This window comes from Collinsella ureilytica (assembly GCF_019795105.1).
Lineage (GTDB): Bacteria > Actinomycetota > Coriobacteriia > Coriobacteriales > Coriobacteriaceae > Collinsella > Collinsella ureilytica.
The window spans coordinates 1-57,671 of sequence record NZ_JAIMFO010000004.1 but is presented as its reverse complement, the minus strand read 5'-3'; the positions used below and the strand labels follow the sequence as shown (position 1 = coordinate 57,671).

Genomic DNA, 57,671 nt, shown 5'->3' with positions numbered 1-57,671 from the left:
TACCGTAGCGGGAGGTGGCAGAGAAATAGCCCGTTGTTTGATAGCCCCATGAACCATCAAAGGGGTGTTCGCTAATTGGCATGATTTCAATATGGGTATAGCCCATATCCACTACGTATTCAACCAGCTCACGGCTGAGATCCTCATAGGTATAGCACGTGCCGCGTTGCGCGGGGAAAGGGTCTCCCGGACCTGGCCAGGTACCATCAGCTCGCGGCTCACCCTGAGGCTCATTACCATGCCGCTTCCAGCTGCCAAGATGTACCTCATAAATATTGAGTGGCATACTCAGGAGCTGCGTTTTTTTGCGCTTGCGCATCCAGGCATGATCGTTCCAGGTGTGACCGTCAAGCGACCACAATGCCGAGGCGGTACCAGGTGCTTGCTCTGAGTAAAATGCATAGGGGTCAGCTTTGTGCAGGAGCTTTCCAGTATCGGTTTCAATAAGATACTTATAGAGCTGACCTGCTTGTGCTCCCGGAACAAAGGCTTCCCACAGTCCGCTATCTGCAATGGGGGACATGGGCGCGGTGTCACCATTCCAGCCGTTGAACTCACCAACAACTGAGACAGATCGAACATCTGGAGCCCATACGCGGAAAAGCCAACCTGCTTCACCATCAATGACTGCTTGGTGAGCGCCCATCTTTTCCCAGGCACGCTGCCAACTTCCTTGGCGAAATAGGTAGATATCGTCGTCGGTAATGCGCTGCTGTGCGGAGCCGAGACGCTGCTGTGCGGAGCCGAGACGCTGCTGTGCGGAGATGTTCACGGTATCAACCCCATCAATCCCCCGGTTCGATACGAACGTGAGAGCTTGCATTCTTATCTAATTCCTGCGGCGTTTATGCCGTCGGAGAAAAGATTTGCCATTTGTATGGCTGCGAGCAAAAGCCCCCTCATGAATGTATCACGCTACGCGGTGAACGGTCGCCTCAAGACCCGGGACGGTCGAAATATAACGCTAGACGTTACACAGGGATTACTTCTTGACAAAAGAACGAAAAAGGGCTTGTCCTATTCTGGAAACAGAAACCGTGTGATGGCTCAAACTTGGAACGGAGAGAGTGTAGTGCGTATCTTGCTTGTAGGTGGCTCCCCTGAGGGTGCTCGTGGTTCCGATCTTATTGAGGCAGCGAAACATGCCGATCATATTGTCGCAGTTGATGGAGGGCTGGACGCTATCTTGCATGCAGGTCTTGAGCCTGATCTTTTTTGCGGAGATGCAGACTCGGTGAGCGCTGAGGCCAGTGCTGTTTTGGAGCGAGTTGAGCGAGACGGAGGCTCTTGGATAATCGAGCGTTACGCAACAGCAAAAGACTATTCCGACCTAACGCTCGCGCTGCGAGCCATTGCTCATCGCTGGTCGAACGCTACGATTTGCGCGAGTCGTTTGGTGGGGGGTCGGCCAGATCATGCACTCTGCGTCATTGGGCAGCTGGCTTCATGGGAAGGTTCTGTTGAGCTTGTAGAGGACAGCTTTGAAGGCCGGATGCTGCGCGCAGGCGAGTGCTGGGAGATTTCAGAAGACATGCGAGGACGGACATTTTCCTTCATGCCGCTTGCGCTTACTAATACGGTGACAGAGACAGGCATGCGCTGGGAGCTTCATCAGCGTACCTGCGGGCTGCTGGAAGACATTGGCATCTCAAATATCATCGAGGGAGCGGCACGTATTACCTGTCACGAAGGACGCTTGATCTGCTGGCTCTTTAGAAATGAATGAGTCGACTACATAAAGTGAAGCGTTTCAATTGTATTTGATGTCCATGACCAGCCATTTTTTGCTTCAAAAACGCCCCAAGGTGCTTGTTCTAATGTGTGCTTTATATGGTTTCACACTTTTCATTTCTTACGGGGTAGGGTTCTACCTGCGTAAATGATATTGAAACGATTCAAAATATATAAACCGTTCACCGAGATCTATCAACCGTTCATCTTTGCTTCGTATAGTTATCTTGAGGTTGTAGCCCTTCGAAGCGACAGAAGGAGATCCGAATGGCGAGAAAGAAAGCGGCAGCCGCACCCGAGATCGTCGATACGGTTGAGGTGCTCGAGGCAAAACTCGAGCGTATGCGTGCAGCCCAGCAGGAGTTCGCAAGCTTTACCCAAGAGCAAGTGGACAAGATCTTCTACGAGGCAGCACTTGCTGCCAACAAGCAGCGTATTCCTTTGGCGCGCATGGCCGTTGAGGAGACGGGTCGTGGCATCCTTGAGGATAAGGTGATCAAGAATCACTACGCCGCTGAGTACATCTACAACGCATATAAGAATACGAAGACCTGCGGTGTCATTGAGCACGATGAGGCTTTGGGCATCACCAAGGTTGCCGAGCCGATCGGTATCGTAGGAGCGGTCATTCCTACGACCAACCCTACGTCTACGGCAATCTTTAAGACGCTCATCTCATTAAAGACTCGAAACGCCATTATCATCTCCCCGCATCCTGCAGCAGCTCGGTGCACCATTGCCGCTGCGAAGGTTGTCCTGGATGCTGCAGTAGCTGCTGGAGCTCCTGAGGAGATCATTGGTTGGGTGGATACGCCTTCCATTGAGCTCACCAATACCGTGATGCGCGATGTGGATATCATTCTTGCTACGGGCGGCCCGGGTATGGTGCGTGCAGCTTACTCAAGCGGCAAGCCTGCCTTGGGTGTTGGTGCTGGCAATACCCCGGTTGTTATTGATGACTCCGCCAATATCAAGGTCGCTGTGAACTCAATCATTCACTCTAAGACCTTTGACAACGGCATGATTTGCGCCTCTGAGCAGTCGGTTACCGCCCTTGATTCAATCTATGATGAAGTGAAGGCTGAGTTTGAGCGTCGTGGCTGCTATTTCGTGAAGCCCGGTGCTGAGCTTGAGGGTCTTCGCGAGGCCATGTTCAAAAATGGTGCCCTTGATCATCGCATTCCCGGTATGCCTGCAGCAAAGATTGCAGAGCTTGCCGGTATTGAGGTGAACCCCAAGACCAAGATCTTAATCGCTGAGGTGACCTCGACCGATCCCAACGAGGAGGTCTTTAGCCACGAGAAGCTCTCACCGGTGCTTGCAATGTATCACGCAGCTACGTATGAAGAGGCTGTTCAAAAGGCTGAGCACCTCGTACTTGCCGGAGGACCGGGTCACACCGCATCTTTGTATGTCAACCCGGCTCATACCGAAAAGATTGAGCGTTTCCAAGATGTTATGAAGGCCTGCCGTATTGTGATCAATACCCCCTCTTCTCAGGGCGGTATCGGCGACCTGTACAACTTTGGTATGGTTCCGTCCCTCACGCTGGGCTGCGGCTCTTGGGGCGGCAACTCCGTCTCCGAAAACGTTGGGGTGAAGCACTTGCTGAACATCAAAACCGTGGCTGCTCGCCGCGAGAACATGCTGTGGTTCCGCGCCCCTGAGAAGGTCTACTTCAAGAAGGGCTCCATGCCGGTTGCCCTCGATGAGCTGGGCTCGGTCATGGGTAAGAAGCGCGCCTTTATTGTGACTGACCAGTTCCTCTTTAAGAATGGCAATACCCGTGCCATTGAGGCCAAACTTGACCAGATGGGTATCGCACATGATTGCTTCTATGATGTCGAGCCTGATCCTTCACTGCAGTGTGCTCGTCGCGGTGCTGAGCAGATGCGTCTTTTCGAGCCTGATGTCATCTTGGCTGTCGGTGGCGGCTCTGCTATGGACGCCGGTAAGATCATGTGGATGATGTATGAGCATCCAGAGGCTAACTTTGAGGATATGGCCATGGACTTCATGGACATCCGCAAGCGTGTCTTTACCTTCCCCAAGATGGGGGAGAAGGCCTACTTTGTAGCCATTCCAACCTCTTCGGGTACTGGTTCTGAGGTAACGCCGTTTGCCATCATTACCGATAAGGACACGGGCATTAAATGGCCGCTCGCAGACTATGCACTGCTGCCGAATATGGCCATTGTTGATGTTGATAATGCCATGACTGCTCCGCGCGGCCTCACCGCTGCTTCAGGTATTGACGTTATGACGCACGCGATTGAGTCCTATGTCTCAATCATGGCGAGCGACTACACCCGTGGCTTGTCTATGAAGGCTGCAAAGCTCGTGTTCGAGAACCTGCCTGCCTCCTATGAGTTCGGTGCTGGCGATCCCGTTGCTCGTGAGAACATGCATAACGCCTCTTGCATGGCCGGTATGGCGTTTGCAAACGCCTTCTTGGGAGTCAACCACTCCATGGCTCACAAGCTCGGTGCCTTCCACCATATCCCGCACGGTCTGGCAAACGCTGTCATCTTGACCCGCGTGATGCGCTATAACGCTGCTGAGGCACCGGTTAAGATGGGAACCTTCTCGCAGTACCCCTATCCAAATGCTCTGGCAGCCTACGCTGAGATGGCACGCTTCTGCGGCATCGGTGGCAAAGATGATGCCGAGGTATTTGAGAACTTCATTACTGCTCTGGAAGAGCTCAAAGATACGATCGGCGTCAAGCGCACGATTGCTGAGTATGGCGTGGATGAGGAATACTTCTTGGAGACCTTGGATGACATGTGTGAGCAGGCTTTTAATGACCAGTGCACGGGCGCTAACCCGCGCTACCCGCTCATCTCTGAGATCAAGGAGCTCTTCCTCGATGCCTACTATGGCCGTGAGCCCCAGTCCTACGGAGTCTAGGATCGTAATCGTCCCGTAAACCCAGTTTTGGGTCGGTGAGAAAGGACACGAGGGATATGCAGCTTTCAGACACAAAGACGCTCATTGTTGAGCGCGGTAACAAGAAGGTATATGACCTGGGCGATCAGATTGCCAAGGTGTTCAATGAGACGAAGCCCGTTTCAGACATTTTCAACGAGGCATTAAATCTCGCCCGTATTAATGAGTGTGGAATCGCAAGCCCGCGCGTGCTTGAGGTTTCTGAGGTTCAAGGCGGCGGTTGGGGTCTTCTGACCGAGAAGGTTCCTGGACGCACCTTGGCTGAGCTGATGGAAGAAGATCCAAGCAAGTTCTATGAGTATCTCGAGCGCTTTGTAGATCTACAGATCGACGTTCACACCCACCGGAGTCCACTTTTGCCGCGTCAGCGCGACAAGTATGCGCGTATGATTGATGGTTTGGACACGCTCAATGCTACGCAGCGTTATAACCTGCTTGAGCGCCTCGATGGCATGAAGCGTCATCGCCGCGTCTGCCATGGAGACTTCAACCCCACGAACGTGATTGTTGGTGCAGATGGCGAGCTTGCTATCTGTGACTGGGCTCACGCTACCCAGGGCTCCCCTGCAGCTGACGCAGCCATGACCTATCTGCTCTTTGCGCTGACCGATACACAACAGGCCGATGCCTATCTTGAGCTTTTCTGCGAGCGGGCAGATGAGCCCATGCAGGTTGTTCGTCAGTGGCTGCCTATCATCGCTGCTTCTGAGCTTGCGCGTAAGCGCCCGGATCAAGACGCTGAGTTCTTGATGAGCTGGATTGATGTATTTGATTATCAGTAAGCTCTGATTGATCGTTCGCGCTGAGGCTCTGTCTATGTGTAGGCAGAGCCTCAGTTTGTATCGATGCTGGTGCGTGCATTGTGCACGTGATCAAATATGTGCTCATGTGAGCTTTGATGAAGGTACTGTTCAGTCGTGTGCCTCGCTCGTTTTTATATGATCGTGCGTGCGAGTGTGCGGGCGTGGACAGGTATGAAATTGCCGTGTGAAGATTGAGTACAAGCTGCACTTTTATGGTATAGTCACTAGTCGTTTGCTCACGCGGTAAAGAGTCAGAGCCGCCCCTAGGAGGTCTTAACCTATGTCTAAAGTTTGCGCAATTTGCGGTAAGCACCCCTCTGCGGGTCGTTCTATCAGCCACTCTCACCGTGTCACGAATCGGATGTTCCGCCCGAATATCCAGCGTGTTAATGTGGTTATTGATGGTCATCGCCGTAAGATGAATGTCTGCACCAGCTGCCTCAAGGCTCAAAAGGTTGCCCGTTCATAAATCTTTTCGCACCTTCTTGCTCATGTGCGATGCTGGGAGCGTCTCTCACCTGAGAGGCGCTTCTTCTTTGCGGTTGAATTATTTCAGCTGAGACATCTGTCAGCTATGGAGGTGTGGGGCTTTCCCGAGCCTTTTTGGCTTTTGCGTTGTAAAATACAAGACTGACTGCCTCCGCGCCGGGGGCATCCGTGCGCGAAGGAAGGAGATTCTCCGTGTCTCAGCAAATCGCCGGTACCCTGTCCGTTTCCAATGATGTTATTGCCGATCTCGCAGGTTATGCCGCCCTGTCTTGCTACGGGGTTGTAGGAATGGCCGAACAGCTCCAGGGAGCCGAGAGTGTTCGTGTCCTGTCTGCACAGCGTCTTCGCAAGGGGGTCGTTGTATCCACCGCAGACGATATGCTGACGGTCGACCTTCATGTAGTGATTGAGAGCGGGGTTAATATGCGCTCTGTGAGCGAGAATCTTGCAAGCTCAGTTACCTTTACGCTCTCAGAGATTGCTCAGGTGGATCCTGAAAAGCTCAAGATCTCTATCCATATTGATGCTATGAAATCCCGCGCATAAGGCGCCTTACGCACTGCTTGGAGTTGCACCGCCCATGATCGCAAAGACCGTACGAACTAGTTTTCCCGTGGCTGCCGGAGCTGTTGCCGAGCGCGCCGAAGAGATTAATAAGCTCAATGTATTTCCCGTACCCGATGGCGATACGGGAACCAATATGTCGCTCACCTTGTCATCCGTGGTAAAAGAGCTTGCTCAGCTTGATGCCGATGCAGATATGGAAGCTGTTGCCGGAGCTATTACACACGGATCACTCATGGGAGCACGAGGTAACTCAGGAGTCATTACCTCTCAAATTCTTCGTGGTGCAGCCGAGGGTCTTACCGAGGTTGAAGGGCCGGTGAGCTCAGCTGATATTGCCCGCGCTCTTCGTCGATCGGTAAAGGTTACCTTCCATGCGGTTCGCAAGCCCGTTGAAGGAACAATTCTCACAGTCTTGCGCGATGTTTCTACAAAGGCTGATGAGTGTGATCGTCGTCGGCTTACGGTGGCAGAGACCTTAGATGCCATTGTGGTTGAGGCATATGAGTCAGTCGCTCGTACTCCAGATCTCTTGCCCGTTTTGAAAGAAAATGGTGTGGTTGATTCTGGTGCCTTTGGCTTCGCTGTCTTTCTTGAGCATTTCTGCGCTGCGGCGCTTGGTCGCACGGCAGCACCGGCTGAGTTTAAGACCACCTTTGATACAACAACCGAGGGAGCTCGTGAGGTTGCCTTGGGTCGTGTTGAGATTGAGGCAAATGATGATTGGGAGGGCTCGGAGTTTCGGTATTGTAACGAGTTTCTCTTCCGTGCTGATGCTCCCTTCGATGAAGAGGCGGTCATTTCATTCTTAGGAAGTATGGGAGACTGCGAGCTGCTCGTCGGTGCTTATCCTGACTATAAGATTCACGTACATTCTAATACGCCCCATTTGGTGCTTGAGCACATGCTTGAGCTCGGTCAGGTCTATGAGGTCTTCATTCACAATATGGATATGGAGTCTCATGAGCGCACCGCTAAGATCCACGCTGATCAGGACGAAGCCTCAGAGGTTCCCATGAAGCCCTTAGGCTTTGTTGCTGTGGCAGCTGGCTCTGGAGAGGCCGAGATTTTGACCTCCTTGGGCGTTGATGTTGTGGTGAGTGGTGGTCAGACCATGAACCCCTCTACGGCAGATTTGCTCGAGGCTGTTTCTCAGGTGCATGCTGAGGCAGTTATCATCCTTCCAAATAACAGCAATATCCGTATGGCTGCAGAGGCTGCGGCAGAGGCTTGCCACGATAAGCAAGTGGCAGTGGTTCCTGCTAAGACGGTCCCTCAGGCATTCTCTGCCTTGTTTGCAGCACTTCCCGATACACCTTTTGATGAGGTGGTCGAGGCTATGACCGAGGCGCTCGCTCACGTGCGCGACGGCGAGGTAACGCGTGCCGTTCGCGATAGTACGGCAAGCGATGGAACTCCGATCCATGATGGGGACGTCATGGGTATTTTGACCGGCTCCATCGATGTCGTTGGTAGTGATGTGGCAGAGGTAACGCTGGCCTGCATCGCTCGCCTCCAAGATGAGGAGGAAGGGGATACGCTTACCATCCTTGCTGGTGAAGACCTCGATGATGAGGCGTTCCAGCACATCCTTGATGCGATTCAAGAGGCATATCCTGATCTTGAGATTGATGCGCATAGAGGAGAGCAGCCTTTATATCCGGTGATTTTCTCGATCGAGTAGGAGCTCATGGCTGCAGGTTTTATGTTGCCAAGTGTAGCAAGACGGCTTGCGTGCTCCAGATATTTGGAGACTGACGTGAGCCGTTTGCGCTATGTATCGGGTTCGCGTGCTCGGGCCTTAGAGCGCCTCGGGCTTAATCAGGTACGAGATCTGCTCTACCATATTCCTCGGCGCTATCTTGATTTTTCTGCTACTACCACCATTGAGGCGGCACCCTTGGCCTCGGTCGTGAGTATTGTGGCGGAGGTGGATCGCGTAATCGAGCGCCGTCCACGACCACGCATGGTGGTAACTGAAGTTTCTCTGTTTGATGAGACAGGTGTTATGAAAGCTGTCTTTTTCAAGCAGCCCTGGCTGTCGCGTCAGATAAAGTCCGGTAATCGTTTAGCGCTCATGGGCAAACTTGAGTTTGCCTATGGCTTTAAACAGATGAAGAGTCCGATTTTTGAACGCGTAAGCGATGATGAGCACACCAATCATATGGTGCCAATTCATCCGGTGGGCGAGGGCATTTCTGTTGCATGGATGCGTCGCATTATGTCAGAAGCACTGGCAGATGCGGTGGGGATCTTTGATCCGATGCCTGCTGTGTATCGAGCATCACATCAGCTCATGAGCCGGGCGCAGGCGCTTCGGGCAATTCATTTTCCGCAGAGTCTCAACTCAGCCGAGCAGGCGCGGCGTCGTTTGGCCTATGAAGAGGTCTTGTATTTACAGCTCGGGCTGCGTATGAAAAACGAGATCGAGTTTGTTGATCCGGCTGTTCGTTCGCACCGGGCTGGCGAGGCTGTCCAAGCTCTGCGCAGAGCTCTTCCCTTTGAGCTAACCTATGAACAAGAAGGTGCCGTTGCCGATATTTTGCATGATATGGCAGACACTCATCATGCGATGAGTCGCTTGTTGCTCGGCGATGTAGGAACAGGAAAGACCGCAGTTGCCACCCTGGCCTTAGGAGCTGCAAAAGATGGACAGGCGCAAGCCTGCGTGATGGCTCCCACGTCAGTTTTAGCGCAGCAATACGCGATTGGCACCGGTCCTTTGCTTGATCGCGCAAACATTTCTTGGGCGCTTCTAACCGGCGCAACACCGGCTCAAGAGCGCTCGGAGATCCTCTGCGATCTTGCAGCAGGCACACTTGATGTGCTCGTGGGCACGCATGCCGTCTTGTCAGAAGATGTTGTTTTTTCTGATCTTGGCTTGGTTGTTATCGACGAGCAGCATCGTTTTGGAGTTGGCCAGCGTGCGGCTCTGCGCGCCAAAGGACCAGGTGCCGACTTGCTGGTGATGAGCGCAACACCGATTCCTAGAACCTTAGCCTTGGCGCTCTATGGCGATGTTGATGTGAGCCGAATTCGTAAGCGTCCTTGTGCCGGAGCGGGCGTTGCTACGCATATTCTTGATCCCTCCAACCGCGATCTTGCCTATGGCGCGATACGCGACGCGATTGCTAAAAAGCAGCGCGCGTATATCATCTGCCCTCTGGTTGCTCCGGGTGAGGATGCCACTCAGCTCGACGATGGTTTTGCGCCTGGTGAGAACACAGAGGATGGTGCTGCTTCGGCATTGGTGGCAGCTACTGCTGAGGTGGAACGGATCGCTCAGATCTTCCCTCAGGCTCACGTGGGGCTGTTGCATGGACGTATGTCTGCAGCTGAAAAAGATCAGGCGATTGATCAGTTCCGTCGGGGCGTTACAGATATTTTGGTAGCCACAACCGTTGTTGAGGTTGGTGTTGATGTGCCTGAGGCCACCGTTATGCTGATTGAAAATGGCGAGCGCTTTGGCCTTGCGACCTTGCATCAGCTACGTGGCAGAATCGGAAGAGGCTCTGCGCCAGGGGTGTGCTTCATTATTTCGAGTGCGGCCGATAAGCAAACCCCGGCGTATCAGCGCCTGAGCTCACTTGAGCGCATTACCGATGGATTTGAGCTCGCAGAAATTGATTTGCGCCTTCGCCATGAAGGGGAGATTCTTGGCTACCGTCAAAGCGGTGGCGTGAGTCTGCGCTTCGTTGATTTGGTAGAGGATCAAGATCTGATTGAGGCTGCAAATTATGATGCTAGACAGATCCTAGAAGATAATCCGGATCTGAGCGCACCGGAGACGCTCCCGCTTCGTATTGAGGTGCTTGAGCGCTTTGGATCCTTATTGAAGGAGGCTGGTGGCGCATGAGGGTGGTTGGTGGCTTGTGGCGTGGCAGAAAGATTGGCGAACCTCGGGGCAAAGAGGTCGTGCGCCCAACAACTGATCGTGTGCGTGAAGCCATGGCATCTATTGTTGCATCGGCTCTGCCTTCAGGCATTGAAGGCATACGGGTGTTGGATGCTTTTGCAGGCTCGGGTGCCTTGGGTATTGAGATGCTCTCTCGAGGGGCTTCCTCGTGCGTATTTTGTGATATCAATCGATCTTCTGCAGCACTCATACGTGCGAATCTCACGAGCTTAGGAGCTGATCGCAACAGTTATACGATCCTTACCACAGACGCTCCTGGAGCGGCAGAGCGCGGGAGTCTCCCGAGCCCTGCTTATGATTTAGTTCTGTTGGATCCTCCCTATGTCTTGGGAACCGAGCCTGTTGTGCGCGTACTGTCTGCGTTGGCTGCACACGATCTTCTGGTCGATGGTGCTCTTGCCTTAGTTGAGCGAGGTATGGCTACTGCAGCTGCAGAAGTTGTTGGCTTTGAGCGTATTCGCGAGAAGCGGTATGGCTCGACTGCTGTTGATGTCTTTCGGTATCATGCTCACGCCCTGCCACATGAGTCTACGGTTGAGAGGGGATAGCGTGGCTGCTGTTATCGATCATGTCTTGGTTCCTGGAACCTTTGATCCCATTACCTTAGGCCATATTGATGTTATCCGTCGGGCGCGGCGTTTGTTTCCTCATGTGGTAGTAGCCGTTGCAGCCTCACTTGATAAGAACGGTGGCGGCACGGTCTTTTCTTTAGAAGAACGGGTGCGCTTGGCGCAAGAGGCGCTCGCGAGCTTTGCAGGAGTGGATGTTATCCCGTTTACAGGATTGCTGGTTGATTGTGCACGAGCCTGCGGAGCAAAAGCGGTTGTAAAGGGCTTGCGCGCAATGACTGATTTTGAATATGAGCTGCAGCAAGCCGGTCTCAATTACCGGCTCGATCCAGATCTTGAATCAATTTTTATTATGAGTGCCCCTGAATTTGGCTATCTCTCTTCTTCTGCAGTGCGCCAGATTGCAGCCTTTGGTGGAGACGTATCCGAGTTTGTTCCTCCTTGCGTTGACAGGGCGCTTACCGAAAGATTTTCATAAAAAAGCGAGACGAATACATGATTCAATGAGATCCGCTTCGCGCAGCTTTGCTTATAGCGGCAGCGTCGACGTGAGCTCGCATATCCTGTAGAACCATGCCTAAGTTGCTTTGCCTATCGTGTTGTTTGGCACGGCTGCGATCGTGCAATGAACACTATGCGCCGGAAGGGGAGATATCGTCGCATCTGAGGCCTCTGTGGTCTCGCTCCCGCCTATCCTGTAGAATGGGTAGTTGAGTGGAAATGCGTTGAGAGGAGACCGGATGCCGGGCGAGAACCTTCCTGGCGAGAGGATTGAGAGTTTGGTCGATGAGCTGGAGAGCATCATCGAAGAATCCAGGCCGCCTTTCGGCAAGACCGCGCAGTTCAAGGTCATCGAGACTGATGTCTTCTTTAATATCTTAGAAGAGGTCAGGATGAGCTATCCCGAGGAGTGGCAACGCTCTCGTCGCATCTTAAAGGAGCGCGATGAACTGCTTGCTTCGGCCGCCGCTCAGGCCGATTCCATCATTGCAGATGCCCAGCAGCAGGCCTTAACGATTGCAGGAGAGCAAGAGATTGTTCGTTTGGCTCAGCAGCAGGCAGATGAGATCCGAGATCGGGCAAATCAGTACGAGCGTGAAACTCGCTACGCTGCAGAAGACTATGCTGAGCAGGTCTTTACGCATCTTGAGGAAAACTTAAAGTCTCTTGCCAATACGGTTTCGAGGTGCCGCCAGCAGCTGAATGAGGGTGCTGGCCAGCAGCAGAATGGTGCCTGGTAAGCATGGAGCGTCGCGGGGTACCCGTTGATCTTTCCGGCAAACTTGAGAATCCGGGCGATTCTTTAGCCCTTGCAGGAATCATTGAGCAAACCTCATATACGGTGGGCGAAAAGGAATTCTCCTGTCCCTCAGGCATTGCCTATGACGTGGTGCTTACGAACGCCGGGGATGGCATCTTGGTGTCTGGTATGGCGCGTACGAGCGCAACGAGTGAGTGCGATCGCTGTCTCGAGCCTGCGCATCAAGATATTTCTGGAGAGATCGAAGAGTACTATCTTTTCTCTCAACCACACGAGGAGCAGCTAGAGGATACAGACGAAGATGCAGAGATTTTGCCTGCTCATCGCCGGATTGATCTGTACGACGCTATCATGGATGCCATCGTGATGGATACACCATTTGTAGTGCTTTGTAAAGAGGACTGCAAAGGGCTTTGTCCTGTTTGTGGTGCCAACCTGAATGAGGAATCGTGTTCATGTTCTCAAAAAGATGAGGATGTAGACAGCGACTCAAATCCCTTCTCTGTGCTAAAAAATCTGAAGTTTGATGAGGTATAAATCAGAGGTTTTGTAAGGCGGTGTGCTACAGCGCATGTGGAAGCCTTGTTTTTTCTCTAGACAGAGAGATTTTCAGTGCTACCATAGGTCGCTGCGCCTAACCGCAACTGAGTAGTTTCAAAGAGAGGTCAACATGGCTGTACCTAAGCAAAAAAAGGGCCGTGCGAAGACGCATTCCCGTCGCTCCGCCAATATGAAGATTTCCGCACCCGCGCGTTCCCTCTGCCCTCGCTGCGGTGCGGTTAAGCTTCCTCATCATGTATGCTCAAACTGTGGCTTCTATAAGAATCGCGAAGTCGTTGTAGTTGAGTAGCGGCCGCTTGGCCTCATGTTCGATCTTTAGCTGATCGGCGATACAGATCATGGCCGGCTCGGTGAGTCGGCCATTTTACCGTGAGGGAGAGCTATGGAGCACACGCAAGCAGTTCGCGTCGTTGTAGATGTGATGGGTGGCGACGAGCCCGCAGAGGTCGTTCTTGCAGGAATTGAGGCTGCGCTTCGTGCTGACCCTGCCTTGACTGTGCTTGCTGCAGGTCCTCGTGAACTTGTTGAGCCCTTTGCTTCCCGCCATGATCGAGCGCTTGCGCTCGAAGCCCCTGATGCGATCACGATGGAAGATGATCCCATCAAGGCAATCACTTCAAAGCGTAAAAGCTCAGTGGTCGTGGGTTGCCGTGCGATCAAGCGCGGTGAAGCGGATGCTTTCTTTTCCGCTGGCTCTACGGGCGCTTTGGTAGCTGCTGGTACGGCCTATATTACGCCGTTTAAGATTGAAGATGAGCAGGGTATACGTCCTTTGCGTCCCTGCATTACTGCTGCGCTTCCCAATCGAGCGCAAGGCCTGACGGTCTTTTGTGACTTAGGAGCAAGCCCAGATGTAGAGCCGGTTGATCTCTTGCATTTTGGGCAAATGGGCGCTGCCTATGCTCGTGCGGTTCTAGGGATTGCATCACCTTCAGTAGGCCTTCTCTCCAATGGCACCGAGGAGCATAAGGGTTCTGCGTTTGTTCAACGCACCCATGAGCTTATGGCGCGCTCGCTTCCTGAGTTTGCAGGCAACTGCGAGGGAGGAGATTTGACCTCTGGTTCCTTTGACGTCGTGGTGGCCGATGGCTTTACGGGAAATGTTGCGTTGAAGGCCACAGAAGGCGCTGCCCGTCTTTTGCTCGGTGAGCTCAAACATGCCATGCGCTCATCTGCTGCCGGAGGCGTAGCTGGTCTTTTGTTGCGTCGTTCTTTGCGTGAGATAAAAGATCGGCTCTCGGGTGATGCCTATGGTGGAGCAATCCTTTTGGGTCTCAAAGGCGTGCTGATGATTGGTCACGGTGCAACAAGTCCTGAAGCGGTTAAAAATGGCACCTTGGCTTGCGCGAGAACCGTTCGAGCTCATCTGGTTGAAAATGTAGCAGGTGCAGTTTCGGGCATCGTCCGGTAAGCTACACTACATATACGCGAAGGAACCCCCTTCGCCTCATCGAGAGGAGCCTCGCATGGAGCGGACTGATATCTTGAGCAAGGTTATAGATATCGTGAACGATGTCTTGGGAGTCGATCCCCAAGATATTTCTGAAGAGACCACCTTTGACGATATTGATGCAGACTCTCTTGATCGTCTCCAGTTGGTTACGGCCATGGAAGACGAGTTTGATGTTGAGATCCCCGATGAGCGTTTAGAGGCCATTGGTTCGGTCTATGACGCGGTTGAGGCTATCGAAGCTGCCCTGGAGGCGTGAGTTTTCTCATGTCCGTAGCTCAGAAGCTCGCCCGTGCCGAGAAGATCTGCGGGCATAAGTTTTTGAATCGAAATTTGCTTGAGAGCGCACTTACTCATCCTTCAGCAGTAGACGGGGAGCCGATCTCTGCCTCATATGAGCGTCTTGAGTTTTTAGGCGATTCAATTCTTGGTGCCGTCATTGCTCGTTTTTTATTCTTGAATAATCCCGAGCTTGATGAAGGTCGGCTGACGAGTCTTAAGGTCTCCTTAGTTTCAGGCGCAACCTTATCTGAAGTGGCTGCTCATTTAGGTATTGGTGAGTGCATTATCTTTGGTGCATCTGAGGCAGGCACTGGTTCGCGTGGTTTGCATTCTGCTTTAGAAAACGTATATGAGAGCTTGGTTGGGGCGCTCTATTTAGATGGGGGCTGGGACGCGGCTCAAGCCTTTATTTTGCAGACCCTTGATCCTGAGCACGTATCTGAGCGGGCACAGCGGCCTACGAATCCAAAGTCGTATCTTCAAGAATGCATCCAAGCTGACGGATTGGTAAGTCCTACCTATAAACTCGTAGACGTAACCGGCCCTAAGCATGAGCCGGTATTTACCGCCGTGGTCTTTGTTGATGGGGCGCGTCAGGGAAAAGGATCGGGATCTACCAAAAAAGAGGCTGAGGCTGAGGCTGCGGCAGATGCCTTGGAGCGCCTTGGCTATACCGAAAATGGTGCCATGAGAGAGAAAGAATCTGAGCGGCCATGTTCTTAAAGTCCCTCACGCTCAAAGGGTTTAAGTCCTTTGCTGATCGGGCTCAGATGAGCTTTGAGCCTGGATTGACGGTCATTGTCGGACCAAACGGTTCAGGTAAATCTAATGTATCTGATGCAATTTTGTGGGTCTTAGGTGAGCAAAGCGCTAAGCAATTGCGCGGGCAGGCCATGGAAGACGTTATCTTTTCTGGCTCTTCTGCTCGTAAACCCGTTGGTTTGGCAGAAGTTACCTTGGTGCTCGATAATTCTGATCGTGTGCTGCCCGTGGACTTTCATGAGGTAGCTATTACGAGGCGGATGTATCGCTCTGGCGAGAGCGAGTATCTTATTAATTCCAGCCCCTGCCGCCTTATGGACATCCAAGATATTCTTCACGATTCAGGCTTGGGCAAGGACACGCATTCAATTATTAGCCAGGGCAAGCTCGATGCTATATTGCAGAGCCGCCCTGAGGAGCGCCGTGCCTTAATTGAAGAGGCTGCAGGCATTTCTAAGCATAAGCGTCGCAAAGAGCGGGCTCAGCGAAAGATTGCCTCCATGGACGCTCATCTTGCTCGCGTCCGTGATATCAATCGAGAGATCACTCGTCAGCTTCGTCCCCTTGAGCGCCAGGTTGATCGAGCTCGTCGGCATCGAGACCTCACTGAGCGAGCATCTGAGCTCACCCGCGTTTTGGCCGTTGATGAGCTTCGGAGCTTGCAGGAGCGCTGGAAGCAGATGGAGACGGAGGCGCGTGAGAGTGCGGGCACGCTTGAGCTTGCTCGATATCGCTTAGAAGAGCGTGAGCGCGAGCTTGAAAAGCTCCAGGTTATGCTTGAACAAAAAGGCCTATTCGTAGGAGATTTGTCTGAGCGTCGCCGTCGCATGCAAGATGCAGTGGGGCGGATCGGCTCTGATATGCGCCTGCTTGAAGAAAAAGGTCGCAATATGGTTGCCCGCCTTTCAGATATGCGTGGCACACTGTCTGGTTCTGAGCATCAGCGTCGCCGGGTTGCTCAAGAGCTTGCTGAGGCTCAAGATCTCCTTGCTCAGGCAAGCGGTGCAGCAGAGGTTGCGCGTACTCAGGTTGCTGATGCAGATCCTCTAGCTCAAGAACTTACCAATCGTCGTCGGGCTTTGGACGAGCTGCTCTCAGCGGCAACGCGCGAGGAGCGCACCGCTCGCCGCGAGGCCGACTCTTCTGCTCTTGAGCTGGCGCGTATCCGAGAAGCGCTTTCGAATGCTGAGATGGGAGATGCCATGCTCGCCCGGCGGCTTGAGCAGATCTCAGATGAGGTAGAGGCGGCGACTCGTGAGCTTTCTGAGCGCAGGCACCGTGTTGAAGAAATTGATGCTGAGCTTGAGCGCGCTCGTCATGAGCGAGATCAGGCAGGATCTGAGCGCCAAGAAGCTGAGGAAATCTTAAAAGAGCTGCGAGCGCGTGAGGCACGTGCGCGTGATACTTTAGCAGAAGTGCGATCTGAGCTATCTGGCCTCACAAAGCTTGATCTGGCGCTGGCCGATGCTTCGCCTATGACCGCCGAGCTTGCACGTGAGCACGCCGATGAGCTATCTGCACGTTTAGGCGATGTTATTGAGGCTCCCTCTGAGCTCGAAGCCTTAGTTGAGCTCGTGCTTGGAGATGATATTGAAGCTTTGCTCTTGTCTGATGAGGCCGCGCTACAACGAGCTGCAAAGGCAGTTCCTGATGTAGCTGGTGAGGCCTTACTCATGGCGGCTGAGCAGACAGGAAAACCATTTGAGTTTTCAGATGCTCCCGGCACTGCCCTTTTAGATAAGCTCCGTGTTCGAGATGGGTTTGCACAGGCCGTTGCTACTCGTCTGGGCAACATTCGTTTGGTCGATGATCTTGATGCGGCTCTTGCGGCTCCTCTCTGCCCCGGTGTTGTGTATGTTACGCCCGAGGGCGCGCGGGTAGAAGGGCCTGGTCAGGTGCGCGTGGGAGCCCCTCATTCAGACGGAGCAGGTGCTCTTGAGCGCAAACGCCGAATCAGAGAGCTCACGAGCATTGAGCCCGAACTTGTTCATGCACTTGATAGAAGTGTGGCTCAGGTTGGGGAGGCTGAGGCAGCGCTTGACGTGGCACGAACAGCAGGGGCGAGCGCTGCGGGAGAAATTGCTCGCTTAGATGGTGAGCGCTCAGCTGCCTTGTCTGAAATTGGCCGTTTAGAGCATACGCTCTCAAAGGCAAATTCTGATCGCGACCAAGTGCTTCGTCGTCGGCGGGAAGAGTCTGAGCGCTCCCAAGATGCTCGCCTGCGTGCACGTGAGCTAGAGAAGCTCCGCGAGGCGGCTGAGAAGCGAGCAGCAGAGGCTGCTGCAAGCTTGGCTGATGCAACAGATGAGCTTGAACAAATTCGCGCTCAAGATAGTGAGGCATCGCGTCGCCTTTCTGAGGCAAAGATTGCCCTTGCTCAGGAAACCGAGCGCGTGCGGAGCCTGTCTGGCCGCGTGCCCGAGCTTGAAGCTCGTCTTGAGCGTATTGATCGCCGCATCCGTGCTACTGAGCAGGCTTCACGCTCACTTGAGGTCTTGCGTGTCCGCATAGATCCTTTGCATGGTCGCTACGAAGCCTTGCTTGAGCGGGCGCTTGAGTGGGCTGAGCGCCTTCGCGATCAGGCGTCACTTGAAGAGGCGGGCGCGAGCTCTCTGAAAGAAACGATCGATTCGCACAAAGCGGCTGTGGCTGAGGCTCGCGATGAGCTCGAGGCGGCTCAAGCCGACATGTCGAGCCACGATGTTGCCCGGGGCAAGCTTGAGGTTCAAGTTGAGGCGGCAATTGAGGCGGTTCGCTCGGGTGGCGTTCCGCTCGAAGAGGCACTGTTGCTTCCCGCACCAGAAGATCCAGAGGCCTGTCGGCGTGAGTTGCACGACATTGCTCGTCAAATCAATGATTTGGGCCCGGTCAATCAGGTGGCCTTTGAGGAATATGAGCGTCTCCGTGAACGTGCAAGTTACGTGGAGGCTCAACTCACCGATCTTGAGACTGCACGAAAATCATTAACTCGTATTGCTGCAGCGATTGATCGAAAGATGCGCTCACGGTTCTTGTCCACCTTTGCCTTAGTTGATGAGAACTTTAAAGAGGTGTTTAGCATGCTCTTCCCTGGCGGTCGAGCGTATCTTGAGCTTACCGATCCCGATCATCCCGATGAGACCGGTATTGAAATCGCAGCTCAGCCCAAGGGGAAGCGCATCGCGAAGATGTCACTCATGAGTGGCGGTGAGAAATCTCTCACTGCTTTGGCGCTGCTTTTTGCGGTCTATCGTACGCGGACAGTACCGTTTTATGTACTTGATGAGGTAGAAGCAGCACTTGACGACTCGAACTTGGGCAAGCTCATTGGGGCTATTGATCATTTGCGTCGTACGACTCAACTCATTGTCATCTCTCACCAGCGTCGCACGATGGAAGACGCTGATGTCTTGTATGGTGTATCCATGCAAGCCGATGGGGTGAGTCGCGTGGTGAGCCAGCGGCTCGATCGCACGACTGGAAAGGTAGTGAATGCCTGATGGGTCTTTTTGATTCTTTAAAACGCGGTCTGGCACGAAGCCGCGAAGCCATTAATGAGGTCTTTTATTTCGGCGGAGACGTTGATGAGGATTTTTGGGAGGAGCTCGAAGATACCCTCGTGATGGCCGACATGGGTGCTGAGATCTCTATGCAGGTCACTGATGATTTGCGAGACGAGGCTGCTCGTAAAAATCTCACGACCGCCCATGAGCTTCGTCGCGCTCTTGCTAAGCGCTTGGAAGAGGTATTTGTAGCTCCTTCTTCGGATCTATTCTTAGATACCCCTGCCTGCGTGTTATTTGTAGGTATTAATGGTGCCGGTAAAACTACTACCGTTGGTAAGATCGCTGCAGCGGCTCAGCTTGCTGGCAAACACCCCATTATCGGAAGCGCCGATACCTTCCGTGCTGCTGCCATAGAGCAGCTCGATGTGTGGGGTAATCGCGCTGGAGTTCCGGTGGTGAAGCGTGAGCGAGGATCGGATCCGGCAAGTGTGTGTTATGACGTGCTTGATGAGGCGGATCGCCAAAACAAAGACCTCGTGCTCATCGATACTGCAGGGCGTCTGCACACCTCCGATGAACTTATGCGTGAGCTTGCAAAAGTTGTCTCGGTTACGCGCAAGCGTGCTGAGCGGATGAGTACCGGCTCCATGCCGGTTCGCGTGATTCTTGTCATTGATGCAGCAACTGGACAAAATGGCATCAATCAAGCCACGGAGTTTCATGAAGCATTAGGCATTGACGGAATTGTTCTCACGAAGCTTGATGGTACTGCGAAAGGCGGCATTGCGCTTGCGGTTGCAGCTCGCCTTGGTTTGCCGATTCTTCGCGTCGGCATAGGGGAGCGCATAGAGGATCTTCAGGTCTTTAACGCGCATGATTTTGCTCAAGCCTTGGTAGGTGAGGAATAGGGCAGCAAGTCCTGACCGTCTATACTGAATCGCGATAGATGATCCGCGCCAACCGATGAGGTAGCGAATAAAAGAGGAGCAGGGATGTTTAATAGCCTTTCTGATCGTTTGACTGAGACCTTAGATGCCCTGCGTGGCAAGGGTAAGCTCACCGAGGCAGACATTGCTCATGCAATGCGCGATATTCGTATGGCCTTGCTTGAGGCTGACGTGAACTTCAAGGTTGTAAAAGACTTTGTTGCAAAGACGCGTGAGCGGTGCATGACGGCCGAGGTACTTGAGTCGTTAACGCCGGCTCAAAACGTAGTCAAGATTGTTTTAGATGAACTGACTGAGCTGCTCGGCGCTACTGAGAGCAAGCTGGTGCTCTCTAATCGTATTCCCAATGTCATCATGTTAGTCGGCCTTCAGGGATCAGGTAAAACCACCGCTGCGGCAAAGCTCGCCTATCTGTTAAAGAAGCAGGGTAAAAGTCCGCTTTTAGCCGCGTGTGACGTATATCGTCCTGCTGCTGCAGATCAGCTTGCAACTCTTGGTGCAGAAATTGGCGTACCAGTCTTTAAAGGAGACGGAACACATCCGGTAGCTATTGCTCAGGGAGCTGTTCGCGAGGCAGTTGACACCATGAAAAACGTGGTGATCGTCGATACGGCGGGTCGTTTGCAAATCGATGAAGCCATGATGGCTGAGGCAGTTGAGATCAAGCGTGCCGTGAAGCCCGATCAGGTGCTCATGGTTGTTGACGCCATGACCGGTCAAGACATTGTTAATGTGGTAACGACCTTTGCTGAGCGGACTGACTTTGACGGCGTCATTATTTCAAAACTTGATGGCGATGCTCGTGGAGGTGGCGCTCTTTCAGTTCGTGCTGTTACGGGCAAGCCCATTAAGTTCGCCTCAGTGGGAGAAAAGCCCGATGCGCTTGAGGTCTTTAGTCCTGAGCGCATGGCGAAGCGCATCTTGGGCATGGGTGATGTGATTGGCATCATCGAGAAGGCTCAAGAGATGGCCGACGCTGAGCAGATGGCCGCTGCTGAGCGTATGCTGCGTGAAGGCTTTACGATGACCGATATGCTTGAGCAGATGCGTTCCGTGCGCAAGATGGGCGGCATGTCAAAGATCTTGAGTATGCTTCCTGGTGGCCAGAAGGCCTTGCAGCAATTCGGCGGAGCCATGGATGAGAGCATCTTTGATCGCAATGAAGCGATGATCCTCTCCATGACCAAGGCTGAACGGGATCGCCCCGGTATCATCAATGGCCAACGCCGCGCCCGAATTGCACGCGGTTCAGGAACGACACCTGCAGACGTGAACACCCTCATGAAGCAGTGGGGTGAGATGAACAAGATGTTCGGCCGTATGCGTTCAATGGCTAACGATATGGCAGGATCTAAGAAAAACAAACGCTCGAAGAAGGGTAAGCGTGGCGGTAAGCTGCGGATGGGCGGTATGCCACAGATGGGCGGCATGGATATGAGCCAGCTCTTTGGCGGTGCCTCTGGTCTGGGAGGTTCCGGCTCAGACATGGATATGCTTCGCGAGATGGAGCGTCGCCTTAAGGGCTAAGTAAACCGTTCTGGGAGCTGTACCTGCGAGTAGAGAACATCCTGCGAACACCTTGGCTTCTGCGCGCATCGGGCAGGCTTTGCAGCTTGGTGTGGCAAGCCTGCGACGGATCTCGCGTATGCGGCATCCCTTGTGTGTGCCAAAACGTTTGGCACTCATAGCATGCAGCGCCTGCAATCTCTGCAAACTCGGACTACGCTCACGCGCTTGTTTGAATCTGTATACCGCATGAGGGATCTTCTTCAGACGTTTCCGTATGTTGTCTGGGGTACGATGCCTCAGACCACACGAATCGAAAGGAGCCCTATGAGTCGAGCAGATGAGCTCTTTGTACAGATGTGCCGTACGATCTTAGATCATGGAACCACCAATGAGGGAGAGCTTGTTCGCCCACGATGGGAGGACGGCACGCCTGCTTATACCATTAAGGGCTTTGGTATTACGAATCGCTATGATTTGCGTGAGGAGTTTCCTGCATTAACGCTTCGCCGTACTGCGCTGAAGTCTGCGATGGACGAGGTGCTTTGGATTTACCAGCGGAAGTCTAACAATATTGCAGATCTAAAGAGTCATATCTGGGATGCATGGGCCGATGAGACGGGCTCGATTGGTAAGGCCTATGGGTACCAGATTGCTCAGGTCTCCCATTATCCTGAGGGTGATTTTGATCAGATGGATCGTGTGCTGTTCGATCTTGAGCACACGCCCTTTTCGCGTCGCATTATGACGAATATGTACACCTTTGCCGATCTCTCTGAGATGAACCTCTACCCGTGCGCGTATAGCGTTACCTATAACGTTACACAAGGTTCCGATGATTCCAGGCCAGTGCTGAATATGGTATTGATGCAGAGGAGCCAAGATATTTTGGCTGCAAATAACTGGAATGTTTGCCAGTACGCCATTTTGCTCATGATGGTTGCCCGCCATGTTGGGATGGAGGCCGGTGAGCTTTTGCATGTCATCGTGGATGCTCATATCTATGATCGGCATATTCCCATTATTGAAGAGCTCATTGAGCGTCCGCAGCTGAGCGCTCCGCGTGTTTCTCTCAATCCCGAGGTTGATAATTTCTATGACTTCAAAACCTCAGATCTTCTAGTCGAAGGCTATGAAACTGGACCTCAGGTAACCTCGATCCCTATTGCGGTGTAAGTGCTCTTGCCTGCTGAGCCTGGGAGTTGCTTGGGCACGGCTGATGGATGAGCGAGGCGTGAGCGGGGTATTTTTTCTGGATGTTTTCGCCATATTGCACGATGTTGCGAATGTGGCCGACGTAGTGAAGTGATGGGGGAGCTATGGGTAGTCTCAAGGCGATTGTTGCGGTCTGCAATGATTGGTCCATCGGCATTGATGGCAAGATGATCGTAGAAAACCGTGCTGATATGAAGCATTTTGTCCGTTGTACCACGGGTGACACGGTCATTATGGGCAGGCGCACCCTTGAGAGTTTGCCGGGAGGCTCAGCGCTTCCGCGTCGGCGCAATATTGTCTTTACTCGCGATTCCCAGCTCTCCATTCCTCATGTTGAGACGGTCTCGTCGGTCGATGAGCTCATGGAGCTTCTAGGAGATAATGAGACCGGATGGGTCATTGGTGGCGGCCAGATTTATCAGCTCCTGTTACCGTTTTGTGATACGGCAATCGTTACAAAAAATCATGTGATTGCCCCGGCAGATACATACTTTCCAAATCTTGATGAGGATCCTGCTTGGAGCTTGGTTCAAGTGAGTGAGCCTGCAGTTGTGGAACCAGGTGAGGGTGACGAGGGTTTGGTGTATCAGTTCTGCACCTATAAGCGAAGCAACAAGGTGTCTTTTGAGTAAACGGGCTCTCAGTAAAAAGGATCAGGCACATGAAGACCATCATCTTATATCGTTCGAAGCATCGGGGAAACACAAAAAAGCTGGTAGATGCTATAGCTGCCTTTGATAAGGGCGTAGAGACCTTAGACATTGCCACGCTGGGCAAAGATGAATACCCTGATCTATCCTCTTATCGACTCATCGGTGTGGCTTCGGGAATATATTACGGGCACTTTGATCGAGACCTCAAGCGCGTGCTCGAGCATAGCCTCTCGTATGGAGATAAGATCTTTGGGCTCATGACCTACGGTGGTGCTAATAAGTGGTACGGACGTGATCTCGTGGCGGTATGCCAGCTTAAGATGGCCTCAGTGCTTACCATGTATGGTTGCAGAGGTTTTGACAGCTGGGGCTTATTTCGCTTGTTTGGCGGCATTGGCGTGGGTCACCCCAATGAGGAAGATATTCAAGGAGCGGTGGATTTTTATGCTCGCCTCCGCGAGGACTATGAAGAGATTCTTGAGCAGGAATGGCAGGCTCGGTCGCGCCGTCTTGCTCAAGAAGCCGCACATCCTCGACGGGGCTTCTTTTCCAATCTGGTTCATCGGGTAACTTCTCGTTTTTCAAACCGGAAAGAAGAGCCTCGTGGCTGAGATTCGTATCTCAGATCTGTCTGACTCGCGCTTAGACGCTTATGTGCGTCTGACGGAGCGCGAGCTGAGATGTGTGCTGGAGCCTGCTCGGGGCATGTTTATTGCAGAGAGCGCTAAGGTCATTGAACGTGCGTTAGATGCCGGCATGGTACCTGAGAGTTTCTTGTTAACCGAGCACTGGCTCAGTCATATGCAGCCGCTGTTTGAGCGTATTGATCCTCGCGTCCCCATCTTCGTTGCCCCTCAAGATCTTATGGAAACCCTTTGTGGCTATCAGGTCACGCGCGGTGCCTTAGCAGCCATGAAGAGACCACCTCTTGAAGATCCACGCGAGCTCATTTCACGCCTGCTGCGAGATACCACCGGGCCGGTGCGGCTTTGCGTACTAGAAGGCATTGTGGATCACACCAATGTTGGGGCAATTTTTCGCTCAGCCGCTGCCTTACACGTCGATGCCATTCTCATTAGTCCTACCTGCTGCGATCCTCTGTATCGCCGCGCGGTTCGTGTCAGTATGGGAACGGTGTTTCAAATCCCGTGGACTCGTATTGGTAGTACGGCTACTGCCTGGCCAGATGATGGCTTAGCCCTGCTTCATGAGGAAGGCTTTACCTGTGCTTCTCTGGCCTTATCTGACGATTCAATTTCGTTGGATGATCCCGTTTTGACAAAGATTGACCGGCTCGCCTTGTTCTTAGGAACAGAAGGAGGCGGGCTTTGCTCAAAAACTATTGCAGGCTCAGACTATACGGTGCGTATCCCTATGGCTAACGGTGTCGATTCCTTAAATGTTGCAGCTGCCTCTGCTGTGGTGTTTTGGCAACTTTGCCCTCATGGATCAAATGACTACATCAGAACCCCTGGGCTCTACTCGTAGCTTCGATCACCTCTCTGCTGTGATGTATCCATGCGCTGGGACTACAGTTTTGCGTCCTGGGTATCCTTTCGGAGAAGATCAAAAAAGAGACAGGGGTTTCCCAGATGGAAATGGACGATAACAGACGTCGGCGGAGCATGATCATCTATGTGCTCATTGCTTTTGTCGTCTATATGTTGCTCAATGCCTTTTTGTTTCCGAATATTCGGGCAGGCATGCAGGTTGAGACCGTTCCGTATTCAACCTTTACAACTGCACTGAGCGAGAAGAAGGTTAAAGAAGTTACCTATACGGTGGACTCGGCACCTGAGGCTCGCTATACCTTAAAGGGTGAAAAAGATCGCGCCTATGTAACCACGGTGCCACAAAATGATACTGAGGTCTGGCAGCTCATCCGTGGCTCGGGAGCCGATACAACCGTTGATATTAAAAGCCAGTCGGGCGGCATTTGGCTGTACTACCTCTTGACTATCTTTGGCCCCATCCTGGTGTTCTTAGGTCTTGGCTGGTGGCTCAATCGCCGTATGAAAAAAGCCATGGGAGACGATGCTCCCTCCATGAATTTCGGTGGCGGCTTTGGTATGGGCGGCGGCCTCGGTAAATCGGGTGCTCGCATTGTAGCGAGCAAGGACGTGGGCGTTACCTTCAAAGATGTTGCTGGACAAGAAGAGGCAAAAGAGTCGCTCAAAGAAGTTGTAGACTTTCTTGAAAATCCTGGTCGCTATGAGGATATTGGAGCCAAGCTCCCCCGTGGTGCCCTTCTGGTAGGCCCTCCGGGAACGGGCAAGACCTTGATGGCTAAGGCCGTAGCAGGTGAGGCTGGCGTTCCGTTCTTTAGCATTTCTGGTTCTGAGTTTGTAGAGATGTTTGTGGGACGCGGTGCCGCAAAGGTTCGTGACCTGTTTAAGCAGGCAAATGAGAAGGCTCCCTGTATTGTCTTTATCGATGAGATCGATACCATCGGTAAGCGCCGGGATGGTGGCGGTTTTTCTGGAAATGATGAGCGCGAGCAGACCCTAAACCAGCTGCTCACCGAGATGGATGGCTTTGATAACCACAAAGGCATTGTGGTCTTGGCGGCTACCAACCGCCCTGATACGCTCGATCCCGCACTCACACGCCCGGGTCGTTTTGACCGGCGGATTCCCGTTGAGCTTCCTGATCTGAGGGGTCGCCAAGCCATTCTTGAGCTTCATGCCAAGGATGTAAAAACTCAGGCTCCCCTAGATCTCACAGCTATTGCCAGGGCAACGCCTGGTGCCTCTGGTGCCGACTTGGCCAATATCATCAATGAGGGCGCTTTGCGTGCCGTCCGTATGGGGAGGCGTCGAGCAACTCAGGACGATTTTGAGGAATCGGTTGAGGTTGTTATTGCAGGTCAACAGCGGCGTTCCACGGTCTTGTCTGATCATGAGAAACGGGTGGTGGCCTATCATGAGGTTGGCCATGCTTTGGTGGCTGCCTCTCAAACGCATTCTGCGCCGGTTACCAAGATTACGATTGTGCCCCGCACGTCGGGAGCCTTGGGTTACACCATGCAGGTTGAGCAGGATGAGAAGTTTTTAACGACACGTCAAGAGGCGCTCAATAAGCTTGCCGTGTATTGTGGAGGACGTGCTGCCGAAGAGCTGATCTTTAACGAGATGACTACCGGCGCTGCCAACGATATTGAGCAGGCTACGCGCTTAGCCCGAAATATGGTGACCCGCTTTGGTATGTCTGATGAGTTTGGCATGATGGCCTTAGGCACGGTTCAAAATGCCTACTTAAATCAGGATACATCGCTTACCTGTGCCCCAGGTACGGCCGAGCGGGTGGATGAGGATGTGAAGCAGCTCATGGCAGAGGCTCGCTCAAAGGCCTTGCAGATTTTGCGTGAGAACAAGTTCAAGCTGCACGAGATTGCGCACTACCTCTACAAGAAGGAAACCATCACGGGCGAGGAATTTATGACCTTGCTGGAGCGCGAAAATCCACTGATGGCAGGACAGGACAGCTCTGCGTCCTAACAGCGACCCTTTAGGAAGGCTCGACATATGAATGAATCAGAGCTGCGATTTGCGATTCTGATTGATGCGGATAACGTGAGCGAGAAGTACATCAAGATCATTCTTGATGAGATTGCAAACGCCGGTGTTGCTACGTATAAAAGGATCTATGGAGATTGGACAAGCACACGTATGACCACGTGGAAAAGCGTGTTGCTTGACTACTCCATCATTCCAATGCAGCAATACAGCTATACCTCGGGTAAAAACGCTACCGACTCGGCCATGATCATTGATGCGATGGATATTCTGTACTCAGGCAATGTTGATGGCTTTGCGATTGTTTCATCTGACTCAGATTTTACGCGCTTGGTGGCGCGGCTCAGAGAAAGCGGCAAGCAAGTCATTGGTATGGGGGAGCAAAAGACTCCGAAGCCCTTTATTTCTGCGTGTAATCAATTTAAATATCTCGACATCCTCTTTACCGAGGAGCAAAAGCAACAAGCTGCAGAAGAAGCAGCGCAAAAACGCCAACGGCGTCGCAATACCGCCTCCGATACGGGGGCAGACGCTACCACCCATGAGAGTTCAGAAGATGATGAGAACACCGATGAAGAGGTTGCCTTTGGTGAGATGAGCCGGGCCGATCGTCGTCGTCATTTAGCAGCAATACGAAGCTCGATTGCTGCCATCATTGATGCGTATGGCGATGAGGATGGCTGGGTTACCTTAGGCCAGCTCGGAGATCAGCTCTCACGCCGTCTGCCAGATTTTGACGTGCGAAACTATGGCTTTAAGCGCCTGCGCCCCTTCTTAAAATCCTTAGGTGTATATGAGTTCTATGACCCTGAAGGTGCCTATGGGCTTCAGCAGATTTACATTCGTGAACGTGATGAGGATTAGCTCGGTCTTATAAAAGACAACGTGCTACAATCTCGCTCACAGGCTGTGATGGGGAAGAGTAGCCGGTATTCGCGTGTGTCAGAGAGTGGATCATGTGCTGAGAGATCCGTACACGCGCCCGTGTGAAAATCACCCCGGAGCTGCGGCCCCAACAGAGGTTTTACATCTCTCAGTAGGCGTCGCCGGAGTGGTCACCGTGATCGACCAGCCGAGTACCGGGCAGGATGCAAACATCCGTGCCTGAGCTGGGTGGTTATGCGAAGAGCTCAGAGGCAGTCTTGCCTATATATCAGCGCTTCGTCCCAGCTTGGAGGGACGGGCGCTTTTTTGCGCCCAAAACAGAAGGGTCGCGATCAATGGCAAACGAGTATAAGCAAACCATGATCTTGCCAAAGACAGGCTTTCCCATGCGCGCGGCGCTTGCTGCGCGCGAGCCGGAGCGCCTGCAGCGTTGGCGAGACGAGGACGCCTATGGTCAGCTGCTTGAAAAGAATAAGGACGGCAAGCCCTTTGTCTTGCACGATGGACCTCCGTATGCCAACGGACCGATTCATATCGGTCACGCGATGAATAAGATCTCAAAGGATTTCATCAATCGCTATCAAGCTATGCGTGGTCGTCGTACGCCGTATGTACCGGGCTGGGACTGCCATGGTCAGCCGATTGAGCATAAGGTTGAAGAAACCGTTGGCTCAAAGCGGTTTAATGCTATGTCTACGCCTGAGATTCGTGAGATGTGCAGTGAGTTTGCTGTCGAAAATATTGAGCTACAAAAGGATGGATTTCGCCGTCTCGGTGTCTTAGGTGATTGGGAGCATCCCTATCTTACGCTCCAGCATGCGCATGATGCTGCCGACATCTCTGTCTTTAAGGCTATGTTTGATCAAGGCATGATTTACCGTGGTCATAAGCCAGTGCATTGGTGTAAGCACTGTCATACCGCCTTGGCTGAGGCAGAAATTGAGTATGCCGATGAGGTAAGTTCATCAATTTATGTACGCTTTGAGCTCACCTCAAAGCCAGCTGGTCTTGAGCGCTTTGCCGGTCCGGTTGACTTCATTATCTGGACAACGACACCTTGGACGATCCCGTCTGACCAGGCAGTTTCTCTGAAGCCAGGAGCTTCATATATTGCTATCGAGCATGAGGGTCGCGCAGAAATCATGCTCGAGGCATTGGCGCAGAAGGTCTGTGAGACTGCTGGCTGGGAATATACTCCGGTTATGGTTGATGGTAAGCCCTATGTAGTACCTGCCGAGACCTTTGATCATCTCCACTATCAACAGCCCGTTTTTGATGGCGTTTTGGGTGTGGCCTTATTGGCTGACTATGTGGGTGTAGAAGATGGTACCGGTATTGTTCACAACTCCCCAGGACATGGTGTGGATGACTACTATGTCTGCCTCAAGGAGGGCATGGATATTGTCATGCCGGTCGATGACGATGGGCGCTTCGTCGCAGGTGATGCCTTTGGGACTGGCGGCCCTTTTAGTGGCATGGATATTGATGAGGCCAATCCGCGCATCATTGAGTTTTTGCGCGAGCGTAATACCTTGGTTGCAGAGCAAAAGATCACACACAGCTATCCTCATTGCTGGCGCTGCAAGCACCCTGTTCTGTTTAGGGCAACACATCAGTGGTTTGTTTCAATGGATAAGACCGGCCTGCGCGAGCGTGCCTTGCATGAAATCCATGAAGGTGTGCGTTGGTATCCTGAGCATGCGGCAAATCGGATTGGTGCGATGGTTGCTCAGCGACCCGATTGGTGCATTTCTCGCCAGCGCAATTGGGGTGTTCCAATTCCGAGTTTTACCTGTGCTGATTGTGGCGAAAAGGTTATGAATGATGCCACGCTTGAGGCAGTCATTCAGCTCTTCCAAGAGCGCGGCTCAGATGCCTGGTTTACTGAGGATCCGGCATCGTATTTGGGAGCAGCGGGAACCTGTCCTTCCTGCGGGAGCCATACGCTTGTTGCAGATAAAGATATTCTTGATGTGTGGTGGGATTCTGGCGTTTCATGGTCTGCCGTGTGCGAGGGACGTCCTGAGCTCACGTATCCGGCTGATGTGTATCTCGAAGGCTCCGACCAGCATCGTGGTTGGTTCCAGAGCTCCTTGCTTACCAGTGTGGGAGCACGGGGTCATGCTCCCTACCGCGCGGTTGTTTCTCAAGGCTTTACCTTAGATGGTGAGGGTCGCAAGATGTCCAAGAGCTTGGGCAATGTGATTGACCCCAACGAGGTATGCGCCGAGATGGGTGCCGATATCGTGAGGCTTTGGGTGGCAAGTGTAGATACCTCCTCAGATGTATCAATTGATAAAGAGATTCTTGCGCGTACGGCAGATGCGTATCGACGGTTTAGGAATACCCTGCGCTTCTTGCTTTCGGTGCTTGAGAACGATTTTGATCCTGATACCGACTCGGTTGCGTTTGATCAGCTCTTGCCCTTAGACCAGCTTATGGTTGCGCGCCTCACAAAGGTGCAGGCTGAGGTAGATTGTGCCTTTGAGGCATATGAGTTCAACCATGTCTACCGCGTTTTGTACGATTTTGTGGTAACCGAGCTTTCTAACGTGTATTTGGATGCCCTGAAGGATCGTCTCTATTGTGCAGGCCGTATCTCTCATGAGCGCCGAAGCGCCCAGACGGTCGTTGCTCATTTGTTGTCGATGCTCATGCGTGACTTGCAGCCAATCTTGGCCTTTACCGTTGATGAGGCCATGGCATTTGCTCCAGCTGGCTGCCGTGATCACCTCGAGCTGGCAGCCTTGCTCGATTGGTATGAGGCTCCCATTAGCGAGCAGAAGGCAGATGTTCTCTTGCCAACACTTGAGGCAGCGCTCACGCTTCGCAGTGCCGTGACGCGCTCGATCGAAGAGGCTCGTCTTGCTGGTCGCTTTACGAAGAGCCAGCAGGTTCGTGTCAGAGCCGAGCTTCCTCAAGATCTATACGATCTGTTATGCGGAGATTTTGCCTGCGATTTGGCTGAGTTCTACATTGTCTCTGAGGTTGAGTTGCATCCGGGTACTGAGTTGCGTGTAGTTGTAGAGTCAGCAAACGGTGAGAGCTGCGATAGGTGCTGGAATTATCGAGCCTCAACTGGGGTACATAGGTCGCATGAGCACGTATGTGATCGCTGCGCTGCAGTGCTGAGAGACCAAGATTGAGCCAGGTTTTTGGCTGAGTCTGAGATGAGCTCGCTAAGTTCGTTGTGTCTTTGAGCGCTCTCATGGGTGTCCTGTACGTGCGCTCTGCGGCGGCTGGGCACGCTTGAGTTCGATGAGCTGTGGCTCTACAGTTATTACGATGACGCGTTTTGTATGTGAGAAGGCGGGGAGTGTACATGGGTATGTCAGAACAGGTAAGCACTGACAAAGACCCATACACTCCCTTTTCTCCCTTACGCAGGTGGCGATTCGCGGTTGTGGTGCCAATCTTTGTGGCAACCTTATTGGCAGATCAACTATCTAAAGAGGCCATTCGCCAGGCAGCTAACGGGGTGCTTGGTTGGACGCAGCCGCTTCTGCCAGGATTCATGTCGTTCACGCTCACTGCCAATACAGGAGCTGCCTTTAGCTTAGGTGAGGGTAAGCTCGGTCTCTTTATATGCATTGCTGTCGTTTCCGTCTTAGCTTCTGGTATCTATCTCGTGCGTGCTCGGCACGTGTCATGGCTCGAAGTGTGTGGCTTGGCTTTGGTGGCAGGAGGAGCTGTTGGCAATGCGCTTGATCGGATGCTGCATGGATCAGTGACCGATTTTCTCGCAACTGACTTCATTAATTTCCCGGTCTTTAATATTGCCGATATTGCCATTACGCTTGGGGTACTCCTTGCCTTTATTGGCTTTGCTGTGTTTGTACCTGCCAGCTCACCCGCAAAAGCTTCTCACGTCAAAAACGTTTCTGCTGCCCTGAGAGGCGATGCTGATGCTTCAGCCTCACGCCTTTCACCTGAAGCTGCCTCAGCTACGCAGGAAGGAGACCGTACGCCTCAGACATCTCCCTCAGAGGCAGGTGAGGATGATCGCCAAGATGTATGACCAGTATTGCGATGGGGATTCAGAAACATCAGAAGATTGTTTGCAGCTTGAACATCGAGTCGATCCATCAGAAGATGGGATGAGGCTTGATAGTTTGATAGGAAGCATAGATGGTGTCCCGTCACGAAGCGCTGCTGCTCGCCTCATCGAAGAGGGTAGTGTTTTTGTAAACGGATCGCCCTGCGATTCAAAGCGTCGTCTTGTTCGCTCAGATGATCTGATTGAGTTGAGCCTGCCTCAGCCTCGCCCGGAGCCTTCCTTTGTAAGCTCAGCTCTTGAGGCAGATCCTATTCCTTTAGATATTCGCTTTGAAGATGAGTATTTGATTGTGCTCTCAAAGCCTCGGGGTCTTGTGTGTCATCCTGCTCGTGGTCATGAGCGTAATACGCTTGCGAATGCCTTGGTACACCATGTAGGCATTGAGCATTTGGGCACGCTCCAAGGGGAGGATCGCCCGGGTATTGTGCACCGTCTTGATCGTGACACCTCTGGGCTGATGCTTGCTGCTAAAGATGATGATACGCAACGCGACCTACAAAACCTGATTCGTATACGCACCTTAGATCGGCGCTATATCACCTTAGTACATGGAGGAGTTGCTGCCGATACAGGAACGATTACAACCGGTATTGCTCGGTCTTTGCGTGATCGACAACGCATGGCGGTCAGTGCAGATCTAAGAGCTCGCCAGGCCATTACAACCTATGAGGTACTCGCACGCATTGATTCGCGGCGTGGCGATGAGGGGTATACCCTTGTTGAGTGCCATCTCTTTACCGGACGCACGCATCAGATCCGCGTGCATATGCGCCATATTGGGCATTCGATTGTGGGTGATCCGCTTTATGGAAAAGGATCACAAGAGATGAATCTCGATCTTGCTCGACAGTTTTTGCATTCTTGGAGTATCCGCTTTGATCATCCGCGTACGGGTGAGGCTATAGTGCTTACCGACGAGCTGCCGTGGGATCTTGCAGGAGCTCTTGATGCCCTGGCAGATCGCTGTGCCCATACGACGCCTCGGGGACGCGAAATCATCCCTCACCTCGGGCTTTTCGATACCTCATTTTTACCCCTGCCCTAATACGCATCTTGCTTTTTCTGCGCTTAGCCGGGCTCTGCTCTCTATTCCTTCTATGTACTACAACACCTCTGAAGCTATAACGGCTACACTGGCAGAATATGTCCCCGTCGAGTGGAGTGTCAGTGGCTCCGATCGAGTTTTTGAATATTGTTGTGGGTGTCCTCTTTACCCTCTGCTTTTTGTATCAGGTAGTCTTCTTTTTTATTGGTCTCTTGTGTACCGGCCCTGATTTTGGTCCAGCGCGGATCCAGCATCGGTATGCCTATTTTATCGCGGCGCATAATGAGGGAGCCGTCATAGCTAATCTGGTGCGATCCATCAAAGAACAAGATTATCCTGCCGAGCTCATTGATGTCTTTGTTGTTGCAGATGCCTGTACCGATGATACGGCAGACCAAGCCCGATCTGCCGGAGCCATTGTGTATGAGCGCCATGATCTTTCCCGGAAGGGCAAGAGTTGGGTTATGGAGTATGGATTTCAGCGCATCTTAGAAGAGTACCCTGGTCGCCACGAAGCCTTTTTTATCTTTGATGCCGATAATCTCTTGTCAAAAGACTATACCCGCATCATGAACGATGCATTTGATCAGGGCTATTTAGCCTTAACGAGTTACCGCAATTCTAAAAACTTTGGAAGTTCTTGGGTGTCTGCCGCCTACTCAATTTGGTTTATTCGAGAAGCGAGATTCTTAAATAAGGCTCGGATGCTTTGCAATACCTCATGTGCAGTATCTGGTTCAGGCTATTTAGTTTCTGCCAAGATCATTCAAGCAATGCAAGGTTGGGACTTTCATGCCCTGACAGAAGATATTCAGTTTTCGGCCTTTTGTGCGGTACATGGGCTGAAAATTGGCTATGCACCGGCGGTGTTTTATGATGAGCAACCCATTACAATGGCAGCTTCACTGCGCCAGCGCATGCGCTGGGTAAAAGGCTTTTACCAGGTCTTTTTTACCTATGGAGAGTCATTGTTGCGCCGGGCGGTTACTGCCTGTTCTTTTTCCGCCTACGATCTCTTGATGATTATTGCACCAGCAACGCTTCTGACCTTGATCTCACTTGTGGCAAACGGCACCTTCTTACTTGTTGGCCTCTTGTCTCATGGCTTTTTAGCTACCGATACAGAGCTCGCGCGCTGTTTAGGAAGTATTTTCTTGAGCCTATTTGGAAGCTACGTGACCTTCTTTTTTATGGCGCTCATGACCACGATTGTGGAGCGGAACCAGATTCACTGTGCGTCTCGTTGGCGTGTGATAGCCAATATTTTTACCTTTCCGCTTTTTATGTTTACCTATATTCCACTCACGGTCTCTGCTCTCTTTTTGAAAGTTGACTGGATCCCTACGCCTCACGATGTGTCGGTAACCTTGGATGAAGTGATTCAAGGAGCGGATAAGGCGAGGGCAAAATAGGCGCGCAGGCAGCGCCGCCCTCGTGCACTGCCTGCTCGGGCAGATATGACAGTGTGATACGTTATGCCAGCCGCTCACGAGGCAGGGCAAGAGGTGGGCGTTTCATAGCTTGGTTTGAGTTTTGAGCGCTGCCAATGGAGCTTTGACGAGCAAAACTGAGAGCGTTTCTTAGGCTCGCAGGATGTGCTGATATGTCCCCAGTGAAGCGTAGATCAAAAACCGCTTGCGCCCTTAGGCTTGCAAGGGCTGTTCCAGATGCGCCTCAGAAGATGTATTGCTCAGTCGTGGGATGAGGTCATCAAGGTCATCCTCATCAAAATCGTCATTCCAGTCAAAATCATCATCTGAATCTTTATTGTCATCCCAGAGATCATCCAAAAAGCGGTCAAGCTTTTGATCTAGATTTCGTTCCAATTTTCGTTCAAGATCTTTATCGAGACGGTGGCTCGGAGAATCGTTCAAGTTATAGTGATCATAGGCTGCGACACCAAGGCTGATGGCATTTTTTATGAAAGCAGATCCGAGCAAGGCCAAAACAATGAGAAAGCCTACAGCACATGCTGCGACGATATAGGCAAAGTTTGAGGTAGTAGTTTGGCAAGCGGTGCCGGCGCTAGCACTTTCAAGATCAACAGAGCCCGTATGCTGCTCGTTGTTTGATGCATCCACAAGAAACTCCCAACTCACTGGCTTCATGCTTCACAGATAGTGTAGCGGAATAGGTGAGCATGCAAAACGAGGGGAGGTTTCTGTGAGTTGAAGGGGAGAAGCGGGGCAAGTCTTGGCAAGGGTAGTCGGCTGTTCTGCGGATGTATATGCTGGCGCATACGTTCGTGAGGAGGCTCCTTCTGATGATGTTCATCAACTTACTGCTTTTGCTTCATCTTGCTGGGGTGGTTCTTGCGGGCTGCATTGATGCTGTATCAAGAAGGTTTCCCAATCCATTGGCAGTCGCGCTTGCTCTGGTGAGCATCGGTGTTGTTGGTACTGCCCCATACAGAGGTTGGAGTACCCTTGTTTCCCACGTACTCTTAGCCTTGCTTGCTTGCGTGGCATGTTTTGTGTTTGAGCTCATGTGGCGGTATCTGCGCGGTGAGTGCGGCATAGGTATGGGTGATGTGAAGTTTCTCGCCTGCTTGATGATTTTCTCACCACCCCATGCCTTACTTGCTTTTGCTGGAGCACTGTTGCTACTCGGTGTGGCTTGTGCGCTTTCGCGCCAAAAAAGCCTGCCACTTATTCCTTTTATCGCTCCGCTTTGGATAGCTCTTGTAAGCCTCTGTTTACCAGATGTCCTTGCAAGATGAGACAATCATCGATGAGAAAACAAAGAGAGAAGGAGCATCTATGACTGCATTGAGTGATCGCTTGGAAGCAATGACTGATCGTTTGTCTGATGAGCTGGCTGCGCGCATTGCGCGTGATCGCGAACAAGGGTGGGTCAACCCATATCGCACTGATGATGGGGCGGCGTGCAGAAGATATGAGCGTACAGGTGATGAGCCAAGTATTTGGAGGCCAGCCTTTGTACGTGATGTAGAAAAGATCTTGCATCTGCCTGCGTATAACCGCTACAACGGCAAGACGCAGGTCTTTAGCTTTCGCAGCAACGATGATCTTTCTCGTCGTGGTCTGCATGTACAACTCGTGGCCCGCATTGCCCGTGATATTGGTTATGCCTTAGGCCTAAATTGTGATCTCATTGAAGCAATTGCGCTTGGCCACGACTTAGGTCATACGCCTTTTGGTCATGCTGGAGAGCGCTTCTTGCATGAGATCTTGCATGCTCGGACGGGGAGGTATTTCTTCCATAATGTGCACTCGGTTCGTGTTATGGATGAGCTCTATGGCAGGAATTTGAGTCTTCAAACCCTTGATGGGGCGCTTACGCACAATGGTGAGTACGAGCAGCGAGTCTTTGAGCTTTCTGGACTTTCTACCTTTGAGGAGTTGGATGTGTGTGTTGATGCCTGTATCAGTACGGGCGAGCATGCGGTGGGTCATTTGCGCCCTGCTACCCTTGAAGGCTGTGTGGTGAGAATTTCTGACATCATTGCCTATGTTGGGCGCGACCGCCAAGACGCGATAGAGGCTGGGCTTCTTGAGCCTGATGCATTTGAGGATGGGATGGGAGGCAGGTACAACTCGTGGATTCTCTCGCGTGCTTCGGTAGACATTATTGAGCACAGCTATGGCAAGAATCGGATTGAGATGAGCGAAGAGCTCTTCTCAGAAATCCGTCGAGCAAAGGCTGAGAATTACGAAAAGATCTATCGTGCAGGTGGGGTTGAAGGGGAGCGTGCCGATGTGCTCTCGCATGCCTTTAGCCTCATGTATGAGCACTTTTTGGGAGATCTTAAGGCCGGGGATGAATCAAGCTATATCTTCCGCCACCATATTGCACGCATTACTGCCCAGCTTGAGCACTATGGAAAAGTCTATGCTTGGGAAGAAGATCTTGATCGAACCGTGGTTGACTATATTGCAAGCATGTCAGACGGGTATTTTACCGAGCTAGCAAGCACGCTATTCCCTGAGCTTCATTTCCCGAAGCGTACCTATATTAATGAGCGATCTGCTGCTGCCCGCAACTGAAAACCCCTGGCGTGCGTCGTATGCACGTGCGGCTTACCGCCGTGCTCGACAGATCGCACTTGCGCGAACAGAGGGGCGCTGCGCGGTAAGTGGGGAGGTTATTGCGGTATACAGAGACGGCGAGTGGCGCATGCTTCCTGGCAAAGGTGGCGTACACCATATCGTTCCGCTCTCAGCTGGGGGAGATGATTCCCCGGAGAACCTAGTGGCACTCTCGGTAGCTGCGCATAACAAGATCGAAGCGGAAGAGCGGAGGCGTCGCTATGAGCGCTAAGCAGTCTGCGGTCGTAGCTTTGGTGTGTGAGGCACTCTCGGTACTTTGCTGCGCTGTTGTGGTGGGTCTGATCTATGGAGCGGTCTTTGGCTTTGGGTGCATCGCACTTCTGTTCGCACTGATGAGTGTGATAGCTGCTCGAGCAACCTTGAAGGCTCAGTCTTCGTCGTCTTCTGGATAGGGGCGACCAGCTTCCTTCATGCGCTCGTAGTACTTCGTACCCTTAATGTGGTGAGCTACCGCTCGGTTAAAGCGTAACAAGGGAACGTTTAATTCTTTTCCGGATCCTATTTTTTGAAAATCTTCCTCGAAGTATGGTAAGGATTCTATTTCATCTAACACAGCTGGATCCTTAATGATCTCAGAGGACACAACGTTATAACTACCGAGCTCACCAGCTTCAAAGTAAATAACTTCAATACCCCAAAGCGTCATGAGCGGGCGATCTTGTGGGTTAATAATCGCTATCGCAACAGCGTTGTGCTCTTTTCCAATCTTGCTACCACGGGCATCGTATGCTTCATACGCTTCATCATCATAGATACCATTCCATACTACAAACCTTGGCTTCTCATAAACCGGAGGAGCTGGAGGGTTCGCTGCACGCTCCGCCTCACGCCTTGCTTCTTCCTCGGCAGCTTTGCGCTCAGTTTCTTGGCGCAGTCTTTCTTTCTCTCGATCCATTTGCTTAGCCTTAAACAAAGCCCAAATAAACGTGGATAGTAGAAAAATGGGCACCAACAGGATAAAGATGAGAAGGCCAAACAGATAGATAACGCTTGCACCAAATAGCATGACCTGATCTCCTTCAAAGATAGAGGAATAAGCTTATGATTATTATGGTCTATTAATATTGACCGGTCAAGTAGAAACTCATCTGACCTCTACCTATTTGTTTTGCTGCGATGATAATGTGTTATATGAACGATCTAACTATTGAGAGGGATGTTATGAGACCTGACGAGGTGATTAACCAGCTGATATCAAGATCTGAGTATAGTGGCCGGGTGTTGTCAGCAAACCTTGGACGCTCTCAAAGCTGGCTGAGAAACATGACTGGAAAAGATTCACGCATAGGAACCGTCGCTGTCATTGCTGATGCAGTTGGCGTTGATCTAGTCCTGGTCGACCGGGCAACTGGCGCAACGATTGGCAGGGTTGATCCGCCTGCTCAGTGTTCATAGAGAACTGTTAACATGCTAGCTAGACCCCGGAAGACCTCCGGGGTCTTTTTTTTATGCTAAAAAATAGCCTATAGCCCCCATATAAATTCAAGCAAAAAATATAACAAGCCTTCTACCTGCGTAAATAGGGGGAGGGTATTATCATGTATGCACTTTGACCCATACCCAGCGCCCCGCTGATTTTTATATACGTACGAAAATGAGTCAACTGTCACGGAACGCCTGTCACGGAATGGGGGAAGCTCACGTAAGGATTATCGAGGTAGGAGGAAGGGGGTTATTGTGCAAAAACGCTGCAAGTGGTGCGCTGCGGTATTCCAATCAAAAACCGTACGCGCTCAGTTTTGCTCAGATCGCTGTAGGAAAGCGCACAATCGCGCCCTTCGTGACGGCACCAGGCTAAAAGTCCCTGCTACTCCTCCGGCAGGAGTGGACAAAACGGTATCTGAGCTGGAAATCGCCTATATGGTCTCGTCCATTCATGGCATTGCGGGATTTTTTGACGCGGCGGCAGTCGCAGGACCAGAAAACCGATCAGATCTGTGCCGTTTTTTCTCTGGTCGATTGAGAAACATGCTGGATGAGGTGGGGCTTGCATGAGAGGAAGAAAAGCTGATGCAAGAGCCGTCCGTAGGCTAAAAGATGGAGCTGACCTTGCCTTATATGCAGGTGCGCGCTCAGACTCTGAACTTGAAGGGGTAGAAAAACCCGCATCGGTGCTTGCGGTTCCCTCCATGAGCGCACTTTGGGACACGATTGCCGCATCGGGCATATCGTGGCGGCCAGAAGACACCCCGCTGCTTGAAGCGCTCGTTTTTGAGCTAGAAGCCGCACGGCAGTGCCGCGATCGCTGCACTGATGAGCTAGGAAACGTCATGCCAGTGGTTGGGCGAGGGATGCCTGACCCAGAGACGGGAGAATACCTCGACTGGGCACCTAATCCCTGGTACAAAGCTATGGGTGAAGCAACAGCTCGCGCTCTTCGTCTGTCAGACCAGCTCGGGTGTACCCCGCTTGCTCGCGCTCGTTTAGGTCTTACTCAAGCCGCAGGTATAGCAGTTGGCGTATCGATCGCCGAGCAGGTGCGCGCCGCAGTAGACCGGATGCAAAAACAATGAGCTACGTTACCAAGCGACCACGGCTTACCAAGGCAGGAGAGCAGGAAGCCCGATATAGCGCTGCGTTTGCAACCTCGTTTCTCACGTTTGCTGGTGAGTCGGAACTTTGCGGCGAGCCTTATCGCATCGATCCCTGGCTGATGAAAAACATTTGGCGTCCTCTTTTTGGCAGCGGCTCGATGAAGAAGGGGGTGTGGCAGCGGCGCTTCAGGCGCGTGTTGCTCGGAGTACATCGTGGCTATGGAAAGTCTCAGCTTGCAGCTGTCATCATCCTAACCATAGCGACTATGGAGCCTTTGCCAAATGGGCGCTATGGGATTGTGGCTGACTCGCGCGATAACACGAAAGTCGTACGCGACTATATCGTCCAGATGATCAACGCGAACAACCAGCTCTCTCGCACGTGGACTGTGCAAAAGGGCTTAATCAGAAATAACGCAACCGGCCAAGAAATCCTCGTCTTCCCGTACAAAGAGGCCGCTCTGCAAGGAAAACACTTTCATGTGCTTGTGGGAGATGAGTTGCACGTCTGGCGCGACGGGACAGTTTGGGAGGCGGCTGTTTCTGGCCAAGCAAAAATTAAAAATGCGCTTACCATCGGAATTACGACAGCCGGTGCTGACCGGGATAGTTTCTTGTTTAGGCTCTACAAGCGTCTAAAGCGTGATCCACATGCCTATGTATGCTGGCTAAGCGTTACCGACTCCGACGACCCGACTGATCGGCGGTCGTGGAAGAGGATACTCGCAGCTGGACGCATTACTCGCGAAGAGCTAGAAGAGCAGTTCGAGGCGCTGAGTCTTGATCAGTTCGCGCGGTACTACTTAAACCGCACGCCTATGGATGCTCACGAAAACCCATTCATGAAGCGTCGCGACGTTGACGCTTGTCGGCGAAACGCATCTGATTTTGATTTTTCTCAATGGTTCTGTGTTGGCATTGATGGTGCTGTCTCGGGCGACACTCTTGCAGTTGTGGCAGCCCAGCGCATAGGTGAGGGCTGGGCATATCGTGAGTGGTGCTGGGAGCGCCCAGGGGCGATGGGCGTATATGATCTGGTGGATGTGGCAGACGTTTTGCAAGAGCTCGCTGCTAAAGCCGGGTCTCCACTCATATGCTGCGACCCTGCACGCATGCAATTCTTAAAAAACTGGCTTTATCGAGAGCGCGGCATGGATTTGGCAGATGTTGCGCAAACTCCGCGCGTGATGTGTCCTGCCTCGGAGCTTTTAGGCATAGCAGTGCGGACAAGAAAAGCGGCATTTAAAGGGCTTGAAGTATTGCCTGAGCACTGCATTAATGCCCGCTCAGAAGAATCTCGGGCATATGGCAGAAGACTCACCAGTACGCGGCACGGGCGAGGAACAAAACGTATCGACGCCGCAGTCGCTGCAGCTATGGCCATGTGGGCGTATGACAACAATGAACAAGAATCGCCGAGCGTCTACACGATCGAGCTATAGAGCGGGGGACAAAGGGCGCACTATCAGCGCATACCTGGAAGGGGAGCGTGAGCATGGGCATCATTTCTGCCGTTTTAGCAGCAGCTACTGGACATACAAGCCTTCCTGCAATTCGTCCGGCTCCTTATCCGATGCTGGATCTTGCAGGAGGCGCAGATCTGCCTGCAGCAGATCGGGCGTATCACTCTAATGCGTTTAGAGCTTGTTTGTTGGCAAAAGCGCGACCCTTGTCAGCTCTTCCAGCTGATGTATATACCCGTGAAAAAGACGTGCGCAAACGAGCTGAGTCTCGCGTTGCAAGAGCGCTTTCTGAGCTTTTGCGCCATCGGTGGAATCCACTGATGACCTCGGCAGAGGGGGTGCGCTGGACGCTGATGACGAAAGACACACTCGGCAATGCATTTATCCGCGTTGAGTGGTCGCAAGGCGTGCCTGTAGCACTTTGGCCGATGCGGCAAGGTGCTGAGCCTAAGATCGAAAATGGGCGTCTTACCTTTCAGTCCCAGGGGGATCGTTTTACAAAAGCAGGAGCATACCTGCCTCATGAGGTTGTGTGGGTCAAGTCCCCCGTTATCGATGCTGATGGGTTTAAGGGGGTCTCTTTAGCAGAGCTTTCAGCCCGAGAACTTGGGCTATCTATCGATTTAGAAGAGTTTTACAACCGCCTTATCTCAAACGGGAACCATTTCCCTGGCTGGCTTGAAACTGATAGGAATTTAAGCCAGGCAGACATCGACAAGATCAGACGGCAGCTCTCAGATAGAGGTGGCATTGTCTACGCTGGCGAGGTACGCCTGTTCGACAACAACCTGAAATACCACCAGACTCCGCTCACGATGGCTGATATGTCCCTGGTCGAACAGGAGCGCTGGATTTTGCAGCAAGTTTGCCGCACGACGTCTGTTCCGCCCCAAGAGGTCTTCGAGCTATCTAACGCAACCTACAGCAACATAGAACAGGGTGCGCTCAATTTTGCTTCCAAGACGCTCATGCCCGAATGCCACGAGCTAGAGAAGGCATTTTCTGGGATTTTATGGTCTGCTGGAAAGCCGGATGAGTATGTCCAATTTGATATGAACGGTTTATTACGTGGCGATTACAAGAGCCGCATGGAGGGCTATCGCACAGCCATCATGGGCGGGTGGATGAGTCCAAACAAGGTGCTCGCAAAAGAAGACGAGGCTCCATTTACCGGCGGAGATGTCTATTTCCGCTCTGCTGCCTATATTCCGGTTAACCCTGAAACAGGTGAAGAGCTGGCAGGTGCTCGGCGCTCAGGAGAGGCTAAGCCGGGTGGATCAGGTGAAGGTGAAGACCCTTCACTAGAAAAAAGCGGTGGCCGCCCAAAGGATGCGCTCGAGATTATCCACGCTGATATGGAGCAAAGACTGATCGCGCGATTTGCTGAGCAAGGAGATGTGCCGAAGGCTCGAGAGTTCGCTTGCCGCGTGCTGCTCCCATACCAAGCCGCAATGCAGGCACTCGGTGAGGAATATGACATGGAGTGTGATATAGAAAGGATCGCTCAGCATGCAAGACATTGACGTATATGGATTTATCGCTTCTGAGAAATGGAGCGAAGGGGACGTTTGCGCACGTGACTTTATTGCGGCTCTTCGTGCCGCAGACGGTGACGACGTAGTTATCCACATCAATTCAGGTGGCGGCGACACAATGGAGGCTGCCGCTATGGCAGAGGCTATCAGGAGCTACTCCGGGCGCACGACTGCCTCGATTGAAGGGCTCGCGGCTTCTGCAGCGTCTTATTTTGCATTGATGGCCGATGAGGTTGTCATGAACCCGTATGCCCTCATGATGATCCATAACCCTTATACCTTGTGTGCAGGAGACGCTTCTGACATGCGAGAGGCAGCAGACCTTCTGGATAAGGTACGCGGCACTATTTCTGCCCAATACGTTCGAAAAACCGGCATGGATGCAGCAGAGATTGAGTCCATGATGGACAAAGAGACGTGGATGAACGCAGAGGAAGCCCGCGAGCTAGGCTTTGTCGACACGCTGACAGACGCAGAACCGATCGCTGCGTGTATTAGTGCTGATACCTTAAAAACGTTTTCTCATATACCTGCCGCGCTTTGTCATAACCGCACGGGGGAGATTGAGACGAACATCCAAAAAGACGCAGAGACTGAACAAGCTGCACCGGGAGCCGGAGGCAGCGAAGCGGAGGCCGCCTCAAAAGTCATATGTGTCGATGGCTTATTTCTCAACATAAGGGAGTAAAAAATGAAGTCTTCAGTCCAGCTTAACAACATGATCGTTGAAGCAACCGAGGCGCTGGCACGCGATGCTGAGGTGTTTAACTCTGCAGAAGGCGACGAGCGCGCTGCTGCTCATGATCGCATTGTGGCCACCAAGGCTCGTGTTGCGGTTTACCAGGAGCAGCTGACCGATGCCCTTGAGGCAGAAGATGCACTGCGTCGCGCTGGTGACGCTCCTAAGGCAGCTGAGCACGCGTCTTGCCCTGTTCGCGATGTTGCCACTGCTTTTACAGGGAGCCGCAACGAGTTTTTAGCCGCTCAAAACGGAGCAATTGGCCGCACCGTCAAGCTCTCCGCAAGCGAGCTTTTAAATGCTACTGACCCCACCTATAAGCTTACTCTGCCGACCAAGACTGACTACACCTTGCCCTCAAATGTGATCGAGCTGCCCATGGGCTTTATCGATACACTGGCAACTGGGACTACCGACTTTTCGCTTGAGTACATGGTGGCAGGCGAGTTCACCAACAACGCTGATCTCTGGAAGCCTGGCAAGGTAAAGCCGCAGTCTAACGAGTCGTGGGAAAAGGACAACGCCCTGCTCTTCACAGTGGCTCACCACATGCCCATCTCTAAGCAGACTGCCTACCACTACGGGCAGCTCCAGTCTGTTATTGCTAACGATCTGATGGCGGGTCTCAAGATTAAAGAGGCTGCATGTGCTCTCAATCTGGATGACGGAGACGGCCGCAAGGGCGTCCTTAAGAAGGATATTCAGAAGTACCAGGCAAAGAAAAGCGAGAAGTTCTACGACTCGGTACGCCGCATGATTACTGAGTCTTGGCTTAAAACCGGTATCCGCCCTGACTATATTGCCGTACATCCCTATGTTCTGACTGAGCTTGATCTTGCCAAGAGCACAGATGGCTGGTACATGGTGCTCATGATGAACAACCGCCTCTGGCAGCTGCCGGTTGTTGAGGATGTCAATCTGGAGAGCGAGGTCAGCGGATCCAGTGGCAAGGAGAAAGTCTACGGCGCTTTGGTTTACAACCACACCGCCGCAACGTGGTACACCTCTGAGGCTGATGCACTCACCATTGGTTTGGTAAATGATCAGTTCATCCGCAATGAGTACACGCTTTTGGCCGAGGGTGAGCACCTGATCACCGTTACTCGTCCCAAGAGCTTTGTGTATTTGGCTGACGCAATTAAGCCGGGCGCATAAGAGCTATGGAAATCCACGCTGACACACAGGTCAGGATCTCTGTTGCAGAGATTGCCGGGGTAGCCTTCGAAGGCTCCCCGGCCGAGGTGCGCTTTACCGATCTAGCAACTGGAACGACTGTAAAGCGCGAGGCACTGACGAGCCTTGGAGCACCTCGACTCGTGGCTGCTGAGTGGGATGCAGCAGGTGCTACGGTGCGAGCCGAGCTTGATATCGTGGCTCGGCGGTACTGCTCAGTGGCAGATGTTAAAGGGTATCGCCAAGACCAGTACGCGATTAACACTCGTTGTACTGACGCAGATGTTGAGCAAGCAATTGCTCGCGCAGAAGAGGTCATCGAGGCAGAGTGCGGAAGATATTTACAGCCTGTTATGCGGATTGGCTGGGTCGATCGCGGGAGCTGTCCAGATAGGCGCTATCGCAATATGATCTCAGGATCTGGTGGCTATCAGGTCGACATCATCAGTATTGTTCGTGCAACAAGCGATGGTGAAGACGTGGATATCCGCCCGGTTCATCCAGGATCGAACTGGGTGGACGTAACAGCATTGCCTGTCGGCGGTTCTGCCACCGTTGCATTTACCTGTGGTATTCCAACTCCTGCTGAAATGGCACCTGCAGTTATCGCCCTTGCTGCTTTATATCTAGCGCCCTCCACAGGTCCAGATAACGCTATCTCAGCGTCAACGGAGCTTGGCGTGCTTCGCTACGTTATTGGTGGCGTAAATGGGGCAGCAACTTCAATCCCTGAGGTGAATGCGCTCATCCAGCGCCACGGTTTGGCAAAGTGTGGGGTGGCGTAGTGGAGCCTAAGATATACCCCGTCATCCGGGCAGTTGAAAATATATGCAAGGAAGCGCTTCAAGCACTTGATCAAAGTCCCTTCACCGCTATTGGTGGCTCTTCGGTCGAACAGCCCTTTATGTGCCACATTGGCGAGCTGCCCGCGTCGGTCTCGGTAATCTCACCTTCCACCTCAGTCACTCGCACTATGGGGGCACCTGCCCGATCTGCGCTTGCTCTGAAATACGATGTGCCTATAACGATGTGGGCAGACCGGATAGAGCTCGTTAGCACCTCTGAGCTTCTGGTGTCTTGGTGGGAAGCAATTGCTCGCGCCATCGCGGCTGATCGAACGCTCGGTTCGCTCGTTCAGCATGCCGAGCCGTATTGGCGAGACGGTTGGACAGCTCGAAATGATAAGCGAGGCACCTATATCGTTGTTGTGGCAGGCGGCGTGCGGGTGGCTCAAGACGTGAATCCCTTAGGTTAGGAGCAAAATATGCCTATTAATCCTTCAATTGGTAGTGCCGCAGTTGCCTTGCAGACAGACCGAGACACTCCGGCTTCGACCCCTGCATTTAAGCATGGCCTTACAGGTGGCTCTGCGTTTTCAGCTGAGCGCTCGATCGCAAGCACGCCAGTTGCTTGCGGTAATCGTGCTCCGAGCGATGCTCGCGTAGATAGCATCTCGGTAGGTGGCAGTATTGAGACGCTTTGCTACCCGGATGTGCTCGGCTTTTATCTGTATGCGGCTCTTGGTGCGGTCAAGAGTGCCGCAGCGAGCAAAAGTGGGTATCGCCGTCACATCTTTACGATGGGCGATACGCTGCCTTATGTAACCGTCTGGTCTCAGATCGGAACAAACAACTTCACCCAGGCTGTTGGCTGCAAAGTCTCAAAGCTCGAGCTTTCGGCTTCTGGCAATGAGCCCATTGCTCTAAAGGCAGAGCTTGCAGGTATTGATGGCAAGGTGGGTATTGACGGTATTCCTGGCAGCCTCGAGGCGTCTTGCTATGGCGGTAAGTTTGTCCCCACTGACTGCGATGTACGTCTTGATACAGCATCGGGAACGCCGAAAGAGGCGCTCGTTGCCGATCTGTCGTTCAATATCGAAAACGGAACATCTGCGCTCTCCTCACTTGGGCGTGTAACTCCTCGAGATATTGCAGATGGAACGGTAAAAGTCGGTATCTCAGTTACCACTATTCCTGACGACATCAAGCCCTATCAGAAGATGATTACCGGCTCTGAGAGTGCCGTAAATATTTCGGGGAAAATTGTGTTTGGCTCGGTATACGCTAAGTTCATCCACTCGGAAGACCCGAACATGACCCTTGAGCTGAAGCTTGATCATATTCCGTTTACGGCGAGTTTCCCCTCAGTTGATCCTGAGGGCACCGAGGGAACGATTCAGTTTACCTGTGACTCAGCAATTATCACGAGCGCCGGTGAGTCTCCGGCAACAGTCACTCTGGTCAATAAGACCGAAAGCTATGTCTTGCCCGCCAAAAAACACGAATAATAGCTCTCACATATGCGCTCATACAGGTGCTGAATGAAAGGGACTCATCACTTACGTGAGTCCCTTTTTCGTGACGTCACGCAACGGGGGAGTGCCGACCGATGATGCACGTGCAGTTTCGCCCAACAGATTGGAGCCAACATGAAGGCGAATCATTTTCTTGTCCAGCCACTTGCCGGTGGAAAAGAGGTTGTTTTCCCTGCCCCTTATATCTTGTCGCCCAAGGCGAAGCGCTTGCTTGCTGGGGATCCAGCGTTTCAGGCAATTGTTGATGAGACCAGCGATGCAGCCAGTGAATTTAAGGTCATTCTAGAAAGTGCCGCATGGTGCATTTTATGCGCGCAAGTTGCTCGTGCCGCCCTTGATCTGCCTAAACAAATTGACGCGGCAGAATGTGAGGCGTTTGCTTGCCGCTATGTCTATGACATCGAGCCAAGCGAAATTTCAGATGGCACGGTAGAGGAAAATTTTACGGTTATGTCGGGCGAGAACTTCTAGCGCTTGCTCGATATTCCTCAACTTCGGTTACTGAGCTTTTGGATCTCATAGACCGATACCCCGAGATTGCATGCCAGATCTGGTACGACATGGTGGAATACTCAGATCCTATTCCAAAAGAGAATAAAGGCGCGTGGAAAAAGCCCGGTGAAAACGCACAACAGGCGCGAGACCGCATGCGCGCCGAGCGAGCGCAAGCACGTGCTCGTTTGGTTGTGGCGGGGGAGGAGAGCGTGAAGATCACCCCTGAAGATCATTAAGGGGGGTTCAGTGTTTCAAGGCTTCACTATTGAGGTTGTTAACCTCGACAAAACAATTGCTGCCCTCGCTGAGCTTGACGCGGGGCTTGCCGTCGAGCTTAAAAACGCGATCTCAGAGCTTGCAGCGCCCACGCTTGCAAAAGCTAAGGGGTATGCACGCGGGCTCGGTGTAGCGCCGAGTGGTCAGTACGCCTCATCGCTTCGGCTGAAAAAGCGAAAGACGGGCGTTTCTTTTGTCTCAAACGACCCTGGTGGTGGAGTCATCGAGTTTGCTCATCTCGGCGCTGTTTTGCTTACAGGTCCCTACCGTGGACGGCGAGCACCGGTACCGCGCACCGGCACACCGCCCAGGGCGCTACTCCGGGCGATTCTAGAAGATGAGGATCAGCTGATCCGAGACCTTAACGACGCGGTTTCAGAGTTTGCGGATGGATGTGTCCAGATTGGGTAGTGCATCAATTACCATCAATGTTGATGGCAAGTGGAACGGGTCAGGCGCTGTCGAACAGGCAAAGAGTAGCCTGCAAGGACTCGGCAATATTTCAACTCAATCAGCGGACAGGGTCGCGCGGGCTATGAATCGCCAACGGGAGTCGTTCCATCGAGTGACTCGAGCTGCTGCTTCTACGAGTAAATCTACATCTCAGTCAGTTGCAATTATGGGAGAGAACATAGTTGCAGCAGGTGGCCAGATGTACGCTGCGGGCAAAAAGATGGAGAGCGTCGGTGAGTCGCTTGCTGTTGCAATTACAGCGCCGTTGGTAGTAGCAGGAGGCAAAGCTTCTGATGCCGCTATTCGCTTTGATACTGCTTTAGCGAACGTCCGCAAGACCACAGATATGGCTGAGGCCGATCTGCAAAAGCTCGGCCAGGCTGCCATTGAGCTTTCAAAGACGCAGCCCGTAAGCGCTGAGACGATTCTGAATGTGGAGGCGCTCGGCGCTCAGCTAGGTATTGCGAAAGGGAACTTGCAAGATTTTGCTCGTGTCGCAACAGGGCTGGATATCGCCACCAACATGAGCGCTGAGCAGGCGGCGACCGAGATGGCGCGTTTCGCCAATATTATGAACATGTCTCAAACTGACATGGAGCGCTATGCCTCGACCATTGTGTATCTGGGCAATCACTTTGCAACCACTGAGTCTGAGATCTCAACTATGGCTCAGCGCTTGGCTTCTGCAGGAAAAACAATCGGTTTATCTGAAGCGCAGGTGCTCGGTCTCTCAGCTTCGATGTCGTCACTCGGTATTCGCTCTGAGATGGGTGGCTCTGCGCTCTCGCAAGTTTTTGTCAAGATCAGCCGCTCGGTTACTAATGGCGGAGACGAGCTTGAAGCATTCGCTCGTCGTGCGGGAATGAGTGCGGAAGACTTCAAAAAAGCCTGGGAGACTGACGCTGCCGGAGCATTTACTGCTCTGTTGGACGGTGTCTCGCATGCTGACGATATGAACGATGCACTCAAAGAGCTTGGCATCACCTCACTTCGTGAGGGCGATGTCATGCGGCGTTTGGCTGGCAACACTGATCTGGTGAAACAAGCATTGGGCGGAGCCACGCAAGCCTGGAAGGATAACTCCGCACTGCAGGCTGAGGTCGATCAGCGCAACGAATCCATGGCCTCAAGAATCCAGGTGCTTAAAAACAAGGTTGAAGCACTCGCCACCCAGGTGGGTGTGCCGCTTGTAAATGCTCTCATCGCTGCTGCAGACGCTGTATCACCCTTGCTAAACACCGCATCTGATCTAGCGACTGCCTTTGCGTCTGCAGATGAGGGGACTCAGCGCCTTGTTATATCAATCGCAGGTATTGCAGCTGCTGCTGGACCCACGCTCAATGTATTGGGAAAGGTCGCAAAAGGTCTTGGCAGCGCTGAGACAGTCATTGGAAACGTCGTTCGAGAGTTTGCGGTGTATAAAGACGCGGCAAACACAACAGATGCCGCGCAATTGCGTATTTACGCCTCCTCAAAAACTATGGCCTCTCAGATCGGTATCGCGAGCAACTCAATTGCTAATGCCGCCGGAGGCGTAGAGAACTATATCGATGCGTGTGACCGTATGGCAGCTGCCCAGGGTAAAGCTGAAGCATTTTCGAAAAAGGCCGACGAGGCAGGTCTTCGCGCTGCAAAGTCTGGTCGCAAGCAGGCAAAAGCGGCAAGAGAAATTCAAGATGCATTTATCGAAAAAGCTAATGCAGCCTCTGCTGAGGTTCAATCGACCCAGGCACAGATCACTGCGTGGGAACAAGCCGCACAAGCATCCGGAGGAGTTGCTTCTAAGGTCGGTAGTTTAGTGACTGGCTTAAAGGGGTTAGCAATGGGAGCAGTCGCTGCAGCAGGTCCCATGCTGGCAACTGTAGCAGTCACAGCCGCTGTCTCTGCTGCGGTCGGTTTTGCTGCAAAAGTGATCGGTGACTTTGCTGAAAAAGCACGCCTGGCCGAGGAGCGACAAAAACGCATGGCCGACGCGTCGCAATCGCTCGCAAGCATTTCTGCAGAGGCTGCCGCTGGTGCTCAATCACAGGCTAAAGCACTCGATGAAATAGCGGGGTCTGGTAAGAAAGCGTGCGAGGCGGTCATTGACCTTAACAAGAAGTCGAAAGAGGTAATTTCCGACTATGAAGTGAGTGCCGCTACGGTTGACTCATACGCAAACTCAATCAAAGAGCTTACGAGCAAAGGTCAGCTGAACGAAGTCCAACAAGCGCGCTTAGCGATCGCTGTTAAAGGCTACAACGATGCGACCGGCTCCTCAATTGAGATTACTGATGGGGCAACCGGCCAGCTTTCGATATCGACCGAAGAGCTTGAGAAGAATACTGAAGCATGGAAGCGAAACGCTGAGATACAGGCGTATCAGCAGGTTGCTGGTGAGTACCTGCAGCAACACGCTAAAGATTATCTCGCACTGTCTCAGGCAAAAGACGAACTCGCAAGAATCAATGAAGAACTCTATCCGCTCGAAGAAAAAAGCGGGCATCTTACGTACGAAGAGGCTATGCACCGGCAAGATCTCTTAGAAAAAATCAAAAAGCTGACGCCTGAAATTGAGGAGCTTTCTACTGCTGAGAAGTCGAGTGCTGAATCAGCAGAATACGCCAGCGCTAAAGTAGCAATGATGTCTGAAGCCGGGCAGGAACTCACAAATACATTTAGCGAGTTGAAGCTTGAGGCCCCACTTCACAAGGCCGGAATTGATCTCGATCAGTTTGGCGCGAAGCTGCTTGAGGCAGGGGTCTCAAGCGATACTCTGCGCCAGATTGGCAGTGAGAATATCGGAAAGCTCGCCCAGGCATTTGATGGCGACCTAACAAAGATAGTCTGGGCGATCCAAAACTATAACGCAGTGCCAGTTGAGGACAAAGACGGTACGGTCAGCATTAATGATGCTGAGTTAATCGACGGACAAGATCGAGTCTATGTATGGAACGATGGGGAACTTGTCGATAAAGAGACCCAAGCTAGGTGTGACTATGCTGAGCTGGTTGATGGACAAGGGCATCTCTGGGTCTGGGATGGTAGTGAGCTGGTTTCCAAGAGCGCCACTGCCATCATTGAAGGCAACGTAATCAGCGGTAAAGCCAAGAGTGCAGTTGATACAACAGCGCAAAGTGTGGCAGGACTCAGCGGTAGCACGGTTGACGTAAGCGCGGTCGGTACGGTTGCTACAGGCGCTGCAAAAAGTAAAGTCGATAATACTCGCTCAAGCATTGGAGATCTCTCCAGTAAATCGATCAATGTTACCGCCAACGGAAATATCCCCTCCGGAAATGCTACGGAGCGGATCCAGGATGCAAAAAGCAATATCGACCGCGTCTCTGGTAAAGACGTAACGGTGGCTGCTTATACAAGAGGCGAGTCCGACATAAGAAACTTTAAATCCATGCTCAACTCCATCCCAACGAGCGTGCATACCACGTTAAGTGTCAGCAGGAGAAATGCTGCAGGCGGCTTTGCGTTTCATGCAGACGGAGGTGTGGTTGTTCCGCGATACCATGCACGAGGAGCCATTGCTTCTCGCGCGGTTCCTCTGACTGACATTGTGGGCGAGGCAGGAGCTGAGGCAATCGTGCCGCTCACCAACCGCCGCTATGCCATGCCGTTTGTGCGCATGATCGCCAGTGAAGTCGGAGCGCGAACCGGAGCGGCAGCCGGCGTTTCTAATACGTACAACTTGACCATTAACGGACTGGATATAGCGGCAAACGATCGTATTGGCGAGCTGCTCCAGGCTCTCGGGAATGAGTTCAGCGCAACAATGGGAGTGATATAGATGGCAAGCGGGTGGGGCAACGTCGTCCAGCACTGGCAGACGCATCTTGAAGCCTATGTGTCCTGGGAAAACGAAACACAGGCCACTGTAGAAGTTAAGATCTATTTCCATTCGATCGGCTGGGGGTATTCAGTCCGAGCGCAGGCGTTGGCATCGGCTAATTGGTCGAATGGAAACGTGAACCAGTTTACCGCCGAGTCCGCTCGCGGCGCGACTGTCGATCAGCTTGCAGCCACCCACTCAGTGACTGTCAGAAAGACAGAGAGCTGGCAGCAGATCTCGGTAAGTGGATGGGTACAGCTGACCGGTGGCTATCACAACGGCACCTCAACAGCATATGCGACTGTTGATGTCTCTCCCATTCCGTATGCTGCTCCAGGCGCGCCAAGCGGGTGTAGCGCAAATCGTATCAGTGATAACCGTATTGAGGTTCGCTGGCAAAACGGCTCAACCTCTTCTATGAGAAAAAGAGAGCGCTCACTGGTGGAGCGCAGTGATAATGGGGGCGCGTGGGTACAAATCGCGTCTGTATCAGAGTATGCCGCCAACTATACCGATTTCGGCGTTGGTGCTAACAGTTCGTATACCTATCGCGTCCGGTCGTCTGGCAGAGGTGGTACATCCTCCTATTCGAATGTTTCCACACCCGTCTATACAACTCCTGCTCCGCCCTCAGACATTACGATCACCCGAACAGGAGACGGGAGAAGTTTTCGAATTTCTGCCGATACCTCAGGGGTAAGAAACGCTACCGAGTACATTATTGAGCAGTCAGAAGATAATGGGGCGTGGACTGACCGCTTTAGGACTACCTATTTTCCCACTTCTTCTCGAGCCTCAAGCAGAGTGCGGGTGCGCATTGCATCAGTTCGCGGGGAGTTGATCTCTCCCTGGGTCGTATCGAGTGAGTTTGCAGCAGTCTGCCCACCTAATGCGCCTGCAATTACACTACCTTCGGCAAGCGTTGTACCTACGGGCTCGCGTCTTGTAGTAGCCTGGCGACCAGATCACCCCGATCAATCCGCGCAAAGCCGCGCTGAGGTTGAGGTCACGGTTGGAAACAAGCAACCGACAACTGAAACAGTAAACGATCGAGATACCTCGCTGAAACTGCCCATATCGTATACCGAAACAGACGGTTGGCTTCGGATTCGGGTACGCACGAAAGGCTACGATGCAAAGTGGGGTCAGTGGAGTCCTGCCCGTGAGATTCGAGTTGCTAGCCCTCCATCAGCTCACATTATCAATCCAGCAAAAGACGGTGACATCGTTAAGCTGATGCCAGTCAAGGTAGCCTGGAACGCGAGCGACGCTTCTGGCATCGCACACCAACGCCTCGAGCTGCTCGATAGCTCTGGCTCAGTGATTTGGGCTCATGATCCAAAGCTGAGTGAGCGATCGCTCTCCATTAGCTCGTCTGAGTATCTGCTTGACAATAATAATGAGTACGCTTTGCGGGTTGTTGTTCGCGGTGGCTCCGGGCTTGAGATATCTGAGACGCGCCGCTTTCGCGTTGAATATGCCGCCCCCGCAGAGCCGCGCGTGCACTTAGAGACTGATCCCACAACGCTTGCGGTACGCATTATTGCGCGCGCGGGCGGTACGACCTGGACAGTGGGAAACGAGACGCTAAGATCGCCTGAATTCCTTGATCAAACAGAATCAATCCCGGTCAGTGCTCCGGTGGGCGTTAAGGAAGGCGTTGTAGATATTGCAGAGCTTCCTGAGACAACCTCAATCGATATTATCCGCATCTTGCCTGATGGGTCGCGCTTGCCGATCGCTATGGGTGTTCGAGATGGCGATGAATCGCTCGATCGGTTGCCACCACTTAATCTCGAGTACGAATATGCCGTGATCGCTCACTCAGATTTGGGACCCGTTTCAGAAGCGAGGATCCCCTGGACAGTCGATGCCCAGGGGCGAGAGGCATATAGCTTTGGCGCAGACGCCTCATGTGTGCATCTGCTCGAATACGACGCCACCGGTCAGGCAAAGGTTGAGCGCACGGGAGAGACGTTTGAGTTTGCGCTGGGTGCAGGGACTCAAATGCTTCCGACGTTTTACCCAGACGGCGGCATGCGAGCCTCCGGCTCCCACTCATATACGATCACTGACCCCCAAGCCTTAAGGACACTGCTGCGCTCAGTTCGTTCTCGTGGCGGAGAGCTGTGCTGGTTCCGAGACCACTGGGGAGGGCGTGCCCGTTGCACTGTTGAGGCGTCGTATACGTACGCCGCTGGGCGCTATCGCTTGATCGATGTAACGCTCACGCTCTCTGAAGTTGTATGGGAGGAGCCGATCAATGGATAGGGCGACTTGGAGCGAGCGTAGCTCATCGACAACGTACAAGTATGTCCGTGTGTCTCGCGCGACTGGTGAAGAGGTGGCAGTTCTTCCCATGTTGGCTGCTGGCTCGATTACTCGGAACAACGATGTACGAATCATTGAAACTGCTGAGGCGGCGTGCACCGCTCCATTTGATATTGGCTCTGATTTAGTGCGCATTTACCTAGAGACAGCTTGGCCAGCAGGCAATACAGCAAGTGTCGCCCTGGGCACGTTTACTGCCGCCTCGCCATCTCGTCGTGTCACTGGAGCCTATTCGGTTGCAGCGGTTAAGTTCCAGGGGCGTTTGCAAGAGCTCTTGTCCGATCGGTTCACGAGTCCTGTTTCAGTTCCTGCCAACACACCAGCTGTTGAGCGCGCAAAACAAGTCTGCGAGGAAGCGGGTTTGGTTGTTATTGCTGATGCATCTGATTACAAAATCTCGCGCGCGAGAACCTATGGCGTGGGAGTTCGAAAAGAGAGCGGAGAGATAGGCGATACCAAGCTGGACATGGTAAACGACCTCCTGTCCTTGGCTGGCTTTTCAGGCGCTCGAACTGACGCGATGGGAAGAGTCGTGTTCAGACGCTACACGCCACTAGTCAAGCGCCCCGTGGCGTGGGAATTCAGAGAGGGTCCATCAGCTAAGTTTGAGCGCCACCTCACAGAAGAGCGCGACGCCATGGATGTTGCAAACCGAGTTGTCGTTTGCTATTCGACCGAGAAAGAAACAGTGATTGGCGTCGCCTCTGATGAAGATCCAGCAAGCGAGTTTTCAAAACCCGCAGTCGGTAGATGGATAACCAAGTCATATACCTATAGCGATCTTCCGGCGGGAGCCACCCCAGAAAAAAGAAAAGAAGCCGCAAACGAACGAGCAGCACAGCTCTTAAAGCAAGGGCAGTCGATTATTGAGCGGCTGAACATCCGACATGCGTTTGCTCCTATCGGTGTGGGTGATGCGGTCGAGTTTTCCTACCCCACGGCAGGTATTGCCGGGAAATTTGAAGTGCGTACGCAGCGACTCTTACTCAAAGCTGGGTGTCCCACTGAAACCGAGCTTAGGAGGTTTGTCCGATGAAACCGAGGAATAGCGCTGAGGTTGAGCAGGCGGGAAGCATTGGGCGAGCGATGGCTGAGGTTATCGGTCGTGGTGCGTATACCGGGAGTTCATTTGACCGAAGAATCGGCACCGTCGCTTCCGTGGGAAACGGCGTGCTCGATATTGAGATCGTAGCGGGGGAGGGCGGCTCGACACTGCAAGGCATACCGATGACCACGGCATGCGCTGGCGCAAAACCGGGGGACAGAGTGGTAGTCGATACGGTTGACCGGCACAGCCTGGCAATCGGGATTATTGCGGGGTAGGAACAGATGAGCGCTTTTCTGAAAAACGTTGATGGCGAGGTATATGCCGTAGAGGTTGATGGCCACATCTATGGGATAGCTGGAGCTGATGGCTTAGCGGAGCGGGCGCGCACAACCGCAGAAGCTGATCGTATTGCAGCTGAGACCGCTCGTGTGCAAGCTGAGATACTCAGGGGAAGCGCTGAGAAAGAGCGTGTAACGGCAGAATCTGCACGCGCTGCCGCCCAGGCTAAGAACAACGCCGATCAAGCACTTAACAACGAACGTATGATGAAACTCCAGCCGCACGTCTGCGTGGTTGGAGAGTATGACGCAAAAACGCGCATCCCGACCATTACCAAACCAAACGATGCTCAGCTCTATTTGGTTCCGCTATCGGATAGCGGGGCTCCTGGCTCAGATGGAGACGCCTACGCAGAGTGGCGCTACGTTGCGAAACGCTGGGAGCGTCTCGGTGTTTCCAACGTCGATGTATCGCGAATCACCACAGACGATATTGACCGGGTATCTGGTGGTACTGCTGTTGGTGGCGAGTCAATTCTTAACCTCACGGGCTTGAAATACCTTTGGACGAAAATCTCTGCAGCCATTGAGCGAGTTGATACAGCGCATAAAACGCTGCACTCTGCGCTTATTGCTTCTCTGAGTAAGAAATCAGATGTGGATCATACCCACGACACAGCCACTTCGCGCGCAGATGGCTTTATGTCGAGCTATGACAAGCGAAAACTTGACGATATTGACGCGAATGCGAATAACTACACCCTGCCACAAGCGAGCGCATACACAAAAGGCGGCGTGTACCTGAGCGACAGCCCGGACAAATCCAAGGGGCCGTACTCGGGCTATGCGCTCACGCCGTCGGCTTTAGCGTCTGCGATGACTCCAAGCAGCTGGACGACGATTTGGTCGCAAGGGCAATGGTTTATCAAGTGCAGGAAATTAGGAAAGCTCGTTGAGCTGGCGTGGGCGTTCAATCAAGAGAACGGCAATAACTGGCAGCTGAGCGATAGCGAACGTATCCCGTATGACATGCGACCGGATGTAAATATCTCAGGCATCACGGTAGCGACTGACTGGTATGCAAATAGCTTATCTGACTTGCGCGCTTGCTACTACATCGACACCGACGGGCGTATGTCTTTCCGTATCCACAACTCGCGCGGCGGCGTTTGCAATCGCGGTCACTGCACCTGGATTGCCGGAAGGTAGCACATGGAAATAGCCCTCATCATCTCGGCTGGGATGTTCGTTGTATCAGCTATCACACTCGCGCTCACGCTCTCACGAGATCGAGCAGCTGCACGTGAGCGAGATCGAGCACGAGCCGAGCGCGACCGTGCAGAAGGCGCGAACTGGCAAGCCGTAAAAGCAAAACTCGGAAGCATCGAGTCGGTCGGTATCGACACCAGAGGCGAGCTTCGAGACGTAAGGAATTTGCTCACTGATCACACCGCTCAGCTGGCAGAAATGCGCTCTCAAATCGGAGACCAGGGACGCAGGATTGACCGGATTGAGCGGCGTTGTGAGAACAGGTGCCTGCCAATCAAGACGGGCGGGACGGACTAGAGAGAGGAAATGCCCATGATCAACTGGAAACTACGGCTCAAGAACAAGGCAACGCTTGCCGCCTTAGCATCTGCGGCGGTTGTTTTTGCAGCCAATGTGGCTACCGCCTTAGGGGTGACGCTGCCGGTAGGACAAGAACAGGCGATGGCGTTTGTGATGAGTCTGCTCACCGTGCTTGCGGCGCTGGGCGTTATCACTGACCCCACGACCGCCGGTGTGGGCGATTCAAACCGCGCTATGACCTACACCGAGCCGAAGAGGGGCTAGACCATGAGCGAAGAAAAAGAACTAACTGCCGAAGAGAAGGCAGAAGTGATGAACCAAAACACCCACGACGAGCCGGATGTTGCTGAGGTGGAGGTGATTGAATATGGCGACTAGCTATGACGTGATTGCCCGCGCAGCGAAAGAGATCGGCTATAGCCGGTTCACAGACCCCCTCATGGGAACCATCTACGGGCGCTGGTATGCTCTGCTCACTAATACGCCGTGGTTTGGTACGAATGGCGTGCCATACTGCGCAATGTTTGTTTCCTATATCCTCGCTGAGTGCGGCGTTGAAGTCCCTGGCTTTCCTACCGCAAGCTGTTTAGCGGCGCTTTCAGGCGCTCGAGGCGCAGGCATTGTCCTCGCAAATAAGTACGATGCCCGTCCGGGTGACATTGTTCTTTTTGATTGGGATCCTCAATTAGGCAATGGCGTAGATCACGTAGGATTCGTGGAGCGCAACTGCGGCAGCTACATCCAAACCATCGAAGGCAATACCTCACCGGGTACGTCAGGCTCTCAGGGCAACGGCGGCGGCGTGCATCGCCGTACACGCTCTTGGGGCGTTGTGGCTGCGATTATTCGTCCAAACTACGACGGCGTGCCTAGCTCTTCAAAGAGCGAAGCAGGCGGCGGAATCAGTGAAGATGGCTGGTGGGGACAA

General features: G+C 52.7%; 56 protein-coding genes (1 of these 56 running past the window's edge). 53 read left to right on the top strand and 3 right to left on the bottom strand.

Annotated features, from left to right (window positions below):
* Positions 1–823: the beginning of a 1,4-alpha-glucan branching protein GlgB gene (gene glgB, locus K6V98_RS00385; RefSeq protein WP_222198556.1), read on the bottom strand. 1,610 nt of this gene lie to the left of the window's left edge; the window shows 823 of its 2,433 coding nt (coding positions 1–823); the start codon lies at positions 821–823; its stop codon lies off the left edge, out of view.
* Positions 824–1,042: 219 nt separating this feature from the next.
* Here glgB and K6V98_RS00380 point away from each other — a divergent pair, with 219 nt between their 5' ends.
* The 28 genes from K6V98_RS00380 (at position 1,043) to K6V98_RS00245 (ending at position 34,057) form a co-directional block, all read left to right on the top strand.
* Positions 1,043–1,726 (top strand): thiamine diphosphokinase, encoded by a 684-nt coding sequence (locus K6V98_RS00380; protein ID WP_222198555.1) that lies wholly within the window; start codon positions 1,043–1,045, stop codon positions 1,724–1,726.
* 272 nt (positions 1,727–1,998) lie between these two features.
* The gene (gene adhE / locus K6V98_RS00375; protein ID WP_222198554.1) at positions 1,999–4,641 is read left to right on the top strand and encodes a bifunctional acetaldehyde-CoA/alcohol dehydrogenase; all 2,643 of its coding nucleotides are present in this window, start codon (positions 1,999–2,001) and stop codon (positions 4,639–4,641) included.
* 56 nt (positions 4,642–4,697) lie between these two features.
* Positions 4,698–5,462 carry a phosphotransferase family protein gene (locus tag K6V98_RS00370; RefSeq protein WP_222198553.1) on the top strand — a complete coding sequence of 255 codons (765 nt, stop codon included), beginning with the start codon at positions 4,698–4,700 and terminating at the stop codon, positions 5,460–5,462.
* A gap of 301 nt (positions 5,463–5,763) precedes the next feature.
* On the top strand, positions 5,764–5,952 hold the full coding sequence (rpmB, locus tag K6V98_RS00365; protein WP_222198552.1) for a 50S ribosomal protein L28: 189 nt from the start codon (positions 5,764–5,766) through the stop codon (positions 5,950–5,952).
* A gap of 212 nt (positions 5,953–6,164) precedes the next feature.
* Positions 6,165–6,518 (top strand): Asp23/Gls24 family envelope stress response protein, encoded by a 354-nt coding sequence (locus K6V98_RS00360; protein WP_222198551.1) that lies wholly within the window; start codon positions 6,165–6,167, stop codon positions 6,516–6,518.
* Positions 6,519–6,552: 34 nt separating this feature from the next.
* Entirely contained in the window at positions 6,553–8,220 is a 1,668-nt protein-coding gene (locus K6V98_RS00355; protein WP_222198550.1) for a DAK2 domain-containing protein, read from the top strand.
* Positions 8,221–8,226: 6 nt separating this feature from the next.
* Entirely contained in the window at positions 8,227–10,392 is a 2,166-nt protein-coding gene (recG, locus tag K6V98_RS00350) for an ATP-dependent DNA helicase RecG (protein ID WP_222198549.1), read from the top strand.
* Positions 10,389–11,000 carry a 16S rRNA (guanine(966)-N(2))-methyltransferase RsmD gene (gene rsmD, locus K6V98_RS00345; protein ID WP_222198548.1) on the top strand — a complete coding sequence of 204 codons (612 nt, stop codon included), beginning with the start codon at positions 10,389–10,391 and terminating at the stop codon, positions 10,998–11,000. The genes recG and rsmD overlap by 4 nt, the downstream gene beginning before the upstream one ends.
* A gap of 1 nt (position 11,001) precedes the next feature.
* Positions 11,002–11,499: a pantetheine-phosphate adenylyltransferase gene (gene coaD / locus K6V98_RS00340; RefSeq protein ID WP_371734487.1), complete on the top strand. Its 498-nt coding sequence runs from the start codon at positions 11,002–11,004 to the stop codon at positions 11,497–11,499.
* A gap of 262 nt (positions 11,500–11,761) precedes the next feature.
* On the top strand, positions 11,762–12,262 hold the full coding sequence (locus K6V98_RS00335; protein ID WP_222198546.1) for an ATP synthase subunit B family protein: 501 nt from the start codon (positions 11,762–11,764) through the stop codon (positions 12,260–12,262).
* A gap of 2 nt (positions 12,263–12,264) precedes the next feature.
* On the top strand, positions 12,265–12,819 hold the full coding sequence (locus K6V98_RS00330) for a YceD family protein (protein ID WP_222198545.1): 555 nt from the start codon (positions 12,265–12,267) through the stop codon (positions 12,817–12,819).
* Positions 12,820–12,952: 133 nt separating this feature from the next.
* A complete protein-coding gene (rpmF, locus tag K6V98_RS00325; RefSeq protein ID WP_222198544.1) occupies positions 12,953–13,132 on the top strand; it encodes a 50S ribosomal protein L32 in 180 nt (59 codons plus the stop codon).
* Positions 13,133–13,225: 93 nt separating this feature from the next.
* The gene (plsX, locus tag K6V98_RS00320) at positions 13,226–14,254 is read left to right on the top strand and encodes a phosphate acyltransferase PlsX (RefSeq protein ID WP_222198543.1); all 1,029 of its coding nucleotides are present in this window, start codon (positions 13,226–13,228) and stop codon (positions 14,252–14,254) included.
* A 55-nt stretch (positions 14,255–14,309) separates the two neighbouring features.
* Positions 14,310–14,552, top strand: coding sequence for an acyl carrier protein (locus tag K6V98_RS00315; protein WP_222198542.1), 243 nt, complete (start codon positions 14,310–14,312; stop codon positions 14,550–14,552).
* An 8-nt stretch (positions 14,553–14,560) separates the two neighbouring features.
* Positions 14,561–15,298 carry a ribonuclease III gene (gene rnc / locus K6V98_RS00310; RefSeq protein ID WP_222198541.1) on the top strand — a complete coding sequence of 246 codons (738 nt, stop codon included), beginning with the start codon at positions 14,561–14,563 and terminating at the stop codon, positions 15,296–15,298.
* Positions 15,289–18,816, top strand: a complete 3,528-nt coding sequence (gene smc, locus K6V98_RS00305) for a chromosome segregation protein SMC (RefSeq protein ID WP_222198540.1) — start codon at positions 15,289–15,291, stop codon at positions 18,814–18,816. The genes rnc and smc overlap by 10 nt, the downstream gene beginning before the upstream one ends.
* Entirely contained in the window at positions 18,816–19,730 is a 915-nt protein-coding gene (gene ftsY, locus K6V98_RS00300) for a signal recognition particle-docking protein FtsY (RefSeq protein WP_222198539.1), read from the top strand. Before smc ends, ftsY begins: the two co-directional genes overlap by 1 nt.
* 84 nt (positions 19,731–19,814) lie before the next feature.
* Positions 19,815–21,296 carry a signal recognition particle protein gene (ffh, locus tag K6V98_RS00295; protein WP_222198538.1) on the top strand — a complete coding sequence of 494 codons (1,482 nt, stop codon included), beginning with the start codon at positions 19,815–19,817 and terminating at the stop codon, positions 21,294–21,296.
* Positions 21,297–21,602: 306 nt separating this feature from the next.
* On the top strand, positions 21,603–22,451 hold the full coding sequence (gene thyA, locus K6V98_RS00290; RefSeq protein WP_222198537.1) for a thymidylate synthase: 849 nt from the start codon (positions 21,603–21,605) through the stop codon (positions 22,449–22,451).
* A gap of 143 nt (positions 22,452–22,594) precedes the next feature.
* The gene (locus K6V98_RS00285) at positions 22,595–23,122 is read left to right on the top strand and encodes a dihydrofolate reductase (protein ID WP_222198536.1); all 528 of its coding nucleotides are present in this window, start codon (positions 22,595–22,597) and stop codon (positions 23,120–23,122) included.
* Positions 23,123–23,151: 29 nt separating this feature from the next.
* Complete coding sequence (locus K6V98_RS00280; protein ID WP_222198535.1) at positions 23,152–23,754, top strand: flavodoxin domain-containing protein; 603 nt, start codon at positions 23,152–23,154, stop codon at positions 23,752–23,754.
* A complete protein-coding gene (locus tag K6V98_RS00275; protein WP_222198534.1) occupies positions 23,747–24,631 on the top strand; it encodes a TrmH family RNA methyltransferase in 885 nt (294 codons plus the stop codon). The genes K6V98_RS00280 and K6V98_RS00275 overlap by 8 nt, the downstream gene beginning before the upstream one ends.
* Before the next feature lie 104 nt (positions 24,632–24,735).
* Positions 24,736–26,640 carry an ATP-dependent zinc metalloprotease FtsH gene (gene ftsH / locus K6V98_RS00270; RefSeq protein WP_222198533.1) on the top strand — a complete coding sequence of 635 codons (1,905 nt, stop codon included), beginning with the start codon at positions 24,736–24,738 and terminating at the stop codon, positions 26,638–26,640.
* A gap of 27 nt (positions 26,641–26,667) precedes the next feature.
* A complete protein-coding gene (locus tag K6V98_RS00265; protein ID WP_222198532.1) occupies positions 26,668–27,522 on the top strand; it encodes an NYN domain-containing protein in 855 nt (284 codons plus the stop codon).
* Positions 27,523–27,878: 356 nt separating this feature from the next.
* The gene (gene ileS / locus K6V98_RS00260) at positions 27,879–30,689 is read left to right on the top strand and encodes an isoleucine--tRNA ligase (protein WP_222198531.1); all 2,811 of its coding nucleotides are present in this window, start codon (positions 27,879–27,881) and stop codon (positions 30,687–30,689) included.
* A 176-nt stretch (positions 30,690–30,865) separates the two neighbouring features.
* On the top strand, positions 30,866–31,561 hold the full coding sequence (gene lspA, locus K6V98_RS00255; protein ID WP_306792631.1) for a signal peptidase II: 696 nt from the start codon (positions 30,866–30,868) through the stop codon (positions 31,559–31,561).
* 79 nt (positions 31,562–31,640) lie between these two features.
* On the top strand, positions 31,641–32,645 hold the full coding sequence (locus tag K6V98_RS00250; protein WP_306792678.1) for an RluA family pseudouridine synthase: 1,005 nt from the start codon (positions 31,641–31,643) through the stop codon (positions 32,643–32,645).
* 122 nt (positions 32,646–32,767) lie between these two features.
* Positions 32,768–34,057 carry a glycosyltransferase family 2 protein gene (locus K6V98_RS00245; RefSeq protein WP_371734486.1) on the top strand — a complete coding sequence of 430 codons (1,290 nt, stop codon included), beginning with the start codon at positions 32,768–32,770 and terminating at the stop codon, positions 34,055–34,057.
* Positions 34,058–34,288: 231 nt separating this feature from the next.
* Here the strand turns inward: K6V98_RS00245 and K6V98_RS00240 are convergent, their stop codons facing one another.
* Positions 34,289–34,726 carry a hypothetical protein gene (locus tag K6V98_RS00240; RefSeq protein WP_222198529.1) on the bottom strand — a complete coding sequence of 146 codons (438 nt, stop codon included), beginning with the start codon at positions 34,724–34,726 and terminating at the stop codon, positions 34,289–34,291.
* 182 nt (positions 34,727–34,908) lie between these two features.
* Between K6V98_RS00240 and K6V98_RS00235 the strand changes: the two genes are divergently transcribed.
* From K6V98_RS00235 to K6V98_RS00220, 4 genes are read left to right on the top strand one after another with little or no spacing between them, the layout of a single operon-like run.
* A complete protein-coding gene (locus K6V98_RS00235; protein WP_222198528.1) occupies positions 34,909–35,364 on the top strand; it encodes a prepilin peptidase in 456 nt (151 codons plus the stop codon).
* Between the two features lie 40 nt (positions 35,365–35,404).
* On the top strand, positions 35,405–36,652 hold the full coding sequence (locus K6V98_RS00230; protein WP_222198527.1) for a deoxyguanosinetriphosphate triphosphohydrolase family protein: 1,248 nt from the start codon (positions 35,405–35,407) through the stop codon (positions 36,650–36,652).
* On the top strand, positions 36,624–36,926 hold the full coding sequence (locus K6V98_RS00225; RefSeq protein ID WP_222198526.1) for an HNH endonuclease: 303 nt from the start codon (positions 36,624–36,626) through the stop codon (positions 36,924–36,926). Before K6V98_RS00230 ends, K6V98_RS00225 begins: the two co-directional genes overlap by 29 nt.
* A complete protein-coding gene (locus tag K6V98_RS00220; RefSeq protein ID WP_222198525.1) occupies positions 36,916–37,107 on the top strand; it encodes a hypothetical protein in 192 nt (63 codons plus the stop codon). Before K6V98_RS00225 ends, K6V98_RS00220 begins: the two co-directional genes overlap by 11 nt.
* Here K6V98_RS00220 and K6V98_RS00215 read toward each other — a convergent pair.
* On the bottom strand, positions 37,083–37,721 hold the full coding sequence (locus K6V98_RS00215; protein WP_222198524.1) for a hypothetical protein: 639 nt from the start codon (positions 37,719–37,721) through the stop codon (positions 37,083–37,085). The two genes, K6V98_RS00220 and K6V98_RS00215, sit on opposite strands and share 25 nt — an antisense overlap.
* Before the next feature lie 257 nt (positions 37,722–37,978).
* Between K6V98_RS00215 and K6V98_RS08605 the strand changes: the two genes are divergently transcribed.
* The 21 genes from K6V98_RS08605 to K6V98_RS00115 form a co-directional block, all read left to right on the top strand.
* Positions 37,979–38,110, top strand: a complete 132-nt coding sequence (locus K6V98_RS08605) for a hypothetical protein (protein WP_306792630.1) — start codon at positions 37,979–37,981, stop codon at positions 38,108–38,110.
* Between the two features lie 282 nt (positions 38,111–38,392).
* Positions 38,393–38,710: a hypothetical protein gene (locus K6V98_RS00210; protein ID WP_222198523.1), complete on the top strand. Its 318-nt coding sequence runs from the start codon at positions 38,393–38,395 to the stop codon at positions 38,708–38,710.
* Positions 38,707–39,228, top strand: a complete 522-nt coding sequence (locus tag K6V98_RS00205; RefSeq protein ID WP_222198522.1) for a P27 family phage terminase small subunit — start codon at positions 38,707–38,709, stop codon at positions 39,226–39,228. The genes K6V98_RS00210 and K6V98_RS00205 overlap by 4 nt, the downstream gene beginning before the upstream one ends.
* On the top strand, positions 39,225–40,691 hold the full coding sequence (locus K6V98_RS00200) for a terminase large subunit domain-containing protein (RefSeq protein ID WP_222198521.1): 1,467 nt from the start codon (positions 39,225–39,227) through the stop codon (positions 40,689–40,691). Before K6V98_RS00205 ends, K6V98_RS00200 begins: the two co-directional genes overlap by 4 nt.
* A gap of 53 nt (positions 40,692–40,744) precedes the next feature.
* Positions 40,745–42,235 carry a phage portal protein gene (locus tag K6V98_RS00195; protein WP_222198520.1) on the top strand — a complete coding sequence of 497 codons (1,491 nt, stop codon included), beginning with the start codon at positions 40,745–40,747 and terminating at the stop codon, positions 42,233–42,235.
* The gene (locus K6V98_RS00190) at positions 42,222–42,935 is read left to right on the top strand and encodes a head maturation protease, ClpP-related (RefSeq protein WP_222198519.1); all 714 of its coding nucleotides are present in this window, start codon (positions 42,222–42,224) and stop codon (positions 42,933–42,935) included. Before K6V98_RS00195 ends, K6V98_RS00190 begins: the two co-directional genes overlap by 14 nt.
* 3 nt (positions 42,936–42,938) lie before the next feature.
* Positions 42,939–44,141: a phage major capsid protein gene (locus K6V98_RS00185; RefSeq protein ID WP_222198518.1), complete on the top strand. Its 1,203-nt coding sequence runs from the start codon at positions 42,939–42,941 to the stop codon at positions 44,139–44,141.
* A 5-nt stretch (positions 44,142–44,146) separates the two neighbouring features.
* Entirely contained in the window at positions 44,147–44,944 is a 798-nt protein-coding gene (locus K6V98_RS00180) for a hypothetical protein (RefSeq protein ID WP_222198517.1), read from the top strand.
* Positions 44,944–45,414, top strand: a complete 471-nt coding sequence (locus tag K6V98_RS00175; protein WP_222198516.1) for a hypothetical protein — start codon at positions 44,944–44,946, stop codon at positions 45,412–45,414. The genes K6V98_RS00180 and K6V98_RS00175 overlap by 1 nt, the downstream gene beginning before the upstream one ends.
* Positions 45,415–45,423: 9 nt before the next feature.
* Entirely contained in the window at positions 45,424–46,446 is a 1,023-nt protein-coding gene (locus K6V98_RS00170) for a phage tail tube protein (RefSeq protein ID WP_222198515.1), read from the top strand.
* 141 nt (positions 46,447–46,587) lie between these two features.
* On the top strand, positions 46,588–46,944 hold the full coding sequence (locus tag K6V98_RS00165; RefSeq protein ID WP_222198514.1) for a hypothetical protein: 357 nt from the start codon (positions 46,588–46,590) through the stop codon (positions 46,942–46,944).
* An 89-nt stretch (positions 46,945–47,033) separates the two neighbouring features.
* Positions 47,034–47,204 (top strand): hypothetical protein, encoded by a 171-nt coding sequence (locus K6V98_RS00160; RefSeq protein ID WP_222198513.1) that lies wholly within the window; start codon positions 47,034–47,036, stop codon positions 47,202–47,204.
* Between the two features lie 10 nt (positions 47,205–47,214).
* Complete coding sequence (locus K6V98_RS00155; RefSeq protein WP_222198512.1) at positions 47,215–47,655, top strand: hypothetical protein; 441 nt, start codon at positions 47,215–47,217, stop codon at positions 47,653–47,655.
* Entirely contained in the window at positions 47,648–51,475 is a 3,828-nt protein-coding gene (locus K6V98_RS00150) for a phage tail tape measure protein (RefSeq protein WP_222198511.1), read from the top strand. The genes K6V98_RS00155 and K6V98_RS00150 overlap by 8 nt, the downstream gene beginning before the upstream one ends.
* A complete protein-coding gene (locus tag K6V98_RS00145) occupies positions 51,476–53,788 on the top strand; it encodes a fibronectin type III domain-containing protein (RefSeq protein WP_222198510.1) in 2,313 nt (770 codons plus the stop codon).
* Complete coding sequence (locus K6V98_RS00140; protein WP_222198509.1) at positions 53,781–54,884, top strand: hypothetical protein; 1,104 nt, start codon at positions 53,781–53,783, stop codon at positions 54,882–54,884. The genes K6V98_RS00145 and K6V98_RS00140 overlap by 8 nt, the downstream gene beginning before the upstream one ends.
* Entirely contained in the window at positions 54,881–55,171 is a 291-nt protein-coding gene (locus K6V98_RS00135) for a hypothetical protein (RefSeq protein WP_222198508.1), read from the top strand. Before K6V98_RS00140 ends, K6V98_RS00135 begins: the two co-directional genes overlap by 4 nt.
* Positions 55,172–55,177: 6 nt before the next feature.
* Positions 55,178–56,383 carry a hypothetical protein gene (locus tag K6V98_RS00130; RefSeq protein WP_222198507.1) on the top strand — a complete coding sequence of 402 codons (1,206 nt, stop codon included), beginning with the start codon at positions 55,178–55,180 and terminating at the stop codon, positions 56,381–56,383.
* A 3-nt stretch (positions 56,384–56,386) separates the two neighbouring features.
* Positions 56,387–56,740, top strand: a complete 354-nt coding sequence (locus K6V98_RS00125) for a hypothetical protein (protein ID WP_222198506.1) — start codon at positions 56,387–56,389, stop codon at positions 56,738–56,740.
* A 15-nt stretch (positions 56,741–56,755) separates the two neighbouring features.
* Positions 56,756–57,007, top strand: a complete 252-nt coding sequence (locus K6V98_RS00120) for a phage holin (protein WP_222198505.1) — start codon at positions 56,756–56,758, stop codon at positions 57,005–57,007.
* 103 nt (positions 57,008–57,110) lie between these two features.
* Positions 57,111–57,671, top strand: a 561-nt coding sequence (locus K6V98_RS00115) for a CHAP domain-containing protein (RefSeq protein ID WP_222198504.1), incomplete at its 3' end; no start/stop codon positions are given.

Bases quoted from the DNA above. Each gene is read 5' to 3' on its own strand.
- K6V98_RS00380 (WP_222198555.1), top strand. From the start codon at position 1,043: ATGGCTCAAACTTGGAACGGAGAGAGTGTAGTGCGTATCTTGCTTGTA.
- adhE (WP_222198554.1), top strand. From the start codon at position 1,999: ATGGCGAGAAAGAAAGCGGCAGCCGCACCCGAGATCGTCGATACGGTT.
- K6V98_RS00370 (WP_222198553.1), top strand. From the start codon at position 4,698: ATGCAGCTTTCAGACACAAAGACGCTCATTGTTGAGCGCGGTAACAAG.
- rpmB (WP_222198552.1), top strand. From the start codon at position 5,764: ATGTCTAAAGTTTGCGCAATTTGCGGTAAGCACCCCTCTGCGGGTCGT.
- K6V98_RS00355 (WP_222198550.1), top strand. From the start codon at position 6,553: ATGATCGCAAAGACCGTACGAACTAGTTTTCCCGTGGCTGCCGGAGCT.
- recG (WP_222198549.1), top strand. From the start codon at position 8,227: ATGGCTGCAGGTTTTATGTTGCCAAGTGTAGCAAGACGGCTTGCGTGC.
- rsmD (WP_222198548.1), top strand. From the start codon at position 10,389: ATGAGGGTGGTTGGTGGCTTGTGGCGTGGCAGAAAGATTGGCGAACCT.
- K6V98_RS00335 (WP_222198546.1), top strand. From the start codon at position 11,762: ATGCCGGGCGAGAACCTTCCTGGCGAGAGGATTGAGAGTTTGGTCGAT.
- K6V98_RS00330 (WP_222198545.1), top strand. From the start codon at position 12,265: ATGGAGCGTCGCGGGGTACCCGTTGATCTTTCCGGCAAACTTGAGAAT.
- rpmF (WP_222198544.1), top strand. From the start codon at position 12,953: ATGGCTGTACCTAAGCAAAAAAAGGGCCGTGCGAAGACGCATTCCCGT.
- plsX (WP_222198543.1), top strand. From the start codon at position 13,226: ATGGAGCACACGCAAGCAGTTCGCGTCGTTGTAGATGTGATGGGTGGC.
- K6V98_RS00315 (WP_222198542.1), top strand. From the start codon at position 14,310: ATGGAGCGGACTGATATCTTGAGCAAGGTTATAGATATCGTGAACGAT.
- rnc (WP_222198541.1), top strand. From the start codon at position 14,561: ATGTCCGTAGCTCAGAAGCTCGCCCGTGCCGAGAAGATCTGCGGGCAT.
- smc (WP_222198540.1), top strand. From the start codon at position 15,289: ATGTTCTTAAAGTCCCTCACGCTCAAAGGGTTTAAGTCCTTTGCTGAT.
- ftsY (WP_222198539.1), top strand. From the start codon at position 18,816: ATGGGTCTTTTTGATTCTTTAAAACGCGGTCTGGCACGAAGCCGCGAA.
- ffh (WP_222198538.1), top strand. From the start codon at position 19,815: ATGTTTAATAGCCTTTCTGATCGTTTGACTGAGACCTTAGATGCCCTG.
- thyA (WP_222198537.1), top strand. From the start codon at position 21,603: ATGAGTCGAGCAGATGAGCTCTTTGTACAGATGTGCCGTACGATCTTA.
- K6V98_RS00285 (WP_222198536.1), top strand. From the start codon at position 22,595: ATGGGTAGTCTCAAGGCGATTGTTGCGGTCTGCAATGATTGGTCCATC.
- K6V98_RS00280 (WP_222198535.1), top strand. From the start codon at position 23,152: ATGAAGACCATCATCTTATATCGTTCGAAGCATCGGGGAAACACAAAA.
- ftsH (WP_222198533.1), top strand. From the start codon at position 24,736: ATGGAAATGGACGATAACAGACGTCGGCGGAGCATGATCATCTATGTG.
- K6V98_RS00265 (WP_222198532.1), top strand. From the start codon at position 26,668: ATGAATGAATCAGAGCTGCGATTTGCGATTCTGATTGATGCGGATAAC.
- ileS (WP_222198531.1), top strand. From the start codon at position 27,879: ATGGCAAACGAGTATAAGCAAACCATGATCTTGCCAAAGACAGGCTTT.
- lspA (WP_306792631.1), top strand. From the start codon at position 30,866: ATGGGTATGTCAGAACAGGTAAGCACTGACAAAGACCCATACACTCCC.
- K6V98_RS00250 (WP_306792678.1), top strand. From the start codon at position 31,641: ATGAGGCTTGATAGTTTGATAGGAAGCATAGATGGTGTCCCGTCACGA.
- K6V98_RS00235 (WP_222198528.1), top strand. From the start codon at position 34,909: ATGATGTTCATCAACTTACTGCTTTTGCTTCATCTTGCTGGGGTGGTT.
- K6V98_RS00230 (WP_222198527.1), top strand. From the start codon at position 35,405: ATGACTGCATTGAGTGATCGCTTGGAAGCAATGACTGATCGTTTGTCT.
- K6V98_RS00225 (WP_222198526.1), top strand. From the start codon at position 36,624: ATGAGCGATCTGCTGCTGCCCGCAACTGAAAACCCCTGGCGTGCGTCG.
- K6V98_RS00220 (WP_222198525.1), top strand. From the start codon at position 36,916: ATGAGCGCTAAGCAGTCTGCGGTCGTAGCTTTGGTGTGTGAGGCACTC.
- K6V98_RS00215 (WP_222198524.1), bottom strand. From the start codon at position 37,721: ATGCTATTTGGTGCAAGCGTTATCTATCTGTTTGGCCTTCTCATCTTT.
- K6V98_RS08605 (WP_306792630.1), top strand. From the start codon at position 37,979: ATGACTGGAAAAGATTCACGCATAGGAACCGTCGCTGTCATTGCTGAT.
- K6V98_RS00205 (WP_222198522.1), top strand. From the start codon at position 38,707: ATGAGAGGAAGAAAAGCTGATGCAAGAGCCGTCCGTAGGCTAAAAGAT.
- K6V98_RS00200 (WP_222198521.1), top strand. From the start codon at position 39,225: ATGAGCTACGTTACCAAGCGACCACGGCTTACCAAGGCAGGAGAGCAG.
- K6V98_RS00195 (WP_222198520.1), top strand. From the start codon at position 40,745: ATGGGCATCATTTCTGCCGTTTTAGCAGCAGCTACTGGACATACAAGC.
- K6V98_RS00190 (WP_222198519.1), top strand. From the start codon at position 42,222: ATGCAAGACATTGACGTATATGGATTTATCGCTTCTGAGAAATGGAGC.
- K6V98_RS00185 (WP_222198518.1), top strand. From the start codon at position 42,939: ATGAAGTCTTCAGTCCAGCTTAACAACATGATCGTTGAAGCAACCGAG.
- K6V98_RS00180 (WP_222198517.1), top strand. From the start codon at position 44,147: ATGGAAATCCACGCTGACACACAGGTCAGGATCTCTGTTGCAGAGATT.
- K6V98_RS00170 (WP_222198515.1), top strand. From the start codon at position 45,424: ATGCCTATTAATCCTTCAATTGGTAGTGCCGCAGTTGCCTTGCAGACA.
- K6V98_RS00165 (WP_222198514.1), top strand. From the start codon at position 46,588: ATGAAGGCGAATCATTTTCTTGTCCAGCCACTTGCCGGTGGAAAAGAG.
- K6V98_RS00160 (WP_222198513.1), top strand. From the start codon at position 47,034: ATGGTGGAATACTCAGATCCTATTCCAAAAGAGAATAAAGGCGCGTGG.
- K6V98_RS00145 (WP_222198510.1), top strand. From the start codon at position 51,476: ATGGCAAGCGGGTGGGGCAACGTCGTCCAGCACTGGCAGACGCATCTT.
- K6V98_RS00140 (WP_222198509.1), top strand. From the start codon at position 53,781: ATGGATAGGGCGACTTGGAGCGAGCGTAGCTCATCGACAACGTACAAG.
- K6V98_RS00135 (WP_222198508.1), top strand. From the start codon at position 54,881: ATGAAACCGAGGAATAGCGCTGAGGTTGAGCAGGCGGGAAGCATTGGG.
- K6V98_RS00130 (WP_222198507.1), top strand. From the start codon at position 55,178: ATGAGCGCTTTTCTGAAAAACGTTGATGGCGAGGTATATGCCGTAGAG.
- K6V98_RS00125 (WP_222198506.1), top strand. From the start codon at position 56,387: ATGGAAATAGCCCTCATCATCTCGGCTGGGATGTTCGTTGTATCAGCT.
- K6V98_RS00120 (WP_222198505.1), top strand. From the start codon at position 56,756: ATGATCAACTGGAAACTACGGCTCAAGAACAAGGCAACGCTTGCCGCC.